52 protein-coding genes and 1 pseudogene (2 of these 53 running past the window's edge) are annotated in these 57,671 nt (G+C 51.2%); 32 read left to right on the forward strand and 21 right to left on the reverse strand.

Annotation, left to right across the window (positions count from 1 at the left end; translation table 11 throughout):
- On the reverse strand, nucleotides 1-436 hold the 5' portion of the coding sequence (locus DUE52_RS11735) for an adenylate/guanylate cyclase domain-containing protein (protein WP_114406201.1). Its footprint begins 1,547 nt before the window's first position; the window shows 436 of its 1,983 coding nt (coding positions 1-436); its start codon is at nucleotides 434-436; its stop codon lies off the left edge, out of view.
- An 18-nt stretch (nucleotides 437-454) separates the two neighbouring features.
- Nucleotides 455-2,431: a DUF5995 family protein gene (locus DUE52_RS11740; RefSeq protein WP_114406202.1), complete on the reverse strand. Its 1,977-nt coding sequence runs from the start codon at nucleotides 2,429-2,431 to the stop codon at nucleotides 455-457.
- Nucleotides 2,432-2,574: 143 nt separating this feature from the next.
- On the opposite strand from DUE52_RS11740, the gene DUE52_RS11745 reads away from it, so the two are divergent.
- Both DUE52_RS11745 and DUE52_RS11750 read left to right on the forward strand, forming a co-directional pair.
- Nucleotides 2,575-3,624, forward strand: coding sequence for a sensor histidine kinase (locus tag DUE52_RS11745; protein WP_114406267.1), 1,050 nt, complete (start codon nucleotides 2,575-2,577; stop codon nucleotides 3,622-3,624).
- A complete protein-coding gene (locus DUE52_RS11750) occupies nucleotides 3,621-4,331 on the forward strand; it encodes a LytR/AlgR family response regulator transcription factor (RefSeq protein WP_114406203.1) in 711 nt (236 codons plus the stop codon). The genes DUE52_RS11745 and DUE52_RS11750 overlap by 4 nt, the downstream gene beginning before the upstream one ends.
- Before the next feature lies 1 nt (nucleotide 4,332).
- Here the strand turns inward: DUE52_RS11750 and DUE52_RS11755 are convergent, their stop codons facing one another.
- From DUE52_RS11755 to DUE52_RS32780, 3 genes and pseudogenes are all read right to left on the reverse strand, one after another.
- Nucleotides 4,333-7,320 carry a caspase family protein gene (locus DUE52_RS11755; RefSeq protein WP_165840923.1) on the reverse strand — a complete coding sequence of 996 codons (2,988 nt, stop codon included), beginning with the start codon at nucleotides 7,318-7,320 and terminating at the stop codon, nucleotides 4,333-4,335.
- Between the two features lie 255 nt (nucleotides 7,321-7,575).
- Nucleotides 7,576-8,796: a PQQ-dependent sugar dehydrogenase gene (locus tag DUE52_RS11760; protein WP_114406205.1), complete on the reverse strand. Its 1,221-nt coding sequence runs from the start codon at nucleotides 8,794-8,796 to the stop codon at nucleotides 7,576-7,578.
- A gap of 175 nt (nucleotides 8,797-8,971) precedes the next feature.
- A pseudogene (locus DUE52_RS32780) lies at nucleotides 8,972-9,067 on the reverse strand (AraC family transcriptional regulator); the annotation flags it as partial.
- A gap of 241 nt (nucleotides 9,068-9,308) precedes the next feature.
- Here DUE52_RS32780 and DUE52_RS11770 point away from each other — a divergent pair.
- The 4 genes from DUE52_RS11770 to DUE52_RS11785 all read left to right on the forward strand — a co-directional run bounded on the left by DUE52_RS11770 (nucleotide 9,309) and on the right by DUE52_RS11785 (nucleotide 13,816).
- Nucleotides 9,309-9,791: a nuclear transport factor 2 family protein gene (locus DUE52_RS11770; RefSeq protein WP_114406268.1), complete on the forward strand. Its 483-nt coding sequence runs from the start codon at nucleotides 9,309-9,311 to the stop codon at nucleotides 9,789-9,791.
- Nucleotides 9,792-9,952: 161 nt separating this feature from the next.
- Nucleotides 9,953-10,939 carry an aldo/keto reductase gene (locus DUE52_RS11775; protein ID WP_114406206.1) on the forward strand — a complete coding sequence of 329 codons (987 nt, stop codon included), beginning with the start codon at nucleotides 9,953-9,955 and terminating at the stop codon, nucleotides 10,937-10,939.
- Between the two features lie 132 nt (nucleotides 10,940-11,071).
- On the forward strand, nucleotides 11,072-11,527 hold the full coding sequence (locus tag DUE52_RS11780; protein ID WP_114406207.1) for a (2Fe-2S)-binding protein: 456 nt from the start codon (nucleotides 11,072-11,074) through the stop codon (nucleotides 11,525-11,527).
- Nucleotides 11,528-11,563: 36 nt separating this feature from the next.
- Complete coding sequence (locus DUE52_RS11785; protein WP_114406208.1) at nucleotides 11,564-13,816, forward strand: xanthine dehydrogenase family protein molybdopterin-binding subunit; 2,253 nt, start codon at nucleotides 11,564-11,566, stop codon at nucleotides 13,814-13,816.
- A 13-nt stretch (nucleotides 13,817-13,829) separates the two neighbouring features.
- Here the strand turns inward: DUE52_RS11785 and DUE52_RS11790 are convergent, their stop codons facing one another.
- Nucleotides 13,830-14,732, reverse strand: coding sequence for a helix-turn-helix domain-containing protein (locus tag DUE52_RS11790; RefSeq protein ID WP_114406209.1), 903 nt, complete (start codon nucleotides 14,730-14,732; stop codon nucleotides 13,830-13,832).
- Nucleotides 14,733-14,861: 129 nt separating this feature from the next.
- Here DUE52_RS11790 and DUE52_RS11795 point away from each other — a divergent pair, with 129 nt between their 5' ends.
- From DUE52_RS11795 to DUE52_RS11810, 4 genes are all read left to right on the forward strand, one after another.
- On the forward strand, nucleotides 14,862-15,308 hold the full coding sequence (locus DUE52_RS11795; RefSeq protein WP_114406210.1) for a putative quinol monooxygenase: 447 nt from the start codon (nucleotides 14,862-14,864) through the stop codon (nucleotides 15,306-15,308).
- Between the two features lie 192 nt (nucleotides 15,309-15,500).
- Nucleotides 15,501-16,682, forward strand: a complete 1,182-nt coding sequence (gene mnmA, locus DUE52_RS11800; RefSeq protein WP_114406211.1) for a tRNA 2-thiouridine(34) synthase MnmA — start codon at nucleotides 15,501-15,503, stop codon at nucleotides 16,680-16,682.
- Nucleotides 16,683-16,810: 128 nt separating this feature from the next.
- Nucleotides 16,811-17,404, forward strand: coding sequence for a hypothetical protein (locus DUE52_RS11805; RefSeq protein ID WP_133299825.1), 594 nt, complete (start codon nucleotides 16,811-16,813; stop codon nucleotides 17,402-17,404).
- Between the two features lie 58 nt (nucleotides 17,405-17,462).
- Nucleotides 17,463-19,085, forward strand: a complete 1,623-nt coding sequence (locus tag DUE52_RS11810) for a S8 family serine peptidase (protein WP_114406213.1) — start codon at nucleotides 17,463-17,465, stop codon at nucleotides 19,083-19,085.
- Between the two features lie 14 nt (nucleotides 19,086-19,099).
- On the opposite strand, the gene DUE52_RS11815 is transcribed toward DUE52_RS11810, so the two are convergent.
- From DUE52_RS11815 to DUE52_RS11825, 3 genes are all read right to left on the reverse strand, one after another.
- Nucleotides 19,100-20,302 carry an NAD(P)/FAD-dependent oxidoreductase gene (locus DUE52_RS11815; RefSeq protein WP_114406214.1) on the reverse strand — a complete coding sequence of 401 codons (1,203 nt, stop codon included), beginning with the start codon at nucleotides 20,300-20,302 and terminating at the stop codon, nucleotides 19,100-19,102.
- Nucleotides 20,303-20,450: 148 nt separating this feature from the next.
- Nucleotides 20,451-20,831: a hypothetical protein gene (locus DUE52_RS11820; protein WP_133299826.1), complete on the reverse strand. Its 381-nt coding sequence runs from the start codon at nucleotides 20,829-20,831 to the stop codon at nucleotides 20,451-20,453.
- A gap of 91 nt (nucleotides 20,832-20,922) precedes the next feature.
- The gene (locus DUE52_RS11825; RefSeq protein ID WP_114406216.1) at nucleotides 20,923-21,456 is read right to left on the reverse strand and encodes an NUDIX hydrolase; all 534 of its coding nucleotides are present in this window, start codon (nucleotides 21,454-21,456) and stop codon (nucleotides 20,923-20,925) included.
- 81 nt (nucleotides 21,457-21,537) lie between these two features.
- Between DUE52_RS11825 and DUE52_RS11830 the strand changes: the two genes are divergently transcribed.
- Nucleotides 21,538-22,455: a DUF2911 domain-containing protein gene (locus DUE52_RS11830; protein WP_114406217.1), complete on the forward strand. Its 918-nt coding sequence runs from the start codon at nucleotides 21,538-21,540 to the stop codon at nucleotides 22,453-22,455.
- Nucleotides 22,456-22,654: 199 nt separating this feature from the next.
- On the opposite strand, the gene DUE52_RS11835 is transcribed toward DUE52_RS11830, so the two are convergent.
- On the reverse strand, nucleotides 22,655-24,358 hold the full coding sequence (locus DUE52_RS11835; RefSeq protein ID WP_114406218.1) for a sodium:solute symporter family protein: 1,704 nt from the start codon (nucleotides 24,356-24,358) through the stop codon (nucleotides 22,655-22,657).
- Nucleotides 24,355-24,480 carry a hypothetical protein gene (locus DUE52_RS32950; RefSeq protein ID WP_262510987.1) on the reverse strand — a complete coding sequence of 42 codons (126 nt, stop codon included), beginning with the start codon at nucleotides 24,478-24,480 and terminating at the stop codon, nucleotides 24,355-24,357. Before DUE52_RS32950 ends, DUE52_RS11835 begins: the two co-directional genes overlap by 4 nt.
- A 174-nt stretch (nucleotides 24,481-24,654) precedes the next feature.
- On the opposite strand from DUE52_RS32950, the gene DUE52_RS11840 reads away from it, so the two are divergent.
- Complete coding sequence (locus DUE52_RS11840) at nucleotides 24,655-25,443, forward strand: SDR family NAD(P)-dependent oxidoreductase (protein ID WP_114406219.1); 789 nt, start codon at nucleotides 24,655-24,657, stop codon at nucleotides 25,441-25,443.
- 58 nt (nucleotides 25,444-25,501) lie between these two features.
- On the opposite strand, the gene DUE52_RS11845 is transcribed toward DUE52_RS11840, so the two are convergent.
- Both DUE52_RS11845 and tilS read right to left on the reverse strand, forming a co-directional pair.
- Nucleotides 25,502-27,808, reverse strand: coding sequence for an OmpA family protein (locus DUE52_RS11845; protein WP_114406220.1), 2,307 nt, complete (start codon nucleotides 27,806-27,808; stop codon nucleotides 25,502-25,504).
- A 140-nt stretch (nucleotides 27,809-27,948) separates the two neighbouring features.
- Nucleotides 27,949-29,319 carry a tRNA lysidine(34) synthetase TilS gene (tilS, locus tag DUE52_RS11850; RefSeq protein ID WP_114406221.1) on the reverse strand — a complete coding sequence of 457 codons (1,371 nt, stop codon included), beginning with the start codon at nucleotides 29,317-29,319 and terminating at the stop codon, nucleotides 27,949-27,951.
- A 161-nt stretch (nucleotides 29,320-29,480) separates the two neighbouring features.
- On the opposite strand from tilS, the gene DUE52_RS11855 reads away from it, so the two are divergent.
- The 10 genes from DUE52_RS11855 to DUE52_RS11900 all read left to right on the forward strand — a co-directional run bounded on the left by DUE52_RS11855 (nucleotide 29,481) and on the right by DUE52_RS11900 (nucleotide 39,399).
- Nucleotides 29,481-31,574 (forward strand): OstA-like protein, encoded by a 2,094-nt coding sequence (locus tag DUE52_RS11855; RefSeq protein ID WP_114406222.1) that lies wholly within the window; start codon nucleotides 29,481-29,483, stop codon nucleotides 31,572-31,574.
- 188 nt (nucleotides 31,575-31,762) lie between these two features.
- On the forward strand, nucleotides 31,763-32,404 hold the full coding sequence (locus DUE52_RS11860; protein WP_114406223.1) for a T9SS type A sorting domain-containing protein: 642 nt from the start codon (nucleotides 31,763-31,765) through the stop codon (nucleotides 32,402-32,404).
- Between the two features lie 142 nt (nucleotides 32,405-32,546).
- The gene (locus tag DUE52_RS11865; protein WP_114406224.1) at nucleotides 32,547-33,431 is read left to right on the forward strand and encodes an outer membrane protein assembly factor BamD; all 885 of its coding nucleotides are present in this window, start codon (nucleotides 32,547-32,549) and stop codon (nucleotides 33,429-33,431) included.
- Between the two features lie 68 nt (nucleotides 33,432-33,499).
- Nucleotides 33,500-33,820 carry a DNA-directed RNA polymerase subunit omega gene (locus tag DUE52_RS11870; protein ID WP_114406225.1) on the forward strand — a complete coding sequence of 107 codons (321 nt, stop codon included), beginning with the start codon at nucleotides 33,500-33,502 and terminating at the stop codon, nucleotides 33,818-33,820.
- A 120-nt stretch (nucleotides 33,821-33,940) separates the two neighbouring features.
- A complete protein-coding gene (gene coaBC, locus DUE52_RS11875) occupies nucleotides 33,941-35,161 on the forward strand; it encodes a bifunctional phosphopantothenoylcysteine decarboxylase/phosphopantothenate--cysteine ligase CoaBC (RefSeq protein WP_114406269.1) in 1,221 nt (406 codons plus the stop codon).
- The gene (gene porD, locus DUE52_RS11880; RefSeq protein ID WP_114406226.1) at nucleotides 35,158-36,078 is read left to right on the forward strand and encodes a type IX secretion system protein PorD; all 921 of its coding nucleotides are present in this window, start codon (nucleotides 35,158-35,160) and stop codon (nucleotides 36,076-36,078) included. The genes coaBC and porD overlap by 4 nt, the downstream gene beginning before the upstream one ends.
- 51 nt (nucleotides 36,079-36,129) lie before the next feature.
- The gene (gene recN, locus DUE52_RS11885) at nucleotides 36,130-37,794 is read left to right on the forward strand and encodes a DNA repair protein RecN (protein WP_114406227.1); all 1,665 of its coding nucleotides are present in this window, start codon (nucleotides 36,130-36,132) and stop codon (nucleotides 37,792-37,794) included.
- Nucleotides 37,795-37,831: 37 nt separating this feature from the next.
- A complete protein-coding gene (locus DUE52_RS11890) occupies nucleotides 37,832-38,254 on the forward strand; it encodes a hypothetical protein (RefSeq protein ID WP_114406228.1) in 423 nt (140 codons plus the stop codon).
- Between the two features lie 72 nt (nucleotides 38,255-38,326).
- Nucleotides 38,327-38,974, forward strand: coding sequence for an SCO family protein (locus DUE52_RS11895; RefSeq protein WP_114406229.1), 648 nt, complete (start codon nucleotides 38,327-38,329; stop codon nucleotides 38,972-38,974).
- A complete protein-coding gene (locus DUE52_RS11900; protein ID WP_114406230.1) occupies nucleotides 38,971-39,399 on the forward strand; it encodes a c-type cytochrome in 429 nt (142 codons plus the stop codon). The genes DUE52_RS11895 and DUE52_RS11900 overlap by 4 nt, the downstream gene beginning before the upstream one ends.
- A 7-nt stretch (nucleotides 39,400-39,406) precedes the next feature.
- Here DUE52_RS11900 and lptC read toward each other — a convergent pair whose 3' ends face one another.
- From lptC to DUE52_RS11915, 3 genes are all read right to left on the reverse strand, one after another.
- Nucleotides 39,407-39,961: an LPS export ABC transporter periplasmic protein LptC gene (gene lptC, locus DUE52_RS11905; RefSeq protein ID WP_114406231.1), complete on the reverse strand. Its 555-nt coding sequence runs from the start codon at nucleotides 39,959-39,961 to the stop codon at nucleotides 39,407-39,409.
- A gap of 99 nt (nucleotides 39,962-40,060) precedes the next feature.
- Nucleotides 40,061-41,347: a BamG family beta-barrel-assembly machinery protein gene (bamG, locus tag DUE52_RS11910; protein ID WP_229312144.1), complete on the reverse strand. Its 1,287-nt coding sequence runs from the start codon at nucleotides 41,345-41,347 to the stop codon at nucleotides 40,061-40,063.
- Nucleotides 41,331-42,062: a type III pantothenate kinase gene (locus DUE52_RS11915; RefSeq protein ID WP_114406232.1), complete on the reverse strand. Its 732-nt coding sequence runs from the start codon at nucleotides 42,060-42,062 to the stop codon at nucleotides 41,331-41,333. Before DUE52_RS11915 ends, bamG begins: the two co-directional genes overlap by 17 nt.
- A 68-nt stretch (nucleotides 42,063-42,130) precedes the next feature.
- Between DUE52_RS11915 and DUE52_RS11920 the strand changes: the two genes are divergently transcribed.
- The 5 genes from DUE52_RS11920 (at nucleotide 42,131) to DUE52_RS11940 (ending at nucleotide 48,010) form a co-directional block, all read left to right on the forward strand.
- Nucleotides 42,131-43,276 carry a mechanosensitive ion channel family protein gene (locus DUE52_RS11920; protein ID WP_114406233.1) on the forward strand — a complete coding sequence of 382 codons (1,146 nt, stop codon included), beginning with the start codon at nucleotides 42,131-42,133 and terminating at the stop codon, nucleotides 43,274-43,276.
- Between the two features lie 391 nt (nucleotides 43,277-43,667).
- Complete coding sequence (rho, locus tag DUE52_RS11925) at nucleotides 43,668-45,716, forward strand: transcription termination factor Rho (RefSeq protein ID WP_114406234.1); 2,049 nt, start codon at nucleotides 43,668-43,670, stop codon at nucleotides 45,714-45,716.
- A gap of 215 nt (nucleotides 45,717-45,931) precedes the next feature.
- Nucleotides 45,932-46,864: an OmpA family protein gene (locus DUE52_RS11930; RefSeq protein ID WP_114406235.1), complete on the forward strand. Its 933-nt coding sequence runs from the start codon at nucleotides 45,932-45,934 to the stop codon at nucleotides 46,862-46,864.
- A 31-nt stretch (nucleotides 46,865-46,895) separates the two neighbouring features.
- Nucleotides 46,896-47,381 (forward strand): helix-hairpin-helix domain-containing protein, encoded by a 486-nt coding sequence (locus tag DUE52_RS11935; protein ID WP_114406236.1) that lies wholly within the window; start codon nucleotides 46,896-46,898, stop codon nucleotides 47,379-47,381.
- Nucleotides 47,382-47,416: 35 nt separating this feature from the next.
- Complete coding sequence (locus tag DUE52_RS11940; RefSeq protein ID WP_114406237.1) at nucleotides 47,417-48,010, forward strand: helix-hairpin-helix domain-containing protein; 594 nt, start codon at nucleotides 47,417-47,419, stop codon at nucleotides 48,008-48,010.
- Between the two features lie 101 nt (nucleotides 48,011-48,111).
- On the opposite strand, the gene htpG is transcribed toward DUE52_RS11940, so the two are convergent.
- Nucleotides 48,112-49,941 carry a molecular chaperone HtpG gene (gene htpG / locus DUE52_RS11945; protein WP_114406238.1) on the reverse strand — a complete coding sequence of 610 codons (1,830 nt, stop codon included), beginning with the start codon at nucleotides 49,939-49,941 and terminating at the stop codon, nucleotides 48,112-48,114.
- A gap of 243 nt (nucleotides 49,942-50,184) precedes the next feature.
- On the opposite strand from htpG, the gene DUE52_RS11950 reads away from it, so the two are divergent.
- Nucleotides 50,185-50,493 (forward strand): rhodanese-like domain-containing protein, encoded by a 309-nt coding sequence (locus DUE52_RS11950; RefSeq protein WP_229312145.1) that lies wholly within the window; start codon nucleotides 50,185-50,187, stop codon nucleotides 50,491-50,493.
- A 3-nt stretch (nucleotides 50,494-50,496) separates the two neighbouring features.
- Here DUE52_RS11950 and dapF read toward each other — a convergent pair whose 3' ends face one another.
- Both dapF and rplS read right to left on the reverse strand, forming a co-directional pair.
- Nucleotides 50,497-51,267, reverse strand: coding sequence for a diaminopimelate epimerase (dapF, locus tag DUE52_RS11955; RefSeq protein WP_114406272.1), 771 nt, complete (start codon nucleotides 51,265-51,267; stop codon nucleotides 50,497-50,499).
- Between the two features lie 167 nt (nucleotides 51,268-51,434).
- Entirely contained in the window at nucleotides 51,435-51,812 is a 378-nt protein-coding gene (rplS, locus tag DUE52_RS11960; RefSeq protein ID WP_114406239.1) for a 50S ribosomal protein L19, read from the reverse strand.
- Nucleotides 51,813-51,997: 185 nt separating this feature from the next.
- Here rplS and DUE52_RS11965 point away from each other — a divergent pair, with 185 nt between their 5' ends.
- Together DUE52_RS11965 and DUE52_RS32410 are read left to right on the forward strand one after the other, a co-directional pair.
- A complete protein-coding gene (locus DUE52_RS11965) occupies nucleotides 51,998-53,497 on the forward strand; it encodes an NAD(P)H-hydrate dehydratase (protein WP_114406240.1) in 1,500 nt (499 codons plus the stop codon).
- Nucleotides 53,498-53,934: 437 nt separating this feature from the next.
- Nucleotides 53,935-54,102, forward strand: a complete 168-nt coding sequence (locus tag DUE52_RS32410) for a hypothetical protein (RefSeq protein ID WP_165840924.1) — start codon at nucleotides 53,935-53,937, stop codon at nucleotides 54,100-54,102.
- 102 nt (nucleotides 54,103-54,204) lie between these two features.
- Here the strand turns inward: DUE52_RS32410 and feoB are convergent, their stop codons facing one another.
- On the reverse strand, nucleotides 54,205-56,343 hold the full coding sequence (feoB, locus tag DUE52_RS11970) for a ferrous iron transport protein B (protein WP_114406241.1): 2,139 nt from the start codon (nucleotides 56,341-56,343) through the stop codon (nucleotides 54,205-54,207).
- A 59-nt stretch (nucleotides 56,344-56,402) separates the two neighbouring features.
- Nucleotides 56,403-56,630, reverse strand: a complete 228-nt coding sequence (locus tag DUE52_RS11975; protein ID WP_114406273.1) for a FeoA family protein — start codon at nucleotides 56,628-56,630, stop codon at nucleotides 56,403-56,405.
- Nucleotides 56,631-56,955: 325 nt separating this feature from the next.
- On the opposite strand from DUE52_RS11975, the gene DUE52_RS11980 reads away from it, so the two are divergent.
- Together DUE52_RS11980 and ccsA are read left to right on the forward strand one after the other, a co-directional pair.
- A complete protein-coding gene (locus tag DUE52_RS11980; RefSeq protein WP_114406242.1) occupies nucleotides 56,956-57,624 on the forward strand; it encodes a heme exporter protein CcmB in 669 nt (222 codons plus the stop codon).
- 1 nt (nucleotide 57,625) lies between these two features.
- On the forward strand, nucleotides 57,626-57,671 hold the 5' end (the start) of the coding sequence (gene ccsA / locus DUE52_RS11985; protein ID WP_510186274.1) for a cytochrome c biogenesis protein CcsA. Its footprint extends 659 nt past the window's final position; 46 of the gene's 705 nt are visible here — the first part of the coding sequence; it begins with the start codon at nucleotides 57,626-57,628; the stop codon falls past the right edge of the window.

Raw genomic sequence — 57,671 nt, forward strand, 5'->3', positions numbered from 1 at the left:
CATTGCGGGCCTGGATCGGGCAGAACTGAATGCTTTTGCGAAAGGGAGCAGCCGGCTCGGGCTGAAGCGATCCCAGCTTATGGAGGGTCAGGATCCGGTTATCCACCGTTTCATACACGCGGATAAATTCGGTCCCGGCGTAGATAAACTGCATAAATACCTCACGGTCGGTTTCGTTCGTAATCTGAAACCGGAACCAGTAGCCAAACTGGTGGTCGTAGGGCTTGATCAGGCGGTTCTCGGTGGGAACAAACCGGTATCGGCCCGGGTTCTGGAGCAATTCGTCGACGGAAACGCTACCGGCCCTGACCTCCAGCAACTCACTGGCCTTATACAAATCGTAGGGTTCGGTCAGGTCGCTGATGCGTATGGGCCCGGCTCCCGCCCGACCACCAACCAACAGACTTATCAGCAAAATCAGTACAAGTCGGTTCATAGAATGGGGGTTTACCGTTTATGAAATCGTCGGAAGCAGGGCCGTTCGCAACATCACGTCGACTTTGTGGGCCGTTGTGCCAAATTCTTTTCGGGCTACGTAGACCAATGGCAGCCGCAACAGCCAGGGAGGTCGTGCCACCAGATTCCCCATTTTAGCCGAACTGGCTTCCAATAAAGCCAAGCGCTCTTTCCATTCGGTTTCGGACCGAGACTGATGAAATCCGAAGGTGTTGGCCCAGGCCTGTTCGCGCCCCTTCGCCATAACTGCCTTTTCAATGTCTTTAATTTTGTCCGAGAAATAGGTTACAAACGTTCCAAAAGGTCGAAAAATCCGGCCAATGTCGTCGTTCATCTGGTCGTACATATCTTCGAACAAGCCATTCATTTTTACAAAATCGCTCTTGAATAACTCCAGGTCTTTTCCTTTATAAACTTCCGCCACCACAATCGGCAAATCGTAGGAAATGTGGGCATTAGCCGCCGAAAAAATATACTGATTGGTGGTTATCATGGTCTTGGCGGCATCGAACGACAACTGCCAGGGAGCGGAAGCCGGTTTACCATCGAAATACTGATTGAGAGCCTCAAAATACCGGTTACCAAAACCGACATCGACCTGCTCCATTTCCACCGGATTTTCGAAGATACCTGCCTTCAAACCGTCCTGCACGCGCAACGTCACCAGTTTATACACGGCGGCAAACAACCCGATCGGATTGTTCTGCGAACGCAGGTGCCGGGCCACTTTATCCAGGTAAAAAATCACTTCCTCAATCGTCTGCGCAGGCGGAATCCGGAAGTCCGGAGCCTCCGACTGCCAGGTGTCGGTGAGGGCCGAGGGCAGGTAAAACTGCTCGCTTTTGGCCCCGTTGTGATACGACATCACCAGATCGATCATCTGGTTACTGAACGCCCGGCCCACCGCACCCATCAGCAAATGACGGTCGCCGACGGATCGAAACCCTTTGTCGAGCCACTGAATGGCGTTGATCACCGCCGAATCATCCTTGTCGTCGTCTTTGGGAACTTCGAGCAGATCGGCGTACTGATCGCCAATAAAAAACCGTACAAACAGGGGCGACAGGTTTTTGAGCGGCCCGAATGACAGCCGGGAATTCATCAGATCGATGCAGGCATCGGTTAGTTCGGCACCTTCCCGACCGCCATCGGGCGACCGGCCGGCCTGCTGCGCCAGAATCGCGTTCATCAGGTGTCGGCAGTCGTCCTCGTTTTCCGAATTCAGGTCATCGTCGACGCCGATCATGAACCCCACCACTTTCCAGAGGTGCAGATAGGCTTCACTTTCCTCGGGCGTCAGTTCGATGTCCATCTGCTTCAGCCCGTCGATGATCACGACGCCAAACGACAGCAGGGTGCCAACCAGATCCTGTTGATTGATTGGAATGCCAAAATTGTCAACGTCCCAACGGTGTTGCTGGGCATGATACCGGATCACGGCGTGAATCAGCCGAACTTTCTGGATGGAAACAACGGCCAGGCCATCATGTTCGAAGCTGTTCAGCGTCAGAATGTTGACCACAAACTGGGCGGTTTCCATCAGCCGCCGGGTAAACGAGTCGAGCGAACCGTCGTGAACGCGCAGCCGGCCGGTTCGGTACAACACCTTGGCCCCCCGCCAGCAGGTGTAACACAGCGGCAGCGATTTACAAAGCAGCAGCAGCAGAATTTTGGGGCCATATTGCTTGAAAACATCGGCCGCCACCATGAGTTTAAACGGTTCAGCCCAGTCGGGAAGCTGGCGGGTTTTGACAAAATAATCTTCCACGATCTGCTTCAGCCGATCCGGCAACACGTCGAAAGCCGGGTTGGGAAAGTTGCGGTTTTGCACCAGCATCTGGAAAATCTGATCGATCTCCCCTTTCTGATTGTCCAGCAAAATGGCGGCAATGGTTTCGTCGGCGAGCGGGTCGCCCATCCGTCGTTTGCTCCACAGAAAATCATCAGTCCAGGTAGCAAGGGAAGGGGTATTCATCGGTAGGTAGGACAAACGTTAACGTTACCACAAATAACTATATTAGTAACTCATTTGCAATTTCTCCGGCACATTCACGCTTTCTACCGCAATCATTTTCACCCGGTTACGGTGTTTCGTAGTTTACGGTGAAAATCAATTCCATGAAACGAACGATTCCGCCCATCCTGATTCATATGCTGCTTAGTCTGGCCTTTTTGAGTCTTCCCTATCTTTTTGCGCCGGACGGTTTTTCAGGACTGACGAGATTAGGCAATAACCCGCACGAACGAACCAATTTTCTGTCGTACCTCTTCATGCTGGCGTTCTTTTACGGCAACTATTATTACCTGATTCCAAAATTGTATTTAGAAGGAAAGTATGTCCTTTATGTTACCAGCCTTGTGGGGTGTTTTCTCTTGCTTATGGGGGCCGTTGTGCTGGTCGATCGCGGGGATCTGCTTGCTTCACCACCACCGGGGCCACCACGCGCTCACGGTCCGGTTCCGGGCGGCTCAAACCCAAAACCGCCTTTCGGGTTTGAACTGAGTCATGCGTTGTTTCTGTATCTGGTTGGCATTTTTGTTTCTCTGTATCTCCAGATCAAAAACCGCTGGCGACAAACCGAGCAGGAAAAACTATCGACCGAATTGTCGTACCTGAAAGCCCAGATCAATCCGCATTTTCTGTTCAACACGCTCAACAGCATCTATTCGCTGGCCATCGAAAAATCGGACAAAACCGCCGATGCCGTCGTAAAACTCTCGTCGTTAATGCGTTACGTCATTCGGGATGCCGGGAGTCATGAGGTACCCCTGGCGAAAGAAGTGGCCTACATCAGCGATTACATCGCCTTGCAGCAATTGCGGCTGGACGATACCGTCCGGATTGAGTACGCCGTCAGCGGCTTTTTTAATGGAAAACAGATTGCACCCCTCATTTTGATTTCGTTTATTGAAAACGCGTTCAAGTACGGCGTCAACCCGGAAGAAAAATCGATCATTCACATTACAATTTCGCTGAACGAGAACACTTTACGGCTATACGTATTCAACAAAAAAGTGCGGTTGTATCACAATGACGAAGCGTCGGGCGGTATTGGCATCGACAACACCAAAGCCCGGCTGAAACTGGTGTATCCCAACCAGCACGTCCTGACCATCAACGACAACCCCACCGGGTTCGCCGTTGACCTAACCCTGAATCTGGCATGATCCGAGCCATTGCCTTAGACGATGAACCCCCGGCGCTGCGGGTGCTGACCCATTTTTGTAGCCAGCTCAACACCATCGACTTGCAAAAGACGTTTTTGCGACCCGACGAAGCCCTTTCGCACCTGCACGAAGTACCCACCGATCTGCTTTTTCTCGACATCAACATGCCGTCGGTATCCGGCATCGAATTTCACAAAGCGATTCCGGAACAGATGCTGGTTATTTTCACCACGGCCTACGCCGAATATGCCGTGGAAGGGTTTACGCTCAATGCCGTCGATTACCTGTTGAAACCGTTTACCTTCGAGCGGTTTCAACAAGCGGTTCAAAAAGCGATTACGCAGCACAAATTCCGGCAAACGACCGATCCGGCGAAGGAAGCGTATCTCTACATCCGCGCCGATTACACGCTGCACAAAATTGCATTGTCTGACATTCTGTTCATCGAAGGATTGGACGATTACCTCAAGATTCACATCCACCAGGTCAACCGCCCGATTGTGGCCCGCATGACGATGAAAACCATGCTGCAAAAACTCGGGGAAGCCGACGAGGGAAGCGAGCGGTTTATTCGCGTTCATCGCTCCTACATTGTGGCTTTCAGCCGGATCGAAACCGTCCGCAACCGGATGATCACCCTCGCCGGGGAGGAAATACCGGTCGGCATGAGTTACGAAGCCGAATTTTTCAAGCGGTTTCAGGGCTAACTCAGGCACGTTCTTTTTCCATTTTTCCGATCAGTTGGGCGTATTTGGTGGCAATGCTCAAAAACCCTTTGTCGTTCGGGTGAAACTCATCGTACCAGTATTTCAACTGGCTGGTGGCCGGTCGAATGCTTCCGCGCAAGTCGATGTAAATCACGTTGTCATACGCCGACGCGGCCCGTTGCAACCGCTCGTTGAACCCGTCAATCATAAACCGGATCAGGTTTTTCCGTTCTACGGCGTCTGTTATTCCCTTTTCGGTCAGATACTTCTCCAAATTTCCCGGTTTCCCGGATTGGGTTTCACTGGCATCCGGCAGGAGGTAATCGTAGCCGTGGACCAATACCCGGACTTTCGCATTTTGCAGCCGGATCAAGCGAAAAAGGCGCTGAAAATCCTTCTCCAGTTCGTCCAGCGCAGCCGTATATGCGTCGGTTAAATACCGCTGTGGCCCGGACTGGCTCTCTTCTGCCTGGTCCCGGATGTACGTCGGAAATTCGTCGCCAAAGAAATGCGTTCCTCCGCCACTCAGCAGAAAATAACGCGGACTAACCTGGGCAATGGTTTCCAGAAACTTCGATTTTTCGATGTAATTCTTCAGCGATTTCCCAACCGCCGGGGTACAATTTACGGAGTAGACCCGCGCCAGGTAATCGACAATATCGCTCAGCAGCGGGTATTGAAACCACGAATCCCCACCAGCCACCAGCCGAACCCGATCCGGATATTTGATCAGATTTTGCATATACTGCCGGTTTCGGATCTGGTAGGCAATCTGGTTGCTCACGAACGTTTTCACATCGCCCCACAGCCCGCGCTGTTCTTCGCCCGTTACGGTCAGATCGTCCCGCAAAACCAGCTCCGAATCGACCGGATCGGGCCGAAAATACAGCCCCAGCGCGAAATCAGACATCGGATTGGCCACCGGTACACCATCGACCAGCACCGGTTCGAGCATCCGGTTCAGTTCGCCCAGATCGACCCGGTTGAAAACCGGATTCGGAATACGGAGCGTGATCAGTTGCGTGCTCCAGTCCGGAAATTCTTCCTCGTCTTCTTCGGTGTCGAAAGCCGACGCCCGGTTCTCGTCAGCGTTCAATTTCTCACCCAGCGTGTGGGGCGACGGCAAAACATCCAGCGCCAGCATCGCCAGCGTCGATTCGGACAAAGGGTTTACCGAAACGATGACTTTAAAATATTCCGTCACCTCCGGCCAGTTGTATTGCCGAACGGTTTCTTCCAGACTCATCCGCACAAAATCATTCCGCCCCGTCAGCGATTTCCGGCTGGGCAATCCCAACAATTCCGATTTTCCGGGTTCGAGTCGGTAGTTTCCCGCCTGGAGCCGCTCGTTCACCGGCAGAAAATTCTTCATCGCTATAAAATCCCGGGAAAGGTATAACACCGTACAATACAGCACCTGCGCCGTGGGATTGATCAACTGGATGCTGACTTTATTGGCCCAGACGGTTTTGCCGGACGGCGTCGTACTCTCCTGCAACGGGATCGTGACCGGCGTCGGTCGTGCGCCTTTCAGCACCACGGTTTCTGCGGTTTCGGGCGTAACGGCAATGGTCAGAATCGGTTCAGGAGCTTCGGGATTGCGCAGTTCTTTCAGGTATTGCCAGGCTGCCAGATGCCGTACATACCGGGTCAACTGTTCATACGCATGCTCCAGACTGTCAGCCGGAACGGTGCGAATGAGCGGGCGATTTTCGTCACCGGGCCGGGAAAAATACAAAAGACCGTTGCGAACGTGCAACGTGTAATCCGCCGTTTGTTCGTCTTCTTCCGGGATGAAAAACGCCCCGGCTTTTTCGGTCAGCGTTTTCAATAAGAGCGCCTGTTCGGCCACGTCGCCGTTGTGGTTGATGAAATCGAGTTTGATGGGTTCGGTGAGTAAGCCCTCCACTTCGGCCCGGTAGGCCTTGCCCCGGTCGAGTCCGGCTTCCTGCTCCGCAGCGATTTTCAACAGCGTGTAATCAGCCCCGATTTTTAGCGGTGTCACCGAAAAAGCCGGTTTTCCGCTATCGTCCAGGAGTTGAATGGATTTCGTCGTCCGCCCTACCCCGTGAATGGCTCCGACATCGAGCAGCCACTGCCGCTTGTTCGGATTGAAAGTAATTTCGGCAACGGCGGTTTGGGTATCGATCGGTCGGTTCAAAAAACCGGTAAGCAACAGCTTGTCGGACGCGTCGCCCGCTGCCGAAATGCGGGGGCGTTGCTCGTAGGCAAACCGCATGTACTGCCGCACGCGGTTATGCAGGGCCTGGTAGGAAATGGCCGAGTTGGCGGCTTTCAAAACCGCCACCAGATTTTTGGTAAAAACGCCCTCCTTGTTCTCCCGGTCTTCCACAGCCGCTTCGTCCGATTCGCAGGCCGCCAGTTGGATGTGGGTTCCCAGCGGGATAAGCTGGTCGAGTCCCTGCTGCCGGAAATCGTCTTCCGTAAACTCTTCCTGAAAAATAAAACCGGCATAGGGCCGCATGGGAGCCGATTGCGACAACCGGCGTTCCTGCATTTTCTGCCCTTCGGGTGTTGCCGCGAGCAGATCAAAAAACCGGGTATTATCGCCGGAATGGCAGCAATCGAAGATCGTAACGACATGCGCCCCGGTCTGGCTCAGCTCCGCAATCAGATACCGTAACTCCTTGTCGGTCAGCAAATAATCCCAGGTGTGCGTTAAATCGCCGTCGAAACAGACAATGCTTTCGAGTTTTCCGTCGGCTTCGGTTGGCCAGAGCGTCGGGTCGGCGGCTTCCTGCGCACCGTGGCCCGCGAAATAGAACAAAGCCGTGTCGTTCGGCCCGGCCTGTTTCAGGTGCGTTCGGAAGCCCGCGACGATGGCGGTTTTGGTGGCTTCCCCGTCGCTAAGGTGGAGCGAAACGTGTTCCAGATCAGTCAGGCTTTCGAGGTAGTGTTCGATGGTGGCCGCGTCCTGTACGGCACCACTCAACGGGCGCACCTGCTGATAGGCGTTGATGCCTACCACGAAAGAAAAAAGTTTAGGCAGAACTGCGGAAGGCACAGAGGTTGAAGGGTTCATCGTCAGAGTTTGGAGGAATTTCGTATTACCACGGCCTAAGCCGGTGATCGCCAGAAATATAGGAAAATAATCACAAATCCCGTCTTCCCTGAAAAAACCGACTGGTATTCAAGCGGTTTTTTCAGGGAAGACGGGATTTGGCCAAACGATGCCCTCCGTTTTAAAGACAGGATGCTCGGATCAAAAACAGAACCTGGAAGCTTATTTTTTATCGATCCGGTACAGCCTTCCCTGGTCGGTAATCGCGTACAAAGCACCGTCCTGGCCCTGCGTCACATCCCGGAAACGCTGAGATTCACCCGAGAGCAGCCGTTCTTCGCCTACCACTTTGTTCTTTTCAATTTTTAGCCGCACGATGTGCATGCCACTCAGCGAACCCACAAAGAGGTTGTTCTTCCATTCCGGAATGCGATCACTGCTATAGAACGTCATCCCGCTCGGCGACACGGACGGGTCCCAGTAATACACCGGTTGTTGCAGGCCGTCTTTTTGCTGAATGGCCTCCCCGACTTGCTTTCCACTGTACTCAATGCCGTAGGTGATGGTTGGCCAGCCGTAGTTTTTGCCGGGCTCGATCCGGTTGATTTCATCCCCTCCTCTGGGGCCGAATTCAGCCTCCCACAGATCGCCCGTAACCGGGTGGAAAGCCAGTCCCTGCACGTTCCGGTGTCCGTAAGAATACAATTCGGGCCGGGCATCGGCTTGTTTTGCAAACGGATTACCGGCAGCGGGTTTGCCGTCTTTCGTGATGCGAATGACTTTTCCCAATCCCGAATTGACCGACTGGGCCTGGGGCCGGGTTACCAGATCCGACCGTTCGCCGGTGCTGATCACCAGGTTGCCGGCTTTATCGATCAGAATCCGGCCTCCGTAGTGCAGATTTCCTTTGTAAGCGGGTGTGGCGCGGTAAATAACCGTTGCCCCTTCTACCGTTTTTTCATCGGCCGACAATTTCCCCTTGCCAACCGCCGTCAGATTCCCTTCGTCCAAAGCTTCTGAAAACACCCAGTAGATCATGCGGTTGGTCGCAAAGGCGGGATCGACCCGAATGCCCAGCAAGCCACCCTGTCCTGCGGAATTTACCTTTGTCAGACCCGTGATCGGTTCGCTCAACTTTCCATCGGCGGTGGCGATGCGCAGCGTTCCTTTCTTTTCCGTGATGAGCAGCCGTCCATCGGGCAGGCTCGTAATGCCCCACGGGCTTTTGAGGTCTTCCGTTAAGACCTTGCCTTCGTAAGGGGTGGCGGATTTGATCCCGGCTACGCGGGTTTGTCCGGCAAAAGCCGATTTGTAGGCCGAATTGGGTTCTTTGGTTTCTACCGGCGCCTGGGCGGACGATGCGGTTTGAGCGGATGCACTTTGACCACCCGCTAAAAAAGCGAGTGAAGTACCCGTCAGGATCATGATAAATCGATTGCTCATGTTGGTTCAGCCTGATGGCTTCTTTCAGTTCTAATGTAATTTACTACAATATTAAACCTGGTAACGCTAAACACCTAATTTGGTTTCTTTCCGCTGAAATACTTCCTGCAGACTTGGGCTTACAGGCCTTTAAAATTCTCTTGGGTAATCATGGTGGCGTTTATGTAAACCGAAATTAATTGTAATGCATCCGGTATTCGTGGGGTGATTGCCCAACGCGCTGTTTAAACAAACGGTTGAAGTGCTGGGGATACTTGAAGCCTAATTCATGATTGGTTTAGTTACCTAAAATTACTGCATTCTTCACCCTTCACCAATCGATATCTCCTAATCAGGAATATTGGTAGACAAATCCGTAATCTGTATACCATCCGGTAGAAGAAATGCAGAGACCTTTGCAAAATCAACTGAAGCAAACGATGCAAGAGGTTCGATTAACGAATGGGTGACTTACCCGTTAAATCACGAAAACGATGAACGCAATTAACAATCCTAAACGGATGAAAACCGGCATGAAAGCATCAATTCTCGGACTGTTTTTCTGCGGCATTGGCCTCCTGTCGTCTTTCGCCCAAACCAGTCAAGCCACTTCTCCAACAACAAAGACCACAAAGGTCGAGCAGGAAATCATTGACCTCTCGAAACAAAAGTGGCAATGGATGGCCGACAAAAATGTGGACAAACTGGCTGTTCTCTTCCACGATGAGTCAAAATTTGTCCACATGAGTGGAACCTGGAAAAAGGACGAAGAGCTCGAAATCATTAAAACCGGTAGCATTTGGTATAAGCAAGCGGATGTACACGATGTGGCAGTAGAGTTGTTTGACGACACGGCTATTAGTTGGGGACGCATTACGCTGGTAGCCATGGTTCGGGGGAGTGAGGTAAAAACAGAGTTTACGGTTACTGAAGTCTATAAGAAACAAGCGAATGCCTGGAAACTGTTAGCCTTGACATTCAGTAGTGTACGGGATACGCACAGTATCAAGCACTAGATCATAGCTGCGAATGCTGACTGTTCAAGGCCCATCACCTAAACCGGGCTGTCAAGGAAACAACGCAGCCGATGAAGTTTCGAAATGGTTGAATTTCGTTGTTTATCGATCGATTCGGTAGTTTAACCCTGTAATTAACGCACAGAATGATGAGCACAAGCATGCAAAAACGCCAACTGGGAAACAATGGTCTTACTGTGTCAGCCCTCGGGCTGGGCTGTATGGGCATGAACTTTGGCTACGGCCCCGCCCGCGACAAGCAGGAGATGATTACGCTGATCCGGGCTGCTGTCGAACAGGGCGTCACATTCTTTGACACCGCCGAAGTCTATGGCCCCTTCACCAATGAAGAACTGGTTGGCGAAGCGCTGGAACCCTTTCGGGGCGAAGTCGTTATTGCTACCAAATTCGGTTTCAACATTGAGGATGGCAAAATGAATGGGGTCAATAGCCGCCCGGAGAACATCCGGCGGGTAGTCGAAGCCTCGTTGAAACGACTGCGACTGGAGGTGATTGACCTGCTTTACCAACACCGGGTTGACCCGAACGTCCCCATTGAAGACGTGGCGGGAATGGTAAAAGAACTGATTCAGGAAGGCAAAGTGACGCATTTCGGCCTCTCGGAAGCCGGGGCGCAGACGATCCGCCGGGCGCACGCCGTTCAGCCAGTCACCGCCCTGCAAAGTGAATATTCGCTCTGGACCCGTCAGCACGAAACCGAAATCATTCCGACCATCGAGGAATTGGGCATCGGTCTGGTGGCCTTCAGCCCGCTGGGAAAGGGATTTCTGGCCGGCAAAATTGATGAAAACACCAAATTTGCCGAAGGAGACATTCGGAATATACTGCCGAGATACACCGAAGAAGCCCGGATTGCCAACAAAGCCCTGCTGGATCTGCTGCATCAGTTTGCCGATCAACGCGGTGCCACACCCGCCCAGATCGCCCTAGCCTGGGTGCTGGCGCAAAAGCCCTGGATTGTGCCAATTCCCGGTACGACGAAACTGCACCGCCTGGCCGAGAACAACGGAGCCGCTGCGATTCAGCTCAGGGCGGAGGAACTGCAAAAGATGGAGGAAGCTTCCGCACAAATTGATGTGGTCGGAAACCGATACACCGAACAGATGGAGAAGTCGACGGGCTTGTGAGGTAACCGCAATAAATCAGTGAAAATGGTAGAAAAATCCGTAATTTGTATACTGTTCTATTCCAGCGTAAACGAGACCTTTGCAGGTAGTTTATCCCTGTTTAAACGCATCCACCCGTAAACCCTATTCACTGTGGCCACCTACAATCTAAAAATTAACGGAAAAATCAGGCAGGTGAACGTCGACCCAGCCACGCCCCTGCTTTGGGTACTACGCGATCACCTGGACTTACCCGGAACCAAATACGGCTGCGGTGTCGCCCAGTGCGGGGCCTGCACCGTGCATTTGGATGGAACGGCAGTTCGCTCCTGTCAACTGCCCGCTTCGGCGATTGGTAAACAGGCCGTCACCACGATTGAAGGCTTGTCGGCCAAAGGCGACCATCCCGTCCAGAAGGCGTGGCTGGAACACGACGTGGCCCAGTGCGGTTACTGTCAGGCCGGGCAAATGATGAGTGCGGCTTCGCTACTGAAAACCAACCCGAAACCCACCGACGAGGAGATCGATGCGTACATGAGCGGAAACATATGCCGCTGCGGCACTTACCTGCGCATCAAAGAAGCCATCAAATCAACGGCGAAGAAGTAATCCCGTTGCTCTCCACACGTAAACCAGACCTTGACCATGAACACGACCAAAACAACCCATAACCGGCGTTCTTTCTTAAAAACCTCCCTGCTTTCGGGTGGCGGCATGATGCTCAGTGTTAGCTGGTTATCCAGCTTCAAGTCTGCCGATAAACTACAGACCCTGAACCTGCCTGAGCAATCGGCCATGCTCAACGGTTATATCCAGATTACCGCCGACAACGTGGTCAAACTCCTGTGCCCCAATCCTGAATTTGGGCAGAATGTGATGACTTCGCTGCCCATGATCGTCGCCGAGGAGTTGGATGTGGATTGGAAAAACGTGGTCGTTGAAATGGGGCCGCACGACAACACGAAGTTAGGTGCCCAGTTTACGGGGGGCAGTAATTCGGTTCGCATGTACTGGAAACCGCTCCGGGAGGCCGGGGCAGCCGCCCGGCACCTATTGCGCCAGGCAGCCGCCCAGACTTGGAACGTGCCGGTGGAAGAGGTCACGACCAAAGCAGGTGTGTTGAGTCATGCGAACGGAAAATCGGCGAACTACGGCGAAATGGCCGGCAAAGCCGCCACCCTGGAGGTACCTAAGGGCCTGAAACTGAAAGCCCCGAAGGATTTTACGATCGTCAGAAAATCGAAGAAAAATGTTGAGGGCCAAAAAATAATAACCGGCAAACCGCTCTTCGGATTGGATTACCGGGTCGACGGAATGTTGATTGCCATGATTCAGCACCCGCCGGCCTTCGGCATGAAACTGAAATCGTTCGATGCGTTGCAAACCCTCAAAATGCCGGGCATCAAAGAAGTTTTCAGCCTGAAATTGTACGAAGACGGTTTCGAGCAGGGCGGTTTCGATACGCGGACGTTCAACGATTTGCTGGTCGTGGTGGGCAAGACCACCTGGGAGGTCATGAATGCCCGTAAAAAGTTACTTGCTCAATGGGAACCGGTCGGCGACACCAAAGATGTCATGGCTGGTCGGGGCGGGAAACGGGAGGTTGTGGTTCCGGGCGGGTTGGAAAGCACCAGCACCCAGCTTGAAAAAATGCAGGAACTTTCCCAAAAACCGGCACAGCAATTACGAAAAGACGGCGACCCCGAAACGGCTTTCCAGCATGCGGCTCAGGTGATCGAACGTACCTATAATGCGCCTTTTCTGGCTCATAACTGCATGGAGCCGATGAATTTCTTTGCCCATGTAACAGACGAAAAAGCGGTATTGGCAGGCCCTTTGCAGGCTCCCGGCTGGATCGAACCGACGCTCTCAAAAATCTTAAATCTGCCTGCCGACAAGATTGAAATCCAGATGACACGGATGGGTGGCGGCTTTGGTCGCCGGGCGTATGGCCATTACCTGACCGAAGCGGCCCTAATCTCTAGAAAAGCGAAAGCACCCGTTAAGCTCATCTACACCCGCGAAGATGACATGACTTACGGCATCTATCGCCCGATGTACACCGCGACGTATCGCGCGGCTTTGGATGCCAATAAAAACCTGATTGCGTTCCATGTGAAAGGGGGCGGCATTCCGGAACATGCGATCCATGCCAACCGGTTTCCGGCCGGGGCCGTGGAGAACTACCTGGCCGAAGGCTGGCAGATTCCGTCCAACATCACCATTGGAGCCTTCCGGGCTCCGCGCTCCAACTTCAACGCAGCCGCCGAACAATCGTTTCTGGATGAGGTGGCCGAGGCCATGGGCAAAGACCCCATCGAGTTTAGACTTGAGCTTTTAAAACGGGCCAAGGAAAATCCGGTTGGCAAAAACAACGAGTATGACCCCGACCGGTATGCGGGTGTGCTCACGCTGGTACGGGACAAGTCGGGCTGGAACAAGCCGGGAAATGAGAAGTACAACCGGGGCGTGGCCGCTTATTTCTGCCATAATTCCTACGCGGCCCATGTGGTCGACATCGTTACCCGGGATGGGCAGCCGTATGTCGAGCGTGTTTTCAGTGCGATGGACTGTGGCATCGTCATCAACCCCGATGCCGCCACGAACATGGTGCAGGGAGCGGTGGTCGACGGGATTGGCAATGCGTTTTACGGGGCCCTGACTCACAAAAACGGGGCCGCCGAGCAAAGCAATTTCCACAATTACCGCCTGATTCGCCATAACGAAGCGCCGAAATCAATTGACGTTCACTTTGTCGAAAATGACCTCGACCCGACCGGCCTGGGCGAACCGCCCTTCCCACCGGTGTTTGGTGCCGTGGCGAATGCGTTGTATAAAAACAAGGGGAAACGGTTTTACAACCAACCCTTTCAGAATGAGATGGATAAGCGAATGTAACACCACACCGCAATCAATTGTAATGGAGCATCCGGTATTCGTTGGGTGATTGACCAACCCGTTGTTTAAACAGGCGGTTGAAGTGCTGGGGATACTTGAAGCCTAATTCATAGGCGATTTGACTAATGGATTTGGCTGGATCAAAGACGCGTTCTTTGGCCACATCGATCACCTTCGACTGGATGTACTCCTGCGCGGTTTTGCCGGTTTCTTTTTTGATTAAGTCGCCAAAATAGTTGGCCGACAAATTTAATTCACTGGCACAATAGGCGACCGAAGGCAAGCCAATCGTCTGGGGTTTGTCGGACTGATAATACGCGTTCAACAGATTCTCAAACCGTTCGAAAACGCCTTTGAGCGCATGATCCCTTGTAATGAACTGGCGCTCGTAAAACCGGACACAGTAGTTCAGAAACAGCTCAATATTGGATACAATCAACCGCTTGCTGTGTTTGTCGATGGCATGTTCCAGTTCGTAGTCGATTTTGGAAAAGCAATCCAGGACAATTTCCCGTTCCCGTTTCGATAAATGCAGGGCTTCGTAGGATTGGTAGCCAAAGAAGGTATACTCCTGAATGTGCCGTCCCAGGGCGGTGCCGTGGATGAGATCGGGGTGAAAGACGAGCGCATAGCCTTTGGGTTGATAGGTTTCGCCATTGCTGTTCACCCCGGCGACTTGTCCCGGTGCCAGAAAAACCAGCGTTCCCTCCTGATAGTCATACGTATGCCGACCATACACCAGATCACCGCATTTGACATCTTTCAGGAAGATGGTGTAGAAGCCAAAAAACATCCGGGAGCCTTGCCGGGGGTCGGACTTGGACAAGTCCACCACGCTTACCAGCGGATGGCGGGTTTCATTGTTATTGAAGACATTATACTCATTAATGGTCTCAAACCGGCGCAGCGTGTCCATATCACGATTGGTTTAGTTACCTAAAATTACTGCATTCTTCACCCTTCACCAATTGGCCTGCTCCAATCAGGAATATTGGTAGATAAAACCGTAATCTGTATACTAGACCTGAATTTACCTGAAAATACCATGAACAAGGAAAAAACCGGTTTAAGAGCCGAAGCATCAAAGGCCGTCATCTCTTTTTTAGCAATTGTGTACCTTTTGGTTAGCTACCAAACTGCTTTAGCGCAGCAGCCAGAGAGGATGGTACGGATTTCGGAAATTGAAATAGATCCTGCTTTTCTGGAAGCGTATAAAACCATCCTGGCCGAAGAATCGGCAGCATCGGTGAAATTGGAGCCGGGAGTCATTGCCATCTTTCCGATGTACCAAAAAGAAAATCCCACATCGGTACGGATTTTGGAAATGTATGCCAGCAAAACCGCTTACGAGCAGCATTTGAAAACATCACACTTCCTGAAGTACAAAACCACGACCCTTAAAATGGTAAAATCATTGAAGTTAGTGGATATGGGCTTGATCGATGTGGACTCAATGCCCCTGCTGTTTAGAAAAGTAAAGGAAGATAAATGATGAAGATTCATTAACCGTTGGGAACACGATACGACAGCTTCGTAGGACGTGATTACCGCAAAAGTGGTCAGAACCGGATAAGGCCGTCTCCAACGAATGGAATGGATTTCAATAAAACCGTGTTAAGCTGTATCTTTGCAACCAACCAATAAAATCAGTTATCGCAAGGCTTTGAACCTTGTCTGATACGTCATGAGCAAACACGGACGCATTTTGGTCGCCATGAGTGGCGGCATCGACTCCTCCCTGGCAGCGGTTCTGCTGCACGAAGAAGGCTACGAAGTCATCGGCATGACCATGAAAACATGGGATTATGCCTCATCGGGTGGCAGTAAAAAAGAAACTGGCTGTTGCAGCCTTGATTCCATCAACGACGCCCGAAACATCGCCGTTAACCTCGGATTTCCGCATTACATCCTCGACATCCGGGCCGAATTCGGTGATTCCGTCATCGACCACTTTACGGGTGAATACCTGGAAGGCCGGACGCCCAATCCGTGTGTTCTCTGCAATACCCACATCAAATGGGATGCGTTGCTGCGCCGAGCCGACCGCCTTGATTGTGAGTCCATTGCCACCGGCCATTATGCCAACATCCGGCAAATCAACGACGACAGTTCCGCCAACGGACGGTTTGTCATTTCCCGGGGCATCGACACCCTGAAAGACCAGTCCTACGTGCTGTGGGGCGTTTCGCAGGATAGCCTGAGCCGGACCAAATTACCATTGGGACACCTCCGGAAATCCGAAATCTACGCGATGGCGACCGAACGCGGTTTTACGGAACTGGTCACCAAGTCCGAATCCTACGAAATCTGTTTTGTGCCTGATAACGATTACCGGGGCTTTCTGAAACGGCGCGTTCCGGGACTCGAACAGGAAGTGGCCGGCGGCAATTTCATTCTCGAAGATTCATCCACCGGCACCCGCAAAGTGGTGGGCAAACACGAAGGCTATCCGTTTTATACCATCGGCCAACGGAAAGGACTGGGCATTGCCTTCGGCTACCCGGTTTTTGTTACCGACATTCGGAAAGATACCAACGAAGTCATTCTTGGAATCGACAAGGATTTGTACCGCGACGGCATGATGGTCAGCCGGTTGAATCTCCAAAAATATACCTCGATCGAAAAACCGCTCGAAACCGTTACGAAAGTGCGCTACAAAGACCCCGGCACCCCGGCGGTTATTTCGCAGGACGGCGACAAGATCAAGGTACTGTTCGAACAGGGCGTTTCGGCCATTGCACCGGGTCAGGCTGCGGTTTTTTACGAAGGCGACGACGTAATCGGCGGGGGCTGGATTATGAAAAGTTTCCGCCAGTCCGACGCCAATCAGGAAACGGCGGAGGTGGCATTCCCTTTGTTTACCTAAGAACCCTTTTACCGTTCTGAATCAGCCAGTTGCCCCATCACCTTTCCTTTTCCAACAAAATGGAGCCAGTCTGGTTAATCAGGAGAAATGCGTAAAATTCAATGGAGCGTGGATGAGGCAAAAAAAACGTGCAACTTTGTACGTCAAACCAAACACGGTCAATAGTCGAAAAGCTATCGACGTGCTCCATCCATTCCATGCTGTACCTGATTTGGACTTTACTGAATATTGCGTTAGGCGTTTATTTCATTATCCTGTGTTTTCATGCCGCCCGCTTGCTAAAAGAAAGAGTTGGCCTGTACGCTGCCGTTATTTTCACGTTTGGGTTCTTATCCTTTGCCGGAAATTCAGGCAAAAAAAGTGATAGTTTCAGTGAAAATCCGGATGTAAAAAAGTGGAATTACGTTTCAAGAGATAGCATTGTGCCAGGCGATTTAAAATTTGCACACGCCCAAATCGATAAAACCTGGATTTCCGAAATTGATTTGACCGTTTTGTGTGGGACTAAAAAGTCGTCAAACCAAACCGTACCTGTTGAAGCCACTTCGGTCTGGTCGGGTTTTGTTTCGGGTTACGACTGGAAACCAACATCAATTTCGGTTCGTGCAACAACAGGCCAGAAATACGCGTATACGGTTATAGGGATTTTACAGTGGAAATTGCTGGGAATCTCCCTGTATTCGCAGCACAAAACGTACGAGGGCTTAATTGAATTAAAGTAAGTGGCAGCTTATCCTTCCCGAAAAAAGGCGGGATGTAAATTATATCCTGAATCGACGTATGAAAAAAACCGTACTTCTCCTGCTTATTCTGGTCACCAGCGGCTTGTCGGCGCAGGCCCAAACCCGCAAATACCTGATCCTGCTGAAGGATAAAGTCAACACACCCTATTCGATCAGCCGACCGGAGCAATTTCTGTCCCAGCGGGCCATTCAGCGAAGAACTAAACAAGGCATTTCGGTGCAGGAAAAAGACCTGCCCGTCAATCCGGCTTACGTCTCCGCCCTTCAGCAAACCGGGGCCAGAGTCTGGTTCAGTTCGCGCTGGGCCAATGCCGTGCTGGTCGAAACGACCGAAGCTAACCTGGCCACGATTCGGGCACTGGCCTTTGTTCAGGGCGTCGAAAGAAACCGTTCCATCGGCAATGCCCGGATTGGCTATGCCCAGTTAACGTCCAATCCCCAAAAAAACAAACTCGAACAGGCTGATCCGAGCGTCTACGGTATTTCGAGCGAGCAGTTGATCCAGATTGGCGTTGATAAAATGCACGCGCAGGGCTACCACGGCGAAGGCATGTTGGTCGCCATTCTCGATGCCGGTTTTCGGAATGCGAATCAGGTTCCATTTCTGAGTCCGCTTTTTCGGGAAAACCGCATCATTGGCACCTATGATTTTGTCCAAAAAGAAACCAGCGTTTACGAAGATGATAAACATGGTATGGAAGTATTGTCGATCATGGCCGGGTATCAGGCCAACCAGTTGATTGGCCCGGCCTATCAGGCATCCTACCTCCTGCTCCGAACTGAGGATGCCGCCAGCGAAACGCCGGTTGAGGAAGCGAACTGGCTGTTCGGTGCCGAGTATGCCGACAGTACCGGGGCCGATGTCATCAACTCCTCCCTGGGTTACACCACCTTCGACGATCCAACGCAAAATTATACCTACAATGATTTGAACGGACAAACGACACTCGTCAGCCGGGCCGCCCGCTGGGCCGCCGAAACCGGTATATTGGTGGTTAATTCGGCCGGCAACGAGGGCAATGACACCTGGCGTTATATCGGCGCCCCCGCCGATGTGCCAACGGTTCTGGCCATTGGCTCCGTCGACCGGAATGGCGTCAAATCACCGTTCAGTTCGTTTGGCCCCTCCGCCGATGGTCGCGTCAAACCGGATTTGGTTGCCCTGGGATCCGGCACGGTTTTGGGTTCGCCCGGTGGCACCGTAGCCACGGGAAGCGGAACGTCCTACTCCGCACCCCTCGTGGCGGCTTTGGCAACCGGTTTCTGGCAGGCCAATCCACGGTTGACCGCCCAACAGGTGATTGCCTGCCTGCGCCAGTCGGGCAACCAGTTTACCCAACCCAACAATGAATTAGGGTACGGTATTCCCAATTTTGAACGGGCATCGGTTATTGCTGCCAACGACTACTCCCTGCTGATTTACCCCAATCCGTTCACCAACGCCGACCGGCTTACGGTGCAGTGGAATGAAATCCCGCTGAACCAGACTATCGAAGCGATGGTGACCAATTCGGCGGGTCAGGTGGTCTGGCAGCAAAAGTATTCGTCAGACCGGATGGCGAACTTTTCCTTGCAGTCGCTGAGCCTATCCCCCGGACTGTATTTCCTGACCCTTTCGAGCGAAAGTGCCAAACGAACCGTGAAGTTGATGAAATACTGACGCTCGCGGAACAATTAACGGCCAAACCGGTACCATTGTAGTTCGTCGGCTTTTTTGCCCTGCAACACATCCCGAATCAATTCAGCCGCCGTTACGCTGAACGTGATGCCGTTGCCGCCAAAACCGAGCGCAAAATAACTGTGCGGAAAAGCAGGATGTTCGCCAATGTAGGGCAACCCATCTTTGGTTTCACCGAAGGTCCCCGCCCATGCCAGATCCGGAATAAACGGCAGATCCGGGTACAATTGCCGCACTTTTTCGGTCAGCATTTCGCGTTTCCTGTCGATCAGTTTATCGCGCAGCAACGCGTTTTTGAACGGTTCGTCTCCCCCACCGACCAACACCCGGTTGTCGTCGGTAGTCCGCAAATAGAGGTAGGGACTTTGCGTGTCCCACAGCAAAACCGACCGCAGTTCCGGGGGCAGTTCAGGCAGGGGTTCGCTCACGACGGCAAAGGTACTTTTCAATTTGACCACCTTTTCCGGCAGCATTTCCTGCGCTTCATAACCGGTACAATACACTACTTTCCGGGTTTCAATCAGTGCCAGATCGGTGGTCAACACCCGAACGCCGTTGGGTTCATAGTCCGTAGCCTTGATTTCAACGTGGTCAAAAACCCGTAAGCCTTTGGCGACGGAAGCCCGCAGCAGATCGTGGGCGAAGTGATAGGCGTCGATCTCGGCCGCATCCGACGAACAAATGGCCGCAACGGCCGCCAGTCCAAAGCGTTTGCGCAAGCTGGCCCGGTTGAGCCACTCGACCTTAAAACCGTGTTTCCGGCGGGATTCATATTCTTTCCGCAGAAATTCTTCGTCGTCCGGGATGGCCGCGAGGTAGATACTTTTCTTCGGTTTGAAACCGGAACGGCTTTTGAGTTTCTTCACCAGTTGGTCAATTTTACCGATTGCATCCCGACACGATTCGTAGGCGCGGAGAGCCCCCTCCTCGCCGATCATCGGAATCAATTTGTGCAAAGCGGTGTCAATTTCGTATTGTAGCATGGCCGTGCTGGCCGATGTGCTGCCGGTTGCCACATCCCGTTTGTCGATCACGACGGTATCGAAACCCGCCTGAACGAGAGAATGGGCCATGAGCGAACCCGTGATGCCGCCCCCCACAATGAGTACATCGCAGGAAATGGGTTGGCGTAAAGATGGATAGGTGTGTAATAAGCCGTTTTTCAACAGCCAGAAAGGTTCCTGAGAGTGAACGTCCATAAATGGTAGAAATGAGAGAAAAGACAAGAGAAATGAGACAACATCTATATTGATTTCTCTCGTCACAAAGCATAACCGCTTGAGCAGGCTCAGGGTTTAAAGAAAAAGCCACCCCGTTTCGGAGGTGGCCTGGATCGGAAGGTTCATCTTAATTTCCAACGCTTTCGTCGGCTTCAGCCCGGTTGGCAACTTCCGGTTTGTTGGCCGGTGGTGGGCTGACCATCAAATTCTGCTGCTTATAATTTCGGTTGGCCATCGAAGGTTTCGCCGGAATGGCAATAGCCGGGTCTCCGATGCCGCCCCGGCGTTGCTGCTCGCGGTAACTGGCGATGTTCTGCGGCTGGCGTTTCCGAATCCGGAAGGTGATCCCCGACTCGGGTTCCCACTCGCGGGCGGCTTTCGCTTTATTCGGATGCTTGTAATTTGCCGTCGAATACGTGTGGTCTCGCTTCACTTTATCCTGCGAAGTTGCCGGGATAGCCAAAGCTATCGCCAGCAGACCCAGACAGGTCATTCGTATCGTCTTCATAGGAGCTGTGGTTTTGTTGTACCGGGAAAACAATAAAGTTGTTTTCGTTGCCAATATAACACCACAAACAATAACTATACTTTTCGTTATTCTATTTTTTCTTAGTATTCATTCTATTTATTGATTTTTCAGTCGTCAATTTCTCAATTTCATCCACATTCACCCATCGAACCCCCTTCGTTTCCGCTGACTGAACGAATGGCTGGTCTGTTGTGGCCTCCAGTAAAAACCGGATGTCGTAGTGAAGGTGTTCAGGCTCCGAAGCTCTTGCCGGGATCGTATGGACGTCGACATCAAAAATGGCCGGGCTAACCACTTTTATATTCTGAAGACCGGTTTCCTCCCCGGCTTCCCGCAGTGCCACCCCGAGTAGATCCGGATCACCATCGGCATGTCCTCCGGGTTGAAACCAGCGGTCGAGTTTGGCATGATGAATAAGAACCACCTGTCGGCGGTCGGGGCTGACGATCCAGGCCGAACCGGTTACATGGCCGATGGCCAGATGGCGCTCGAAGCAGTCGCTGTGGCTCTTGACAAACTGAATAATTTGTTCCAGCATGGTGCTTTCTTCTTCATCGAAGGGCTGGTGATGCTGTAACAGCGTTAACAAAGGTTGACGGTGCATATTTGGGAATCGAGTTGGCAATGAAGAGAAAAAACTGCAATTTCGTCCTGATTTTACTACGACATACAATTAACTGAAACCATGAAAAAAATTTCCATTCTAGCCACACTGACGCTCGTTGCCCAGCTAGCCATCGCCCAGATTAAATTGCCGCAAGCCAGTCCGGGAGCAACGGTAATCCAGACGGTTGGCACCACGGATCTTACGATAACCTATTCGCGGCCCAGTTTAAAAGGACGGGCAGCCCTGGGTGCGCAAACACCCCTGGCGCCATTCGGCCAGCTCTGGCGGACCGGTGCCAATGGCGCTACCAATTTTAAAACGACAACGGACGTGATGGTGCAGGGCCAGAAATTGCCCGCTGGTACCTACTCCGTTTTTACGATCCCGAATCAAAGCGACTGGACGCTGATCTTCAATAAAAACCCAACCGCCAGTGCTGAAGAAGGCATTCCGAACGGGTACAAAAAAGAAGAAGATGCCGTTCGGGTGCAAATAAAAGCAGAAAAAGTGTCGCGCCCCCGCGAAACGTTCACCATCGACATCAGCGACCTGACCGATAGCACTGCCAACCTGAACTTCTACTGGGCGGATACGCGGGCTACGGCCAACCTCAAAGTCGATGTGATGGCCAACGCTCAGGCTAACATTGAAAAAGCCGTTGCCGACAAACCCGAAGATGCCGGTATTCTGCAAGCCGCTGCCAACTGGAACCTTTCCAAAAACCGCAACCTGGACCAGGCACTGGCGTGGGCCGATAAGTCGATCGGGCTGAAAGAAACCTATTCGAACCTGTGGATTAAGGCCCAAATCCTGTCAAAAATGGGCAAGGTAGCCGAGGCATTACCCCTGGCTCAAAAGGCACTTGTGGTCGGTGAAGCGTCCAATGATCCAGTTTTCCGATTCTACAAAGAGGGTATCCAAAAAGGGGTTGCCGATTACCAGGCTCTGATTCCAGTGGACACTAAAGTCCTGAAAGGTAAGAAGAAAAAAGCATAAGCTTTTGACAATCAATACCCAAAAAAACGCTTTCAATCATTGGAATTGAAAGCGTTTTTTATTTTTACATACAACTATACACCCCAAAAATAGTTTTCAGTATATTTGGACATGCCAACTGAACGCGTCCCAGGGCCGTATGCAACTGACTCTCGACATGCTCCTGGCGTACCTTCGGGAGCGTCAGTTGCCCTAAAAATTAAGAGGGAGTCGCCGTTTTCTTCGAAGGCATCACCTGTTCCAATAACCAGGCAATCCCGATTAACAGAACACAACCGATCACGTTCAACCACAGAAATGCGGTCAGTTCAGCCAGCCAGCACCAGACGACGAGCCCCTCGGTAATCACGGCGGCCCAGAAGGTGGCCTTCCCTCCTATGGATTTGACGTAAAAAGCCACCAGGAATATCCCCAGAATAACGCCGTAGAAAAGTGACCCCAGGATGTTGACGGCTTCAATCATGCTCCCCAGCTTGCTGGCAAATTGGGCCACAATGATGCAGAATACACCCCAAATGATGGTCGCCACCTTGGACGCCTTCAAATAATGCCCATCGGAATAGTCTTTGCAAAAAAGCCGTTTGTAAATATCGACCACCGTGGTGGAAGCCAGCGAACTGTAGGCAGCGGCAATCGACCCCATCGATGCACTGAAAATAACGGCAATCAGCAACCCGATCAAACCGTGGGGCAGAAAGTCGAGCACGAAACGGAGAAAAACATAATTGACATCACTCGTATCACCCACCGGGTTGTTCTTTTTAATCAGATCGACCACCTGCCCTTTCACGGCTTTGGCTTCCTCGTCGGTTTTCAGGATCACCGCCTTGGTTTGTTCAACGGATGCGTCGTTCCCATCAGAAAGTGCCTTATTTAGCGTTAAAACCGCCTTTTGGCGACGGGTGGCAATGGTTTGGTGTTCCGTTTCCAACTGTCGGTATTGATCCGCATATTGACTTTTCAGCAGTTGATCCGTTTCTACTTTATTGAAAAAAACCGGCGAGGGGTTGAACTGATAGAATACAAATACCAGCACACCCACCAGAAGGATCAAAAACTGCATCGGAACTTTCAACATCCCGTTGGCCAGCAACCCCAGTCGGCTTTGCCCAATCGATTGCCCGGTTAAATAGCGTCCCACCTGCGACTGATCGGTACCGAAATAAGACAGTTGCAGGAAAAAACCGCCAATCAGCCCTGACCAGAGGTTGTAGCGACTATCGGGGTCAAATTTGAGGTCAATGGTATTGAGCCGCCCGGCTTTTCCGGCCACTTCCAGCGCATCCATAAAACCGACATCCGCCGGCAGCAGATGCACCGTCATCCAGCCGGCAATAAACATGGCCACCGTCACGATCAGCATTTGCTGGAGGTGGGTGTAGGAAATGGCTTTGGCTCCACCCGTCACGGTATACACCAGCACAATACCGCCCATGATGATGTTGGTCCAGAAGATGTTCCACCCCAGAATGGTCGAGAGAATGATGGACGGCGCGTAGATGGAAAGACCCGTCGACAACCCGCGTTGCAACAGGAAGAGCAAAGCCGTAAAAACGCGAACCCGGGCATCGAACCGGGATTCCAGGTATTCATAAGCGGTAAAAACTTTCAGCCGGTGGAAAATGGGAACGAACGTAACAGCCAGTACAACCATCGCCAGCGGAAGTCCAAAATAAAACTGAACAAACCGCATCCCGTCCGTAAAGGCCTGCCCCGGTGTGGAGAGAAAAGTAATGGCACTGGCCTGGGTAGCCATCACCGACAGGCAAACGTGGTACCACGGCAATGATTGGTTGGCCAGCAGGTAGTCGCCCATGTTGCGATTACCCCGGCTACGAACCACCCCATAAACAATGATAATCGCCAGTGTGCCGGCCAGGATGAGCCAATCGAGACTGCTCATGAAAAATACCGCATAAACCCGTAAAACAAGATTATTTCGAGCAGCAAACTGCCAATGACAATGCTGTATAACTGGCGCCAGGAACGCACGAAGGGAGGTAAATCCGTAGAGTTTTGGGTCATTGTAGAACGGTGGTTGGTTCTTTCTTCTTTATGGCAACGAAAATAAGTAAATCTCTCGTATACAAATTACCTGTAGAGTCATTAAAACGATCCTACCTTATTTTTGAATTGTTCAATTTTAAGGATAGTTTGCAGACAGACTTTCCTCGATCACCCCACAAGATACGGTCAAATATGGCAAAACTACCCGGAAAAGACGCAGAGAAATCCGTTTTTGGTTTGGACGGCAAAGTGGCACTGATCACGGGAGCCAGTAAAGGAATCGGCGAGGCCATTGCCCGCATGTTTGCCCGGTTTGGAGCCAAAGTCGTGATTAGCAGCCGTCGGCAAAGCAGCCTCGACGGCGTTGTTGCCGAAATCCGGGAAGAAGGTGGAGAAGCCTGCGGCATTGCCGCCCATGCCGGTGACCACGACCAGCTTCGGCACCTGGTCGACAAAACCGTGGAGGTATACGGCGGCATCGACATTCTGGTCAACAACGCGGCTACCAATCCCATTTTCGGACCAACGATTGACTGCGATCTGACGGCTTTCGATAAAATCATGCAGGTGAACGTCAAGGCTCCTTTTGAGTTGAGTAAAATGGTGTATCCGATTATGAAAGCCCGGGGCGGTGGCAGCATCATCATGATGAGCAGCATTGCCGGCGAAACGCCCGATCCCGGTTTGGGCATGTACAGTGTTAGCAAAGCGGGTCTGAACATGCTGACCAAAGTCCTGGCCAAAGAATGGGGCGCCGACCACATCCGTGTCAACGCCATCTGCCCCGGTTTGATCAAAACCAAATTCAGTCAGGCGCTCTGGCAGGACGAAGCGATTCTGGCTCATTTTACCCACCGTTTGCCCATCGCCCGCATGGGAACCACCGACGAAATCAGCCCACTGGCCCTATTTCTTGCATCCGACGCATCGGCGTATTGTACAGGCAGTCTGTTCCACGCGGATGGCGGAACGTTGATTTGAAGAACGATCGGGTTTCCCCCCTCCGAATATCCGAAAACAGGCATTACACCATTAACCTTTACTTTCCGGCGGTTTCAGGACGATTGCCCTGAACCGACACAATTTTAAACTCAGTTCTCCGGTTTTTCTGGTGTTTACTTTCGGGACAGGCCACTTCATCCGTACAACCATTCAGGATTTCGGTTTCACCATACCCCTGAGCATCCAGCCTTGAAGGGTCTATCCCATGGTTAACCAGATAATCGACCGTGGCTCTGGCCCGGTAGGTCGACAATTGCAGGTTGTAAGCATCGTTGGCGCGGCTGTCGGTGTGCGACCGGAGTTCAATTTTCATTTCCGGGTATTTTTTCAGAAGCCGGGCTAAGTGATCCAGTTCCCGGGCGGCATCCGGGCGGATGAAAAACTTGTTGTAGTCGTAATAGATGTTCTTCAGCTCAAATACATCGCCCTCACCGTAAATACCCTGTTGCTTTTCAATCAGTTTGGGATTTTTTCCGGCCTTCATTTTCGGGATTTGTTCCGAATTAGCGGTATAGCGGTTTTTCTGTGTGGTCAACGTATAGGGTGCTCCCGGTTTCATCTCAAATTCATATTTCCCGTCCGTTCCGGTCACGACCTGCTGTTCGGATTTATCTTTATCGTTCCGCAAAGTCACCGTTACGCCCGGTGCGGGCTGCTGGTTTACTTCCGTTTTCACCGTTCCTTTTACCAGCGTATTTTCACTTTTTTCCAGGTAAATCGACACCGTCATCACCGGCCTTTCCGATTGCGTCATGGTTGAAAACCGGATGCTGTTGGGCGAATACCCTTCCTTAATGGCCTTAAATTCATAATCGACATTGGCATCGAGACAAAAGCTGGTTTTGCCATCGACCCCGGTAAAGCGTAAATCCTGATTTACTCCGGCTTTGATCACCCGAACATCGGCCACGGCGATGGGCTCGCTGGTTTTGGCATCGTAAACAAAAATGTTCAGTTGCTTGCAGGTCCGCCGGAAACTATAAATATTGTCGTCACTGACACCCCGTTTCCGATTGCTGCTGAAATAACCGGACGTCCGGTTCTTGGTGGTAATCAGGCCAAAATCATCCTTTTCCGAATTAATCGGATACCCCATGTTCTGAACGCCTTTAAAAGCGATTCCTTCCCGCAGTTCGGCATAAAACAGGTCGAGACCGCCCAATCCTTCGTGGCCGTCCGAGGAGAAGTAGAGATTACTGTTTTCGTCAACAAACGGAAACATTTCGTTGCCTTCCGTATTGATTTCCTTGCCCATGTTCACCGGCGACGACCATTGCCCGTCTTTGTACTCGACCACGTAAATATCGGTCCCGCCAAAACCGCCCGGCATATCCGACACAAAATACAGTTTGGTATCATCCGGTGACAAAGCCGGATGTCCGACCGAATAATCATTGCTGCAAAACGGGAGTTCCTCGACTTTCTGCCAACTCCCTTTGTTATTTTCAGCGATGTATAATTTCAGTTTACGGATGCCATCGTTACTTTTTCCGCCTTTCCCCTTGGCCGTGTTGTTGCGGGTAAAAATGATCCGGCTCTGGTCTTTGAAAAAAGTCATCGGCCCCTCGTGGTATTTCGTGTTGAGCGTCCGGCTGAACAATTCGGTTTTGGAAAGCGACTTTTCCTCCACGGGTGCAACCTCAACCGCGTCAGCCGTCGCATTGCTGCCACCCAGCGAAGCCGCCCGGGCCGCGAGTTCTGCGTTATTTTGCAGTTCAGCCGTATCGGGATAAAAATACAAGTCCAGAAACGGGGTTTGATTCCAGCCAAAAACCCGTTTGACCGGTCCCGTTTCATCGCGCGCTGACACAAAAGCCAGGCCGTTCTGATAATACATGGGGCTAAAATCAGCCTGACGGGAGTTGACCGGCAGAAATTCCACTTTATAGGAAGAAGAATCCTGAAAAAACCGGTTCATGTCCATGTAGGAAACCGTGAATTTCCGGCCCCGCAAGTCTTCATTCTGCTTTTCACCGTATTTGCTGTACAGTTTTTGCGAGTCGCGGTATTTGCCATTGGCGGCCAGTGCCTGGGCGTAGTAGAGGTAATTTTTGGAGTCGGTTTCGGGAAATTCCCGGATCAGATCGGCGTAGATTCGTTCGGCATTTTTCGTATCCTGCAACGCGCGGTAACTATAGCCCAGTTTGGTGTAAGCTTCCTGCACCTCAGCGGGGTCTTTCTTCTTATCAAGTCGCAAAAAATCTTCATACGCCCGGGCCGCATTCACGTAGGCCAAATTCTCGAACTGTTTGTTGGCCGCTTTCAGACGCGCACTTTGCGCCTGAACGGCCAACGCCACAATACTCAGGATGGCACTCAGCAGGGACAATCGTACGTATTTCATAGTGAATTGAAAGGGTTATCCAATGAAAGCATCAAAACGAATGCCAAAAATTGCTTGTACATCACATTAAAAGATACTAAAATCTCGTGCCTCAGCAATCGGTAACAAAAAAGGGTGACTATTTTTGAAGAATAATGGGGTTATTGCCCGACAATTCTGCGCTCAATTTTCAGAATTTTTCGAGTCTGACCAGTGACCCGAAACCGGTCATCGGGCCTGTATCCGATGAGCCAGGCGATTGCCTCACCCGCCACAACGACCCAGGCAGAACGCCGGTCGGTCAGGGAGACTTTCTGGTTGGTCAGAAAATTGCCAACCGACTGCTTGCCTTTCAGGCCGAGCGGCTGGAAGCGATCTCCGGTTTGCCAGCGCCGAATGGTCAACGGCCAGGAAATCCGGTCGGCATCCAGGCAGGCCACATCCGGATTGGGCGGAATCTGAAACCCGTTTAAAGACTCAATGATTTCGAACCGTAAAAAAAAGTGATCCGAAACCGACACCTCGCCAGTCGGCATTTCATTTAGAATAATCTCCTGATTGGCAACCGATTGTAATTCTGAAACAACCAGATAGTCGCGATCGCGAAGCACCTGGTGGGTCGCCGACTGGAATTTTTGCCCAAAACCGTCTCCCCGAACGGCTTCAGCAAGCGGGTCTATCTGAACATACTGAAAACCGTATGGTTTCAGCCATTCGGACAACCGAAACGCCCACTCCCGCTGGTTGAGGAGTTGCTGAATCGAAAGAAAGACGCCTTCCGGACGATTCTCGGCTATCTCCTCCCAAGACCGGCGCATTTCCTCTTCAAGCAGTTGGTCCGCTGATTGCAAGCGCGCAACGGTGGTTTGCAGGGTTTGCAACAGGCTGGGGTTCATTTCTTTCAGAATAGGAATCACCTGATGGCGAAGGCGGTTTCGGCGGTATTTGTCGGACGCATTGGAACTGTCTTCGCGCCAAACCAATTCCGTTTCCCGCGCATAGTCGCCAATGGTTTCACGATCGGCAAACCACAGCGGCCGGATGATGCGTCCCTGCCGGATGGGAATGCCCCGCAATCCGGTCAGGCCCGTACCCCGAACCAGGTTGATCAGGATTGTTTCCAGGACATCATCCTGGTGGTGAGCCGTCGCAATGCTGGCGTAGCCGTTCTCCTCTGCCAGTTGCTCAAACCACGCATACCGCAGGTGCCGGGCCGCCATCTGCGTCGAAATCCCCTGCTCTTCGGCCTGCTGTTTTGCCGGTAAACGGGTGGTATGAAACCGGACGCCATGCTGCTCCGCCAGGGCTCTCACAAAAGCCTCATCTTCATCGGATTCGGCCCCGCGCAACTGAAAATTGACGTGGGCGATTCCGTACCGAAAACCCGCCGTCCGAAACAACTCCGCCATCACCACCGAATCCAATCCGCCACTAACCGTCAGCAGGATGCAATCAGTTTGGCTAAAAAGTTGTTCTCTGTTAATAAAACTTAAAAACTGGTGGTCTATCGCCCGGTTTCGCGCTAAAGCCATAATTTTGTATCCGAAATAGTCTGAAATGCCGTTACGTCGGTTAAGGAGAAAAGTATTCCTAGTTAATCATTTAATCCGCGTAATCCCAGTTCAGATGATTCAGAAGATTTTTTTCCATGCATCGCAACCCTTTGAATAAAACGAGCGTCTATAGCAATAGAATGATTCACAAGCTCCTGGTCATGCTTCTGGTTTTGCTGGCCGGTTCAGCAAACGCCCAGCCTGGCAATCCGGCTGCGGGTGGCGCAACCGATATTGTAATTCTGAAACGGGCCGACCAACTGGAAGGCCTGCAATCGGGAACCGAAGAGATTCGTAAACTAATCGGTAACGTCGAGCTTCTGCACAAAAATACGCTGATGTTTTGCGACCGGGCGGTTCAAAATCTGACCACCAACGTCATTGAAGCTTACGGCAATGTACGGATGATTCAGGGCGATACGCTGAGTGTCAAAGGGGATACCTTGTTCTATTACGGGGCCAGTCGACAAGCCAATGTAACGGGGCGGACGGTGGTGTTGAAAGACCGGAAAATGACCTTGACTACCCGGCGGCTGGATTACGACATGGCCAACGGAATTGCCCATTATCCGGTAAAAGGCCGGATTGTTGACCGGGAGAATATTCTGACGAGCCGGGAAGGCTATTACAACACGCGGACGAAACTGTTTACGTTTCATGAGAACGTTAAACTGGTCAATCCGCAGTATACGCTGACCGCTGATTCGTTGCTTTACAACTCGTTGAGCAAAATTGCCACGTTTCAGGGGCCAACCAAAATTGTGAGCAAGGAAGGAACGCTGCTTGCCAAAGACGGAGATTACAATACCGTCTCGCGCCTGTCGAACTTCCAGCGCCGGGCCACCATTGAAACGGAGAAATATACGCTGACGGGCGATACTTTGTTTGGGAACAACGCCAACGATTATTACACCGCCCGTGGCAACGTCGTTCTTTTTGCGAAGGGAGATCAAACGATTTTGACGGGCGATTTCGGTCGATACAACCGAAAAGCCGGTGTCGCCCGCATGATTGGGCACGCCCTGGTCAAGAGCATTTCGAGTTCGGATACCTTGTTCATGCGGGCCGATACCCTCTGGTCGTTTGAACTACCCAATCCGAGATACAAAAAGGGGAAGGTCAACACGGATTCGACGTACCGGCGGCTGATCGGGCAGCGAAATGTCCTGGTTTTCAAGAATGATTTGCAGAGTAAATGTGATTCGATCGTGTATGAAACCGCAGACTCGACCATCTACTTTTTCAAGGATCCCATTGTCTGGAGCACGAATTACCAGATGGAAGGTGACTCGATAACGGCATTGATGAAAAATAATCGCATCCATAAAATGTTACTTCGGGGCCATTCGTTCGTCATATCACAAGATACACTGCTCAATTTTAACCAGGTAAAAGGCCGGACGCTGACCAGTTATTTTGCGTATGACAAGAAAAGTGATCGCTCCGACATCGATCATGTGGTGGTTGAAGGCAATGGGGAGAGTCTGTATTTCGCCGTCGATGACAATAACAAAATGGTGGGTATGAACCGGGTTTTGTGCAGTAAAATGACGATCCGGTTTGCGGACCGAAAGGTTAACAAAATTAGCTTTTACGGCCAGCCGGATTCCAAACTGGTTCCTCCCCAGGAATTAAAGGATGCGGACAAACAACTGGACGGTTTCAACTGGCGGATGGCCGAAAAGCCAACCAAAGCCCGGATTCTGGGATTACCGGAATCAACGACGCCCGCATCGGCAACGGTTTTAAGTGCAAAAACCGTCAAAAAAGCGGCAGCAGCCGTTTTGCCCGAAGCATCGGCGACGACCAAACGGGAGGTTCCGTTAAACGAATCAAAGATGAAAGGGTTGATCCGGAAAACGACGGAAAATACCGTCGGAACCGCACCCGTTAAAGAAGCGGTTTCGGTGAAAAAACCGGCACCCGTTCCGACGGTTGAACCGAAAAAGGAAATTAAAGAAGTCAAAACGGCCACCGTCCAGTCCGTTGATAATACGACCGCCGAGACCGTAAACCCAGCCTTGGTAAAAACGATACCCGAGGCAACGAAAACGGATTACAAACCGGCCGTTGGCAGTACTGAGCAGAAAGCGAAACCCGTAGACAGTTTATCGACGGAACCCTTGAAAAATACCATTTCAAAACCGGCACTTCGCCCCACGCCAGCGCCGGTGGAAGAGAGCGATCTGGAAAAGGAACTGAATAAAAAACCGGTTCGGAAAACCGGTAACTGATTGGGTGTCCTACGGTTTACAAAATAAATTTTCGAGTTTGTTTTAAACCTTTGGGGTAACAACCTGTTCTAACTGACAAAAAAGTATTTGAATTGCAATTTTTTGAGGAAGTGGTCGTTGACTTTCTCGTTTTTTTAAATATGTTTGTGATGGGGTATTATATCCACCCAATTATTGAATGAAATTATATGAAACAACCTGTACGTTTATATGCCTGGTTAACCGGATTGGCACTTCTGGTATCGCAGAGCCTGATGGCTCAGAGCGATAGCGGCAAGCCCAAAAGCCGGTTGGAGTTGGGGCAAAAACCCGCACCGACGAGTCGTGTGATTCACTCCCGCAACTTCCCCTTCCTGAAGCACCCCAGCGTTTCCAGTCTGGATCGTGGCGTCACTGCTCAGAAAAATACCGCCATCAACCAATTTTACCGCAACCAGCTTCTGCATACCTCGGCGGGTAAAACCCCGGTTCGCACCGCCAGTTCGGATACCGGCAACCTTTCAACCCCTGAAGCCCGCGTGTCGGCGGAAGAGACCCGGAAAGTAGAAGACTGGATGTATGCCAATGAACGGATCACGGTTTCGAATATTTACCCGAATCCAGCCAACGAAAGAGCCGAAATAGACTACCAGATTCTGGGTGGCGTAAAAGACGCTAAACTCATCTTTTACAATGTGTTAGGTGCTCCGGTGAAAGAGTATGTTCTGGACCGGAACGAGCGAAAAATTCGGATTGCAACCAGCGAAATGAATTCCGGTATGTACTTTTATCAACTGTCTCTGGAAGGACAGAAAATTGCAACCAAAAAGTTAATGGTCAGTCATCAATGACGATCGATATAAGGTTTGATAGGCAGTAGGCAGTTTTCCTGTTTACTGCTTATTTTTTTGCCTGGCAGCACCCTCAACGTCAGCACTATTTACGGGGAATGATCGTTAGTCTTACAGAGATTTTTATTAATTTTGCATCCTTATGCAGCATTGTTTGAAAGCAGGTACATTAGCGGTTGTGTTGTTGGTAATGATTACATCATGCAGCCCATTTCAGAAATTACAGAAAACGGGTACGGATGATCAAAAGTATCAGGCGGCTGTCACGTACTTTAAAAAGGGGGAATTTTACCGGGCGGGTCTGTTGTTTGAAGAACTGATTCCCATTCTGAAAGGAAGCACGGAATCGGAAATGGCCCAGTTCTACCGGGCTCACTGCGAATACCAGCAGCAGAACTACCAGTTGTCATCGTTTCACTTCAAGCAATTTTATGAAACCTTTGCCCGAAGCGATTACGCTCACGAAGCGATGTATTTCTATGCCCTTTCGCTCTACAAAGATTCGCCGAACTACAACCTGGATCAATCCAATACATTGACGGCTATGGCCGCTTTGCAGGACTTTATCAACGCCCACCCGCAGAGTCCTTTCCGGCAGGAATGTACCCAGTATATTGCCGTTCTACGCGATAAGCTAGAATTGAAGGCCTACGATAAAGCCAAACAATACTACAAGACCAGTGCCGCCAACATTGCCAATTACCGGTCGTCGGTGGTTTCCATTACCAATTTCCTCCGTGAATACCCGGATTCGAAATACAACGAAGAACTGGCCTACCTGCGCGTGGATGCGCAGTACAACCTGGCTAAAAATAGTTTTGCCGATAAACTGAAAGAGCGGCACCAGGAAGTGGTTACCTATTACCTGGCATTGGTGGATAAATTCCCGAAAAGCCCGGATCTAAAAAAAGCGGAGCGGATGTATGAAGACAGCCGCAAGGAACTGGAAACCATCGCTAATCAGGAAAAAGAGAAATTAAATCAACAACAAAAACCGGCCAAAGTCACAGCGACGACGGCCAATTAATCAATACCGGTTGGCCGAATTCACCAGCGTTCGGCGACTGAAAACCGAGAAGAGAAAACCAAAAAACTATGGCAAATAATCCTTCGATCATCACCCGCGATACCGATAAAATTGCGGCAGCAACGGGTAATCTGTACGAATCAGTATCGATCATTTCAAAACGGGCGCGGCAGATTTCGAGCAAAATGAAAGAAGAACTGAGCAACAAACTTTCAGAATTTGCGTCGGCTGTCGACAACCTGGAAGAAGTGTTCGAAAACCGGGAGCAGATTGAAATTTCAAAATACTACGAACGTCTACCCAAACCGACCACGGTGGCAACGGATGAGTTCCTGGAAGGGAAACTGCAATGGCGCACGGTTGAAGAAGACACGAGTAGCTCGCTGTAATTCTTTACGTTAGATTCAAAACGAACCGGAAAAGCACAGAGACCACGGAGAAAATCGCACCGGCGACCTCTCTCTGTGTCCTTTGTGCTTCTTCGGTTCGTTTTGTTTATCCTGTTTATCATGTCCCAATTGACCGGAAAAAAGATTCTGCTGGGTGTAACGGGGAGCATCGCTGCGTATAAAGCCGCCCTGCTGATCCGGCTTTTGATCAAGTCGGGAGCCGAAGTGCAGGTGATCATGACACCCGCGGCCAAAGATTTCATCACACCCCTGACACTGGCCACGCTGTCGAAACGCCCCGTTTTTTCGGAGTTCATCCAGTCTGGCGGACAGGGCGAAGGGCAGTGGAACAACCACGTCGAACTGGCTCTTTGGGCCGATTTGCTGGTTATTGCGCCGGTGTCGGCACACACGTTGGCGAAATTGGCCCACGGATTTTGTGACGATTTGCTGTCGGCGGTTTATCTATCAGCGAAATGCCCGGTTTTTCTGGCTCCCGCCATGGATCTGGACATGTATCGCCACCCCACGACCCTGGAAAACCTCCGGCGTCTGGAATCCTTTGGCAATCACCTCATTCAGGCCGAACACGGCGAACTGGCGAGCGGACTGGTGGGCGAAGGCCGGCTGGCAGAACCGGAACACATTGTGAATGAACTGGAACGACATTTTGCCCACCGCCCGGTTTTCAGACACAAACGAATACTGATTACGGCTGGTCCCACGCAGGAACCCATCGATCCGGTTCGCTTTATCAGCAACCACTCGAGCGGCAAAATGGGCTATGCCATTGCCCACGCTTTTGCCCAGGCCGGAGCCGACGTTACGCTCGTCAGCGGCCCCACGGTGCAACCCCTCCCCGATCCGGCCATCCGGCGCATAGCGGTACGCTCGGCCCGGGAAATGTTTGAAGCAACGGCGGAAGAATTTCCGAAAGCGCACGTGGTTGTGCTGGCAGCCGCCGTGGCCGATTACACCCCATTGCAACCCGCCGACCAGAAAATAAAGAAAAAGGAAGCGGTTTTTGGGTTGGAAATGACCAAAACCGTCGATATTGCTGCCACCCTGGGGCAGCAGAAACGCCCGGATCAGATCATAGTCGGTTTTGCACTGGAAACCAACGATGAACTGGCCAATGCGCTGGGAAAACTTCGGGCCAAAAAATTCGACCTGATCGTTCTGAATTCTTTGCGCGATCCGGGAGCCGGTTTTGGGCACGATACCAACAAAATTACCGTTATTGACAAAGACGAGCGGATGTATGAATTTGATCTGAAATCGAAGGACAAAGTGGCCGAAGATTTGCTCAATCTCGTTCAGGAACAGTTATCGATGGTATGAAATTTCAATCCTTATTGCGAAGTGTTGCGGTATTCATCGGCCTGTCGACCCAAACCGGTCTGGCCCAGGAACTCAATTGCCAGGTGACGGTGAATTTCAACCAGGCCCAGTCGACGCAAATCACCGACCGTCAGGTTTTCCCCCAACTTCAGAGTTTCATTACGGATTTCATCAATACCCGCCGTTGGACTACCGATGCGTTCAATCCGGAAGAACGCATCAACTGCAAGCTAATTATTGACATTCTGAAAGTTCCCGCTCAGAATGTCTACCAGGGTCGTGCGCAGGTCATTGTTACCAGACCGGTGTATGGCAGTAATTATGAGACCGTTACACTGCGTTACATCGACAATTCGTTTGATTTTCCATACCGCCCGAACGATGCAATGTTTTTTAACGAAAATACCAATTCCAGTGAGTTAACGTCTTTGCTTGCTTTTCATGCGCTCATCATGCTGGGTGTCGACTATAACACCTTCAGCAAGCAGGGTGGAAAACCGTTTTTTCAACGGGCTTACAATGTGATGACCCTCGCGAATCAACGAGCCGATGCTGGTGGGGCGTGGACAGCCAAGGGCGACATCCGCAACCGGTACTGGCTGATCGAAAATCTGCAAAGCCAGCAGTTTATTCCCTACCACGACGCCTTGTATACCTACCACCGCCAGGCGTTGGATACCTTCACCACCAACCCATCGGGGGCGCGACAGCAGATTTTGGGCGTTTTGTCGACCCTCCAGCAGGTCAGTCAGCAGCGGCTCAATTCCGTGGTGATCAACACGTTTTTTGATGCCAAGGGCGAAGAACTCTTTAACATCATGAACGAGGGTCCGCGCGATGAGCGGCAAAAAGCCTTCACGCTTCTTTCCACCCTCGACCCGGCCAAAACAGAAGTTTACCGGAAGTTACTCAGATAATTCATGGGTAAACGTTTACTTCGCATTCCGGCTTCTTTTTAGAATCTTGCCATGCTTTCGCATTTACTGATCAAAAACTACGCCCTGATAGAACATCTGGAAATGGATCCCGATACCGCACTGAACACCATTACGGGTGAAACGGGGGCGGGAAAATCCATCATGCTGGGTGCCATTGGTTTGCTGATGGGTAATCGGGCCGACACCAAGGCACTCTATAATCCGGACGAAAAATGCGTAATCGAAGGGCTTTTCAAGGTATCAGGCTACCTCATTGAGAATCTATTCGAAGAGGCTGACCTCGATTACGACTCAACCTGCGTGGTTCGGCGGGAGATCAGCCCGAGCGGAAAGTCCCGCGCTTTCGTGAACGATACACCGGTGACGCTCGATATTCTCCGGCGGGTAACGAGCCATTTAATGGACATTCATTCGCAGCATGATTCCATTCTGCTGGGGTCGAATGAATACCAACTGGAAATTGTCGACACCTACGCCCAAAACGACGCCCTGTTGCGCCAATACCGCATCGATTACCGCACCTATCGACTCAAGCAGGAAGCCTACGAGCGCCTGCTGTCCGAAACGGCGACGATGAAAAAGGAGTTCGATTACAACAGTTTCCTGTACGAAGAACTTCATAAACTGGAATTACAAACCGACGAACAGGAGTTGCTGGAACAGGAACTCACGATTCTGGAAAACGCCGAAGACATCAAAGAGCGGCTTCAGCTCTCTTCTGATTACCTCGACAATGCGGAGCAATCGGTCGTTGTTTACCTCAAAAATGTGGTTAACAACCTGAACTACGTCACCCGCCTGACGGATCGGTTCAGCCAGCTTCGGGACCGGGCGCAAAGCGCACTGATCGAACTGCGTGACCTCGCCAATGAAATAAATACCGAAGAGGATAACATCGAGACCAACGATGCACGGGTCGAAGTGATTCGGGAGCGACTGAATCTGATTTATCAGTTACAAACCAAACACGCGGTAAAGACCGTCGCCGAACTGCTGGTTATTCAGGCAGATCTGGAGAAAAAAGTCAGTAAAATTCTGAATTCCGATGCTGAACTGGCATTGGCCAAAGCCGAAAACGAAGCGGCTTTTGAGCAACTCATGACGAGTGCCGATGCCCTTTCTGCGTCACGCCGGGAAGCAAACCCCGAAATTGAGGAGCGGGTGGGCAGTTTGCTGGCCGACCTGGGCATGCCCAATGCTTCGTTGAAAATCAGCCTGGAAGCCGGCAAGCCGACCGACACGGGTGTCGATACGGTTTCTTTCCTGTTCAGTGCCAACAAAGGCGTCAAGAACCAGCAATTGAAAAATGTCGCTTCAGGAGGGGAATTTTCCCGGTTAATGATGGCGATTAAATACATTCTGGCCAGCAAACGTTCGCTGCCGACGATTATCTTTGACGAAATTGATACGGGCGTCTCCGGCGAAATTGCGATCAAAATGGGAAACATGATGCGCGACATGGCACACAGCCACCAGATCATCGCCATTACACACCTGCACCAGATTGCCGCGCAGGGCAAAGCCCATTACTTTGTGTATAAAGACAATTCCGGCAATCGTACCGTGAGCCGGGTGAAAAAACTTAGTTTTAACGAACGGGTTCAGGAAATCGCCCAGATGATCGGCGGAAATAATCCGTCGGCCAGCGTTTTGAAAAATGCAAAAGAACTGCTATCGCAGAAAGCGTCGTCCTGAATGAAAACCCACCGATTTAAAATCCTCCATCAATACCATGAAAAAACTAGTGATTTGCCTTATTACACTGGCGGGTTGTCAGTCATCCAACGACAAAAAAAGCATTGAACAAATGCAAGATCAGGTTATGGTTGTTCATGACGAGATCATGCCCCGCACCGATGACCTGATGGATTTGAAGGAAAAGATAAGCCACCAGATTGATAGTCTTTCCAAAATCACACCCGCTTCAGCCAGCGTCAAGGCCCGTCAGGAAGAAGGCCTGACCATCAATAAAGACCTGACCGAAACCGACAGCCTGATGTTTGCCTGGATGAATCATTACAACGCCGATACCGTCAAAGGCATGGATGAAACGCAGGCAAAAGCGTACCTGGATCTGGAATTGAAGAAAATCAGTGAGGTGAAAGCAAAAATAAACAGCGGAATTACACAGGCGAAGAAATTCCTGGGTAACTAATTCCGGACGCGGACTGTTGATTGAGTACACCCTTTCGCTGTCTGGTTTTTTGCCATTAAACTAAATTTCAGAATGTATTCAGTGCTAAAAAGCAGTATTTCGCTGGCCGTTTTCCTTTTTTTAGCGGCTTGCTCATCCACCGAATCCCGGTTGCCCATCATGGGCGAACGGGATGTCATCACGAAAGAAGTAGACGGTAAAACCGTTACGGACACGGCCTATTATCAGATACCGGGTTTCCAGTTTACCAACCAGGACAGCCTGCCGGTAACGGATAAAACCTTTGATGGAAAGATCTATGTCGCCGACTTTTTTTTCATCACCTGCCCGACGATTTGCCCGAAGATGAAAACCCAGATGAAACGGGTTTACGACCAATTCAAGAACAATCCGGACGTAATGTTGCTGTCATACACCATCGATCCGAAACACGACACGCCGGCGGTGCTGAAAGAGTTTGCGACCAGTCTGGGAATTACCGGATCGCAGTGGCAATTTGCAACCGGCCCGAAAGAAGAGATTTTTAAAACCGGCAAGAGTTATATGGTGGTGGCCCAGGAAGACGCCGGAGCGCCGGGCGGTCTTCTCCACAGTGGTCACTTTGTGCTGGTGGACAAGGAAAAACACGTTCGGGGCATGTATGACGGCACCACGGAAGAAGGTGCAGACAAACTGATGGCAGACATCGACCGCTTACTCGCCGAATATAAAACGAAATGAGAAGACGAACGCTGGGATGGTTGCTCGTACCGCTTTTCTTCCAAACCGCTTGCCAGAGCCAGGAGGAGTTAAAGCAGGAGAAATATTTTGTGGAGGGCTACCAGCTTTACACCGAACATTGTGCCAATTGCCACCAAACCGACGGCAAGGGTCTTGAAGCGCTGTACCCGCCCATCAACGGGTCCGACTACCTGAAAAACAAGGAAAAAGTCATCTGCCTGATTCGGTATGGGCAGAACGAACCCATTGTGGTGAATGGCCGGCGATTCAACCGGCCAATGCCCGCCAATCCGCAATTAACCGACATCGACGTGGCGGAAATCACCACCTACATTTACAACAAGTGGGGCGGAGAAACCGTGATTACGGACGTGAAAGAAACCAGCAGAGTGCTGGATACGTGTCGGGTGCAGCGTCAACCTTAGTTCAACATCAATTTCCGCTACCCGACATCCGGAAGACACCCGACGTTTTTCGAATAAAATAGTGCGAGAACGTTTGATCCGTGTCCAAACCCACCCCTTCCAGCCGTTCGTTTGAGTTTTTGCTCAGAATTTTGACCTTTTTTTCGGTGTAAACCTTCTTGGTGGTCGGGTTCCAGTTGAGTTCCGGCGTGTAGAGTTCCTGATTCTTTTTCTTATTGACCACCACCACGTTCCCCATGACGCGGTAATAGTTCTGGGCTTGTACGTAGCGGCCCGAATCCGCCCGCAAGGTGGTCTCGATCTGTTGATCGGGACCGTAGAACTCGATGTTGACGGTTTTGGGATAAACGCGGTCGTTGGATTGGTACTTGTACTGCAAGGGCGTTTTCATCTTGACCTTCAACAACCCCATCTCGCTGTACAGAATCTGGACGTCGTTGATTTCTTCCAGCGGCCCCGTATACGGTTTTGATTTTTTCGCAGCCGGTTCTTCCGTACAACTCATCAAGGCACTCCCAAACAGGCCCAAAAAGACGGCCCGAAAAATATACTTACTCATCATGGTTTTCAGTGTGAATCATTCCAATCCCTAGAACGAAAGTCTGAGCGCCCTGGTTCGCAGCTTTGACTAAACGGCAAGGCTACGCAGTGAAACCATCGGTCAATCGATTTTCTGCCGCTGGAACCAGGGCTGATTGAGCGACAGACCCAGGCCAATTTTGAAATACCGTTCCTGAATCTGACCGTTCGTAACCGTCCCCCGCTGACCACCGATCAACGAGATCGTCACCGAGTTGACAAATTGACCCACGGGCAGTGAAACGCCTAAACTGACGTTCATGTCGTTGGGTTGTTTTCCGCCTACCGAATACGGCAGCTTGGAATAATTGAACCCTAACCGGTAAGGAATGAGGTCCAGGTAGCGCGTCGACCGGGTTTTCGGGGTGTATTCCAGCCCGGCGCCAATCGAATAACTATCTTGTAAACTCCCCGAATTGCCCTCCAGGTCCGAAAATTTTGACCAGGGCTGGTACCCAAATTCAACCCCAACGGCTAGTTTTTGCGATTTCTCCAGCACAATACCGCCCCGAAATTGGGTAGGCAGCGTAACCGAACCGCCACTTCGGGTACTAACCGTATCCGGGTTTGAAATCTGTGTGCCACTGGCATCGATTTGCTGATAGGTATCGATTGAATTGCCGCCTAATTTTGTCATCGGATCGATGGTGGCACCGATGTTCAGGAACCAGTCATTTTTCAGTTTCGGTCGCCAGGCCGCTCCGAGTCGCCAGACAATATCGCTGTAACTCGTTTGTGTCGAACGTTTTACGGTAATATCATCCCCGCCAATCAACAAGCGGGAATCGGAATCCTTGGTGGTATTTCCAAAGAGAAAAGCGGCTTCAAAGCCGAAGAAAAGGCTCTTGGTCAGGCTAAAGCCATTGGTAAACGTTGCCTTGTTGAGTCCACCCCGTCCCCGGTAAATGTATTCGGATTCGTAAATGGTGCCCGGCACTTTCTGGTATTGCGTGGTTTGGTAGTCCACGTAGCTGTAGGGCCGCAAGCCAATGCCCGTCGACCAATAGCGGGTGACGGGAAAGGTAAACGTCAGGTAGCTGAGGTTGGCTCCAAAATCCTGTTGTTTTTGTCCACGGCCATCGGTAAGTCCTTTGCTTTGCCCCAGCAAACCCACTTCAAACAGGGTGTAGCGGTTCCGAACCAGCAAAGCGGGGTTGACACTATTCAGAAAAAAACTGTTGGCATACGCAGTTCCCATGCCGCCCATGCCCAGGTTGGTGACGTTGCTGTTGCCGTAGATTTCACCAATACCCAGCGAAGAATAAGGAGAATTGCCTAAACCTTGTGCCTGAGCGGTCAATTGAGCCGTTCCAAACAGGAAAAGGCCGGTAAATAAGACGGAATACCATCCGTTACGAGAGGTCGACATTATGTTGTAAAATACGATTCAATCCGATCAGTACCAGTTCCGGTACTGCAAAGATGGGTGGTTTCAGGCTACTTTCAAAAAACGGAGCGTCTCCCCCGCAGATTAGTACCTTCACATCGGGGTGTTCCCGGCGATGCGCATCGATAATACCGTTCAATTCGGCCAGCAATCCGTTGACCACCCCGGCCTGCATGGCCTGCCGGGTATTTTTTCCCAAGAGCGAGGGTCTCAACTCATCCGGCTCGACCATAGGTAACCTTTCTGTAAACGAATGCATCGCCCGGAATCGCATACGGAAGCCGGGAGAAATCATTCCGCCGTGAAAGACCGAAGCCGCATCGACGTAGTCATACGTGACGCAGGTCCCCATATCGATCACCAGACAGGCATCGTCCGGAAACCGGACTTTGGCCCCAACAGCCGACGCAATCCGGTCGGTGCCCAGCGTGTTGGGCGTGTCATACCGCTTTTCCATCGGCACCGGCGTATAGCCATCCACCGCCAGCCAGAACGTTCCCGGTTTTAGCGGAAGCTGGTCCCGCAATTGGTCGGCCGGGCGGTTGGTCGACGAAACGACGACCGCGTCGGGCGGAGCATTCCGAATCAGGGTTTGCAGGTTCTCGACCGATAACTGCGAATAGACCTCCATAGGCTTTCCCTGCTCGAAAATTCCGGCTTTGATGGCACTGTTCCCCCAGTCGATGGCGATGTTCATTCCTGCAAAAATTGCAAATAGAGACCAGATTCCTCACTCTTGTGTGTTAAAAATGCTTAAAATGCGGCATGGAATCGGTAAAAACGTGGTTTGAGCAGCAGTTGATGGGCAATTCCGTCGGCAATCTGGTCCTGTTCGCTCTCCTTATCCTGTTGGGTTTGTGGCTGAAACGCATTCTGTCGATGTTGCTGAGCCGGTTTTTCTACCGGCTCGTCAAGCCCGAATCCAATTCCATTCCGATCAGCGATTTTCTTCGGTTGATGCGCCAACCGATCGAATTTCTCATTCTGCTGATCATGCTTTTCCTGGCCTTCGACCGATTGGCCATTCCCGATCAATGGGGATTTGTTCCGCGCACCGAGTTCGGCTACCGCCTGGTGGTAATCCGGCTGTACCAGACGACGCTGATGATTACGCTGGCCTGGATTGCCATCCGGTTTGTGAAGTTCGTGGGCCTGATTTTTCAGAAACGGGCCGAACAAACGGAAACGAAGCTGGACGACCAACTGGTACCGTTTGTTCGCGATCTGATGATTCTAACCGTCTCCGCGATTGCGTTTTTTTCGATTCTGAGTGTCGTTTTCGATGTCAACGTCATTGCGCTCGTAACCAGTCTGGGCATCGGCGGTCTGGCCATTGCGCTGGCGGCCCGCGAAACACTCGAAAATTTATTTGCCTCGTTTGCCATTTTGCTCGATCGTCCGTTTGTAACCGGCGATACCGTGACCGCCGGAACCGGCCCCAATCAGGTTACCGGCACCGTAGAAAAAATCGGTTTCCGAAGCACCCGTCTCCGCACCGACGACGGCAGCCGGATCGCCGTTCCCAACCGCCTGATGATTTCACAGTCTCTCGATAACCTGACGCAGCGGAGCCAGCGCCGGGCCAAGTTCTACCTCCGGCTTGCCCTCGATACGCCGGCCGAGACACTCCGGGGCATTGTTGACGATACCCGACAATGGCTTGAAAACCAACCTAAAACCAACCAATCTCCTCCCCTTATCCAGTTTGATACCTTTGGCGAAAGCTCGCTGGATATTCTGATTCAGTATTACGTGGCTACCAGCGACTATCGTGAATTTAATGCGATAAAAGAAGAAGTGAACTATCAGTTGATTGCCATTGTTAAAAAACATAGCGGACAGTTTGCATTTCCATCAAGAATCGTTTATCTTCGATCACAAGCTGAGTTCCCGCTCGAAAATCAAAAATAATTCCTGGCTATTTTTGAATACTTTTTAAAACATTTGCATCTTTTGGTCGTTCTTGTTGACAAAGCGGGATTAAACTATTAACATTGTGGTCATATAGGTTCTGACCCGCTATCCCAGGTGTTCTGCCTCTATCCATGTAATCTGAGGCCGCAAGCCAAATCCACCTGAACAAACTGTCCCTGTTGAACCCCACCACGCACCAGCGTAGTTGTGTTATTACACTGAAACAGTTGCTGCAAGTGCATAGGTCAAGCAAATATCTGACTTGTAATCAATCGTACCATTAAAGCACTACTTTTCCTCATTTGGATTCATTCATCCACGGCTTGCCGTAGCGACAATTATCTCACACATTTTCAAGTAAAGCCCCCTTTGCTTACTCTGGCTTTTTATGTACAATAAGGAAGAACTCGATCTGAAACTCTTATCAGAATTGAAAGCGATTGCTGAATCATTCAGTATTCGTGACATTAGTAAATTCAACAAAAAGGAACTGGTTTACAAAATTTTAGACCAGCAATCCTTACTCCCCGACCCTGTTCCGGCTCCCACTGAAAACGGCAAAAGCGCGGAAGCCACCCCCGTGGTGGTCGCCGAAGCCCCGCGCCGTGGACGCCGTCCACGCCCGGAACCAACACCGGTAGCCGAAACGGCTCCCGTTGCACAACCTGCTCCTGCGGCCCTGGAAACGCCGGCTTCGGCCCCCGAACCCGTTCAGCCCGAAATGGTAACCCCCACTCCGGAAGCCCGAACTGAAGAACCACGCGTACCGGTCGTACGGCCCAATCGTGACAATGCGGCCCGAAACGGCCGACCTGCCGATGCGGCAGGCACCCGCCCGCAAAACCGGCGTGGTCCGGAACAAACCGGCCCCATTCGCCCCACCCGAAACGAAAATTCCGATTCCCACGATCCACGGCGCGTGCGTCAACGGATCCGCAAAGACGAGGAAGTTGGCGAAGATATTATTCCTGCTGCCCCTTCTGCGGAAAAATCCATTGAAAAAAAGGGACTTCCCAACCAACCCCAGCGCCCGGAACAACTCCGCAACCGCAAAGGAGAACTGGAACAACCCGCACTGGATCTGTCGATAGAAACCGACGCCGACGACTTTTACACCGCGCCCACCGAAACCGATGGCGAACAATCGGAGGAAACCGCTGTTAGCCCGGCCACGCCGGAAACCCCGGTTCAGGCCGATCAGCCCGAAGCAACCAGTCAAACCCCGGCACAGCAACCCGAACGCCAGCAGCGTGACGTGGTGCGCCCGGATGAGTATACCAACCGCATTCGCCGGCAGTATAACCAGCACGTTCGGGAATTCGACGGGATTATCGAAAACGAAGGCGTTCTGGAAATCATGTCCGATGGTGGCTACGGCTTCCTGCGTTCGGCCGATTACAATTACCTCGCCAGCCCCGACGACATATATGTATCACCGTCACAAATCAAGCTCTTTGGTCTGAAAACCGGGGACACCGTACGCGGTCAGATCCGTCCGCCCAAAGAAGGTGAAAAATATTTTGCCCTGCTGCGCGTTTCGTCGGTCAATGGTAAAACAACCGAGGAAATCCGCGACCGGATTCCATTTGAATACCTGACTCCGCTTTTTCCGGAAGAAAAACTGAACCTGAGCTACCGTTCCGATCAGTATTCGACCCGGATTGTAGACCTCTTTGCGCCGATTGGGAAAGGCCAGCGGGGGATGATTGTGGCCCAGCCCAAAACCGGTAAAACCGTGTTGTTGAAAGACATCGCCAACGCCATTACCAAAAATCACCCGGAAGTTTACCTCATCATTCTGCTGATCGACGAACGCCCGGAAGAAGTGACGGACATGGCCCGGAGTGTGAACGCCGAAGTCATTTCGTCAACTTTTGATGAACAGGCCGAGCGGCACGTTAAAGTGGCCTCGATGGTGCTGGAAAAAGCGAAACGGATGGTCGAGTGCGGTCACGATGTGGTTATCCTGCTCGATTCGATCACGCGTCTGGCGCGGGCCTACAACACCGTGGTGCCTTCGTCCGGTAAGATTCTGTCGGGTGGTGTCGATGCCAACGCTCTCCACAAACCGAAACGCTTTTTCGGGGCTGCCCGAAACGTTGAATTTGGCGGCTCGTTAACGATCATTGCCACGGCGCTGATCGATACGGGTTCGAAAATGGACGAGGTAATCTTTGAAGAATTCAAAGGGACCGGCAACATGGAACTCCAGCTCGACCGGAAACTGTCCAACAAGCGGGTTTATCCGGCGGTCGACGTTCTGTCGTCCGGTACGCGTCGGGAAGACCTGCTGCTTGACAAAGAGACCCTGCAACGCATCTGGATTCTTCGCAAGCACATGGCCGATATGAACGCGATGGAGTCGATGGACTTCCTGCTCGACCGCATGCGCGGAACCCGCAACAACGAAGAATTTCTGGTGTCGATGAACCGCTAACGTTCATCTTCCCTCCGTCTTTTTTATACACTAAAACCGTGTTGCAGCCCGAAAGGGTTGCGACACGGTTTTTTAGTTACCAGACAACCCACCGCATTTGAGAAAGGCACCGCCACAGAAGGCGTTTCTCAAAAAATAATTTCGGGTTTGCATGACTTCACGGCCCTTTCTGAGTCTCAATGAAGGAATATAAACTTCAAACCCGTCGTTATTTCATGTTCACCAATAAAACTCCCTGGGTTGTGCTGCTCCTTGTCTGGATGGGCGGTTCAACCTATTGGCACGTCTGCCACATCAAACAATTGTGCGCCGACGACGATACTCCCCGGTCATCCCTTTCTGCGGATTCAAAAACAGCTCCTGCCTTTACGGTTCCCGGTTTGCAGTTTGCGGATGGAGCAACTGCATCCTTCCAGTCAGCGGGTCATCTGGCGTTTGCCAAATCCGGGGCCGAAGTCAACCCGGCGGGCGTTCAGTCTTTGCTGGATTCCCTGGCGCTCTATCTGAAAGCAAACCCCGGCAAACGCGTGCAACTGACGGGCTTCTATGATCCGAATGAACAAAATCCATCGACTGACGCGAATCTGGGGCTGGCCCGCGCCAACAGCGTCCGGGCTTATCTGAAAACACTGGGTGTAGCGGATACGCTCTTCACGATGCAAGGCGAATCAACCGCCGATCTGGCCTTTACGCCGGCCGGCGATTCGCTCTACGGCGGTATTCGCTTTGCGTTTCTGGAAGAAGTACTGGTGAAAGCACCCAAACCGGCCGAAGAAAAATTAGCTGACAGTCAGAAATTTGCGTCCATTTTCGAGCCGATGGACTTGTACTTCAACACCGGCAAAATCGACTACATCAAAACCGCCGGTACCCGTGAATTTCTGGAAAAAACCCGGACCTACCTGAAAGAACATCCGGATCAAAAACTGGTCATTACCGGTCACACCGATAATGTTGGCCCCGATGTGCTCAATCTAGCCCTGTCCAAGAAGCGGGCCACCGCCGTGAAAATGCAATTGGTGAACGAGGGTATTCCAGCCCGTCAGGTGGAAGTTCAGGGCAAAGGCGAAATCCAGCCCGTCGGCACCAATGAAACCGAAGACGGCCGCCGGGCCAACCGCCGGGCCTCGATCGTCGTGAAACCCTAATGTCCTCCGCTACCAAAAACGCATTACCACTATGTTTGAAATGAATCCCCATCAGTTGCCCGACGCCGTTCTGCAACACTGGATTATGTTACTGGTTTGTGGAACGTTAGGTTTCATCATCGGTTACATCGGTCGAAAAGTTACGATTCGCCAGCTCGAAAGTCAGATCAATGCCACTGAAAGCCAGGTGGAAGAGTGCCTGAAATCGAGCCAGGCCCAGCAGGAAGACATTGTTCTCCAGCGTATCTCCTCCCGGGCGAATGAACTGAATTTCACGCGAATTGGCCATTCCTCGCTCGCTAAAGCCGATGACCTGAAGGAAATCAACGGGATTGGACCCTTTTTCGAGAAAAAACTGCATAGTCTCCGAATCTATACGTTTCAGCAGTTGGCTAATTGCACCACGGAAGACATCAACCAGATTGCCAACATCATTGAGTTCTTCCCCGACCGCATCGAACGGGAAGACTGGATCGGTCAGGCAAAAAAGTTACACCGCAAAAAATACGGCGTTTAGAAATCAACTGTTCGACCTAAAAAAGCACAGACATTATGTTCAATTTAGATCCGTTTAGCCGGGGCGTTGCCATTACTGAAATCCTGATCTTGCTGGCCTTTGCCGCCCTTGTGGGTTATTTCCTCGCCCGGTTGATCACCAACAACCGCATCAGCGAATTAAGAGCCGCTTTAGCCGATCAGGAAGCCGCCCTGGATGACTGCCACCGCAAGCGGAAAGCACCGCAGAAAGTCGTTATGACGCCCCCATCCGCCAAAAAAACCGTCGAGTATACCAATGTAAGCGTAGTTGCTACGACAACCAATGGAAGCACAAAAACAGAAAACGATGAAGAAACAATATTCCGTAAAATTGCGTCACGCGCTTCGGAATTGAATTTTAGCCGCATTGGCTACGCTACCCTGAATGATGCAGATGATCTGAAGGAAATCGTGGGCGTCGGTCCATTTTTTGAACGCAAACTGCACACACTCGGCATTTTCAGCTTCCGGCAACTGGCCAACTTTACGACCGAAGATGTGGAGAAGGTAAGTGATATTATTGAATTTTTTCCCGACCGCATCGAGCGCGAAGACTGGGTCGGACAGGCCAAACAACTGTATAAGGATAAGTACGGGCGGGAGGTTTAAAGACGATTTACGGTTTTCAGTATACGGTTTACGGTGGCTGACGCATTCAATTGCGCTCGTCAGCCACCGTAAACCGTATACTGAAAACCGTAAAACCTGTCTTACAAGGTCTCGACCGTGCGACGGATGAATGCGGTCAGGTCGGAGCCGGAAAGCATGCCCTGCGCCAGTTTGGCCAGATCAAGGCTTTGTTTGACCAGTACCTTTTGCTCGTCCATATCGCTTAATTTCAAAATACGGTCGGCCAATGGGTGGTTAGCGTTCACGGCAATGTTGTAACTATCCGGCATGGCACCGAACATGCCGCGTTCGCCACTCAACGCGGACATATCTTTCATCCGGCGGAAAAATTCGGGCAGGGTAATGATCACCGGCAGTTCGTCGGTCGGCATTGCTTCGACGGAAACCGTGCCGGTTTTCGTATCCAGCGCTTCCTCAAACAACGTTTTCAGTTTCGTTTTGTCGTCTTCCGACAGCACACTTTCGTTATTGATCCCCTTATCGATCAGCTTGTCGAACGTGTCGGCATCGACACGTTTCAGGCTGGTTTTTTCGAGTTTGTATTCCAGTTGATTGATAAAATGGCTGTCGATCACCGTATCGAACAGCAACACCTCGTACCCGCGTTTCCGGGCCGATGCGATGAAACCGTCCTGTTTTTGCAAATCGTTCGTATACAACCAGATAACGGAACCGTTTTTATCCGTCTGGTTTTCTTTAACGGCTGCGCTAAACTCCTCAAAGGTGAAGTATTTCCCTTCTACGTTTTTCACCAGACAGAAATCTTTGGCTTTTTCGTAGAATTTCTCATCGCTGATGATACCGTATTTGACAAACAGGCCGATGTCATCGAATTTCTGTTCAAAACCGGCGCGGTCGTTGCGGAACAGTTCTCCCAGTTTATCAGCGACTTTTCGCGTGATGTACCCGTTGATTTTCTTCACGTTGCTGTCGGCTTGCAGAAAACTCCGCGACACGTTGAGCGGAATATCCGGCGAGTCGATTACACCGTGCAGCATCATCAGGAAGTCCGGTACAATGTCTTTGACCTCATCGGTGATGAACACCTGACGGCTATACAATTGAATTTTTTCGCGCCGGATCTGAAAATCATTTTTGACCCGCGGGAAATACAGTACGCCCGTCAGGTTAAACGGATAATCGACGTTCAGGTGAATCCAGAACAGGGGTTCTTCCGACATCGGATAGAGTTCCTTGTAAAAATTCAGGTAATCTTCGTCGGTCAGTTCGGAGGGTGACTTGGTCCAGATCGGGGCAGTATTGTTAATGGTCGCTCCATCGAATTCGATGTCGATGGGCAGGAACCGGCCGTATTTGTCCAGAATCGACCGAAGGCGGTCTTTATCGAGAAACTCTTCCGAATCAGCGGCAATGTGCAGAATGATATCCGTACCGTGTTCCGCCCGCTCGGCTTCCGTAATTTCAAACTCGGTCGAGCCATCGCAAATCCAGCGGGCCGCTTCCGATCCTTCCCGATACGATTTGGTGATAATTTCCACGTGGTCGGAAACCATAAAGGCCGAATAAAACCCCAAGCCAAAATGGCCGATAATCGCGCCTTTTTCGTCCAGCTTGTCTTTGTACTTTTCCAGAAATTCCGAGGCTCCGGAAAACGCAATCTGGTTGATGTACTTCTTGATTTCTTCCGCCGTCATCCCGATGCCCCGGTCGCTGACAGTGATGGTTTTGGCTTCTTCGTCGAGGGTGACGGTCACTTTCAAATCGCCCAGTTCACCGTTAAATTCGCCGAATCCAGCCAGTTTTTTCAGTTTCTGTGATGCATCGACGGCATTAGAAACCAGTTCCCGTAAAAAAATCTCGTGATCGGAATAGAGAAATTTTTTGATGATCGGAAAGATGTTTTCCGTATGAATCGAAATTTGACCTTTTTCCTGAATGGTCGAGCTCATGACAATAAAAATTAGAGTATGATTGACGCAATAAACTGATGCCCACCCGGCACCAAGAACTGTTCCAGAGCATCAGAATGTGACAAGTTGGCAGTAAAAAGCGGATAAAAGGTCAATAGAAAATAAAAGATCGCGGATCCTCTACTATTTTCCGGCCTGAGAAAACACCCTTTCCTATTTTCGTGTTTCGTATGCAATGACACCGAATGAACCACCCATCTCTACTACACCGCCCTATCGCCTGTGAACCCGAAATTATATACCGACATTACAACGGAAGAAATGGAGTCACTGGTGATGGAACCGGAAACCGTCATTGTCGACGTACGCGACGAATGGGAATTTGAAGAATTTAACATCGGCGGCCTGAACATTCCACTGGCTGAAATCCGCAGCAAACGGCATTACCTGTTGCCGTATGACAACGTAATTGTGGTCTGCACCAACGGCGTTCGAAGCCGGGTGGCGGTGAAGGATTTCTGCCGCCATCCCGAAATGGAAGAAAAACAGTTGTATCACCTCAAAGGCGGCATTCTCGGAGCCGAAGAGTGATCGTTAAACCGCTACCGAACCGGTAAATACCCGAACCGCCGGGCCGATTAAATACAGATCGCTAAAACCGCCGTCGGCAGTGGTAACGAAGGATACCCGCAAATTACCGCCCAGCGTCTGAATCGAAACCGGGCTGCTCATACCGAGTTGCCGGTGTGCGACCAAAGCCGAGGCCGTTACGCCCGTGCCACAGGAATAGGTTTCATCCTCAACACCCCGCTCGTAGGTTCTTACAAACAAGGCATTAGCCCCAATTGGCTGCATGAAATTGGCGTTGGTTCCACCAGGTGCAAACCGGCTGTCGTAGCGAACCGGCCGGCCTTCCGCGACAACATCCATCGATTCGACGTCTTCTACCACTTTCACGTAATGCGGAGAACCGGTATTCAGAAAAGCATAATCCGCCTGCTGGTCGATCCCGGCAATCTCATTCATTTTGAGCAAAACTTCCGCATCGTTCACCGATGCCTGGTGTTCGCCATCGACGGCCAGAAAACGGGTTTCCGCTTCGAACAAGCCTAAATCGTGCGCAAACCGAACAATGCAGCGACCGCCATTGCCACACATGCTGCCTTCGGCGCCATCCGCGTTGAAGTAAACCATCTGAAAGTCATACTCCGGGTGATTGCGAAGCAGAATCAGTCCATCGGCGCCGATCCCAAACCGCCGGTGACAAAGCCGGGCAATGCGTTCCTGCGAAACCGGGAAGGTTTCGGCACGGTCGTCGATCAGGATGAAATCGTTTCCGGTTCCCTGGTATTTGAAGAAATCGATCATTTCATGAGTTAAGAGTTAAGAGTTAAGAATGAAGAATTGGCTGACGCATACGAAACTCTTAACTCTTAACTCTTAACTCTTAATTAATAATTCTTAACTCTTTTTTTGGGGTACAAAAAAAGCCGTCCGGACAGACAGCTTTCTTACTGAGAAGAGGGGCAGTACTACGCCTGTGGCTGTCTTACTTTAGCCTTGCGTTCCTTGATCCGTGCTGCTTTACCCTGACGACCACGCAGATAGAACAGACGTGCCCGGCGAACGCGGCCCAGACGAACCAATTCAACTTTGTCGATATTCGGCGACAGAATCGGGAAAATCCGTTCTACACCGATACCATTTGAGATCTTGCGTACTGTAAACGTTTCTCCGTTGGTGTTCGGATTCCGGCGTTGGATTACCGTTCCCGAGTAAACCTGAATCCGCTCTTTGTTTCCTTCACGGATTTTAACATGCACATTGACTGTGTCGCCTGAGTGGAAGTCCGGAAAATTGTTCCGCCGACCTGCATTCTCAGCTTCGACCAGTTTAATTAATTCACTCATGACCGTAGATATCTTCGGGGGTATGAAATTTCCTAATAAGCCGCAAATATAGCCAAAAGATTCCGTTTTATAAATAGTTGCCCTTAAAATAAATTGATTACCCCCCGAACCGTGGAAAGTTAACGGGTTTTTAGCTAATTCGCCATCGAAGACCCGAACCCCTTAGTCCCAGTTGATCCAGCCTGATGAAAATTCTGACCGTTGAACAAACCCGCACCCTCGATCAATATACCATTGAGCATGAACCCATTGCGCCCATCAACCTCATGGAAAGGGCTGCTCAGGCGTTTACCGACTGGTATACGGCCCGGTTTGACAAAACCCGTCCCGTTCGGGTTTTCTGCGGATTGGGTAACAACGGCGGTGACGGTTTGGCCATTGCGCGTTTACTGACCCAGTTGGAATATTCCGTTCAGACGTATGTGGTCCGCTACGCTCCCCGCGAATCCGATGACTTCATGCACAACCACCGGCGGTTGAAGCTGATTTCTTCCATCAATTACATTGAAAATGAACGCGATATACCGATTATCCGAAACCGGGAAGTGGTGATTGATGCCATTCTGGGCTCGGGGCTCTCCCGAACCACGGAGGGTATTGTTCAGGCGGTGATCGACGCCATCAACCACAGTCCGGCCACGGTCGTTGCCGTCGATATTGCCAGCGGTCTCTTTGCCGACACGGCCAACGGCCCCAATTCTACCATCATTCAGCCGGATTATACCGTCGCGTTTCACCTGCCGAAACTGGCTTTTTTGCAACCAACGCTGGGGCTGTATGTTGGTGAATGGCACTGGGTCGACATTGGATTGAGCCGGGTGTTTATCGAACGAACACCGACGACTTATTTTTACACGACCGAACAGGAAGCCCGGCATTTGTTACGCCCACGAAACCGCTTTTCCCACAAAGGATCGTTCGGACACGCCCTGCTGCTGGTCGGCAGTTACGGAAAAATAGGGGCCGGTGTTCTTGCGTCCAAAGCCTGCCTGCGGTCGGGGGTTGGGCTACTGACGGTACAGATGCCCCGCTGTGGCTACGAAATTCTGCAAACCACCGTTCCGGAAGCCATGTGTTTGCCCGATGGTCATTTGCACATCCTGTCGGGACAGTCGGAACTGGAAGCACCCGAACTAAGCAGCTATTCGGCCATTGGCGTCGGCCCCGGCATTGGCACCGCTCCCGAAACCCTGGCAATGTTGCGCAACCTGCTGTCGGAAGCCAGAAAACCGATGGTGATCGACGCCGATGCCATTAACCTGATTGCCAGGAATCGCGACCTGATCGATAAAATACCGAAGAACAGCATTTTAACCCCCCACCCCAAAGAGTTTGAGCGCCTGACGCGACGCTGGACGAGCGATTATGACAAACTGGGCATCCTGCGGGATTTTGCCCAGCGCAACCAGTTTGTCGTCGTTTTGAAAGGCGCCCACACGGCGATTGCTACGCCGGACGGTACTACCCATTTTAACTCGACCGGAAATCCGGGCATGAGCACCGGCGGAACCGGCGACGTTCTGACAGGGATTCTGACGGCCCTGATCGCTCAGGGCTATGACCCGGTGGAAGCGGCTGTACTGGGTGTTTTTGAACACGGGCGGGCGGGCGATCGCGCGGCTGACCAACGCGGCCCCATTGGTCTGACGGCTTCCGACATCATCGAAGCCCTGCGGTGGGATTAACACCCGTGGCGGTTTTTCATGGTAGAAATACCCGTCTTTAAAAAAGATTTCTTCTTCTCCATCTATTTTCTTACAACCATCGTAGATACAAGCGGGTCTAACGCTGTGTAATACGTCCCCAATGGGTGTAGAAAAAAATCTACACTTATTGGAAAATTCCCGGTTTTAACCAACAGAAAAATTTGCTTTTTAGCACTTTTTGATTGAAGAACCTATTGAAAATCAAACACATTTAACCATTGGTGAGTCAAATACGAAAAACCGTATTCAATGGAATAGTATTTGACTAGCAATTAAGTAGTCCGGGCGGTTTACCCTGTAGAAACTACCTGTTTTGAAAATCACGTAGTTGTACGCATTTCAAAATCGCCCGGATTGCCGAATTTTGTAGCCTATATCCAGCATATCCTATATCAACACCATAATTGACCATTACCATGAGAAACGTTGTCCCAAAAGAATGGAGAGCAAATCGTACAGGAAGCCGCCGTGCCCGATTTGAAATTGACCAGATTTCATTGCTAGGCGTCTTGACCGTCATGATTTTTGCCTATATTCTCTTCCACTTCGTTTACCCGATCATTTCGAAAGGGTTGTTCTGGTAATGTAAACCGAGTAATCCACACCAAAGCATCATCCACACCAAAACAGATTTCATTAGGAAAAGCGGATTTCAAAACCGGCTGCTCCTGATGAAATCTGTTTTTTCATTTCATCAGTTGATAAACCAGAAAAGCGGACCCATACGCCAGAACACTCATGTAGGCTAACTGGATCATGGGCCACTTCCACCCTTTTGTCTCGCGGTAAACGGTTGCAATCGTGCTCATGCACATCATCGCGAATACGTAAAAAACCAGCAATGAAAAGGCTACTGCGGGCGTATACATGGGTTCTCCCGTCTCCGGATTGATTTCTGCCGCCAGTTTTTCCCGAATCGTACTGTCGTTTCCTTCGTCGGCACTCCCGATGCTGTAGATGGTGGCAATGGTTCCGACGAACACTTCGCGGGCCGCAAACGAACTGATGAGGGCGATGCCAATTTTCCAGTCGTAGCCCAGCGGTTTGATCACCGGCTCCAGAATTTTACCGAACCGACCGGCATACGAGGCTTCCAGTTTCCCGGAAGCGACCCGGTTTTCCACCTCCTCAGTCGGCAGATTGGCATATTGACTCCGAGCCCGGTTTTCAGCCTGTTCCAGCGCATCGCCGGGACCGTAGGACGCCAGCACCCACAACACAATCGAAATGGCGACGATGACCCGTCCGGCCTGCCAGACGAACGACGTGACACTATCCCATACCGTGATGCCGACGTGGTTCCAGCGCGGCCATTTGTAGGTCGGCAGTTCCATCACAAACAGGCTTCGTTCTTTGGCTTTGATGATGAGTTTGAAAGCATAGGCCGCCACCAGAGCCGCCACCAGCCCGAGCAGATACAAGCCCATCATTACGATTCCCTGTAAATTCAGGAAACCCAATACGGTTTTTTCCGGCACCACCAGCGCGATCAGAATGGTGTAGATGGGCAAGCGGGCCGAACAACTCATGAGGGGCGTCACCAAAATGGTGATTAGTCGCTCACGCCAGGAACCGATGCTGCGGGTGGCCATGATGGCCGGGACGGCACAGGCCACGCCCGAAATCAGCGGCACCACACTCCGGCCGTTTAACCCAAACTGCCGCATGATGCGGTCCATCAGCACCATCACCCGCGACATATACCCCGATTCTTCGAGCAACGAAACCAGCAGAAACAGGAAGGCAATTTGCGGAATGAAAACGACGACACCACCCACCCCGGCAATGATTCCGTCCGTCAGTAAATCCGTAAGCGGACTATCGGGAAGTTGATCGTGGAGCGTGCCGTTGAGCCAGGCCACACCCGCGTCGATGCCATCGACAAACGGCTGCGCCCAGGCAAAAATAGCCTGAAAAATCAGGAGCAAAACCGTTGCAAAAATGGCATACCCCCAGACCGGGTGCAGCAGAATCTGGTCGATCCGCTGGCTCCAGGTCGACTGGTCGAGGGGCCGTTTGTCCGTCACGACGGTTTTGACCACTTCGCCAATGCGCTTGTACCGCCCAATGGTTTCCTTCGCCTGAAAATCGACATCGTCGAACTGGTATTTTTCAATCAGGCCGTCCAGTTTAACCCGTTGCGGTTGTCCGAGAAACGAAAACCCATCGTGTTGGATGAGGTATTGCAGCGCGAGGTAGTTGTTGGTGAGCTGGTATTGCTGCCGCACGTCGGAAATCAGTCCCTTCATGTCGTGTCCGGCCAGGGCCGTCTGCTGTCCGGGATCAAAAAAAAGCGTTTCCGAAACCGTCGGCTGGCCAATTTGCTGCTCGATGGCTACCTTCAACAGTTCCAGCCCCTCCCCGATCCGCGCATTAATTTTCACGACCGGCACGCCCAATTGCATCGACAACCGAACGGCATTGATTTCAAGCTGCTGCTGCCGGGCAATGTCCAGCATATTCAGCGCCATAATAACCGGTACGCCCAAATCCTGAATCTGACTGAACAACAGCAGGTTGCGGTTCAGATTCGAGGCATCGACCACCACCACGGCCACATCCGGATAATCGGGATGCTGCGGATTGGCCAGAATATCCGTTACGACCTGTTCGTCGACAGACTTGGGATAGATGCTGTAAACGCCCGGCAGGTCGATGACTGAAATTTCGGTGGTCTCATTCAGAAAAGCCGTTCCCGATTTTTTATCGACGGTCACACCGGGAAAGTTGCCCACTTTCTGGCGAAGGCCGGTCAATTGATTAAACAGCGATGATTTTCCGGAGTTCGGATTGCCCACGAGGGCGATGACAGGTTTTGATTTCAAGGGTACTATAGAATGAAAAAGCCGGGAACTGTCTCACAACACCCGGCCCCCTGGCGATATTATTGTTCGATTAATATGGTAGCCGCTTCTGATTTCCGCATCGATAAACAGTACCCGGAAACATTCAGACAAATGGGGTCTCCCAACGGCGCTTTGCAGTGCAAACACACTTCCGTGCCGGGCAAGCATCCCATTTCAAGCAACTTCAGCGACATCCATTGGTCACTAAATGATTCGATTACCGCTTTTTCGCCAACCTTTAAATCGGCGACACTGCGCTTCTGTATTTTTCGGTGGGGCATTCGCGTACGATATTTAGACTCATTACAAATTAATGCAAGTTAACGGATATCCGTTCGCTTTTACAAGAAATGTTTCAAAAAAACCGGGGTTTTCTGGCTGGACGAGTAAACGAAAAAATTAGTTAAAACGGGCAGATTCCACAAACCGGATTAATTCCGGGAGTCGTTCGCTCCTGCCCGTGAAAAAACCGCCCTGGTATCAAGCTGAACTGGGGTTTGTGTTGTAATTTTGTAGAATCTGGTACAAACACTCGAAATTCATACATTTTGACCGGATGACGGAGGGTAAAATCCCTCAGGCGACAGCGCAATGCAACAGATCAGAGTATTAATCAGCAAAGAATTTCGGTTGGAATGGCGGCAGCGATATGCCCTGAACGGGATGCTGCTCTACATCGTCAGCACGGTTTTCGTTTGTTTTTTGAGCTTCAGCCTGCGCCGGAACCAACTGACGCCGATGGTCTGGAACGCTTTGTTCTGGATTATCCTGTTGTTTACGGCCATCAATGCCATTGCCAAAAGTTTTGTTCAGGAACGCGCCGGGCGGCTTTTGTACTACTACACACTGGTCAGTCCGCAGAAAATCATCCTGTCCAAAATTGTATACAACACCCTGCTGATGCTGGTGTTGGCCGGTTTGGGGTTCGGGATTTATACGCTGGTGATGGGCGTTCCCGGTGAGGGGATGGACATGCCTCTGTTTGTGGTCAATCTGTTGCTGGGTGCCATCGGCTTTGCGGCCTCGCTTACGCTGGTTGCGGGCATTGCCTCCAAAGCCGAAAATAGTGCGACACTCATGGCGGTTCTGAGTTTTCCGGTGGTGCTTCCCTTGCTGCTTATGCTGATTCGGGTGTCAAAAAATGCACTTGATGGTTTAGACCGTAGCGTTAGTCTGGACGAAATCGGAACTTTGCTGGCCATCGATGCCATTGTGCTGGTGTTGTCGGTGTTGTTATTTCCCTATTTGTGGAGAAGTTAAAATAACTATGAAAAAAAACTGGTGGAAAGCCCTGGCCGTTGTCATCA

The sequence above is a fragment of the Larkinella punicea genome, from assembly GCF_003334855.1.
Classification (GTDB): Bacteria; Bacteroidota; Bacteroidia; order Cytophagales; family Spirosomataceae; genus Larkinella; species Larkinella punicea.

Bases quoted from the DNA above. Each gene is read 5' to 3' on its own strand.
- DUE52_RS11740 (WP_114406202.1), bottom strand. From the start codon at position 2,431: ATGAATACCCCTTCCCTTGCTACCTGGACTGATGATTTTCTGTGGAGC.
- DUE52_RS11745 (WP_114406267.1), top strand. From the start codon at position 2,575: ATGAAACGAACGATTCCGCCCATCCTGATTCATATGCTGCTTAGTCTG.
- DUE52_RS11750 (WP_114406203.1), top strand. From the start codon at position 3,621: ATGATCCGAGCCATTGCCTTAGACGATGAACCCCCGGCGCTGCGGGTG.
- DUE52_RS11760 (WP_114406205.1), bottom strand. From the start codon at position 8,796: ATGAGCAATCGATTTATCATGATCCTGACGGGTACTTCACTCGCTTTT.
- DUE52_RS11770 (WP_114406268.1), top strand. From the start codon at position 9,309: ATGAAAGCATCAATTCTCGGACTGTTTTTCTGCGGCATTGGCCTCCTG.
- DUE52_RS11775 (WP_114406206.1), top strand. From the start codon at position 9,953: ATGCAAAAACGCCAACTGGGAAACAATGGTCTTACTGTGTCAGCCCTC.
- DUE52_RS11785 (WP_114406208.1), top strand. From the start codon at position 11,564: ATGAACACGACCAAAACAACCCATAACCGGCGTTCTTTCTTAAAAACC.
- DUE52_RS11790 (WP_114406209.1), bottom strand. From the start codon at position 14,732: ATGGACACGCTGCGCCGGTTTGAGACCATTAATGAGTATAATGTCTTC.
- DUE52_RS11795 (WP_114406210.1), top strand. From the start codon at position 14,862: ATGAACAAGGAAAAAACCGGTTTAAGAGCCGAAGCATCAAAGGCCGTC.
- mnmA (WP_114406211.1), top strand. From the start codon at position 15,501: ATGAGCAAACACGGACGCATTTTGGTCGCCATGAGTGGCGGCATCGAC.
- DUE52_RS11810 (WP_114406213.1), top strand. From the start codon at position 17,463: ATGAAAAAAACCGTACTTCTCCTGCTTATTCTGGTCACCAGCGGCTTG.
- DUE52_RS11815 (WP_114406214.1), bottom strand. From the start codon at position 20,302: ATGGACGTTCACTCTCAGGAACCTTTCTGGCTGTTGAAAAACGGCTTA.
- DUE52_RS11820 (WP_133299826.1), bottom strand. From the start codon at position 20,831: ATGAAGACGATACGAATGACCTGTCTGGGTCTGCTGGCGATAGCTTTG.
- DUE52_RS11825 (WP_114406216.1), bottom strand. From the start codon at position 21,456: ATGCACCGTCAACCTTTGTTAACGCTGTTACAGCATCACCAGCCCTTC.
- DUE52_RS11830 (WP_114406217.1), top strand. From the start codon at position 21,538: ATGAAAAAAATTTCCATTCTAGCCACACTGACGCTCGTTGCCCAGCTA.
- DUE52_RS11835 (WP_114406218.1), bottom strand. From the start codon at position 24,358: ATGAGCAGTCTCGATTGGCTCATCCTGGCCGGCACACTGGCGATTATC.
- DUE52_RS32950 (WP_262510987.1), bottom strand. From the start codon at position 24,480: ATGACCCAAAACTCTACGGATTTACCTCCCTTCGTGCGTTCCTGGCGC.
- DUE52_RS11840 (WP_114406219.1), top strand. From the start codon at position 24,655: ATGGCAAAACTACCCGGAAAAGACGCAGAGAAATCCGTTTTTGGTTTG.
- DUE52_RS11845 (WP_114406220.1), bottom strand. From the start codon at position 27,808: ATGAAATACGTACGATTGTCCCTGCTGAGTGCCATCCTGAGTATTGTG.
- tilS (WP_114406221.1), bottom strand. From the start codon at position 29,319: ATGGCTTTAGCGCGAAACCGGGCGATAGACCACCAGTTTTTAAGTTTT.
- DUE52_RS11855 (WP_114406222.1), top strand. From the start codon at position 29,481: ATGATTCACAAGCTCCTGGTCATGCTTCTGGTTTTGCTGGCCGGTTCA.
- DUE52_RS11860 (WP_114406223.1), top strand. From the start codon at position 31,763: ATGAAACAACCTGTACGTTTATATGCCTGGTTAACCGGATTGGCACTT.
- DUE52_RS11865 (WP_114406224.1), top strand. From the start codon at position 32,547: ATGCAGCATTGTTTGAAAGCAGGTACATTAGCGGTTGTGTTGTTGGTA.
- DUE52_RS11870 (WP_114406225.1), top strand. From the start codon at position 33,500: ATGGCAAATAATCCTTCGATCATCACCCGCGATACCGATAAAATTGCG.
- coaBC (WP_114406269.1), top strand. From the start codon at position 33,941: ATGTCCCAATTGACCGGAAAAAAGATTCTGCTGGGTGTAACGGGGAGC.
- porD (WP_114406226.1), top strand. From the start codon at position 35,158: ATGAAATTTCAATCCTTATTGCGAAGTGTTGCGGTATTCATCGGCCTG.
- recN (WP_114406227.1), top strand. From the start codon at position 36,130: ATGCTTTCGCATTTACTGATCAAAAACTACGCCCTGATAGAACATCTG.
- DUE52_RS11890 (WP_114406228.1), top strand. From the start codon at position 37,832: ATGAAAAAACTAGTGATTTGCCTTATTACACTGGCGGGTTGTCAGTCA.
- DUE52_RS11895 (WP_114406229.1), top strand. From the start codon at position 38,327: ATGTATTCAGTGCTAAAAAGCAGTATTTCGCTGGCCGTTTTCCTTTTT.
- DUE52_RS11900 (WP_114406230.1), top strand. From the start codon at position 38,971: ATGAGAAGACGAACGCTGGGATGGTTGCTCGTACCGCTTTTCTTCCAA.
- lptC (WP_114406231.1), bottom strand. From the start codon at position 39,961: ATGATGAGTAAGTATATTTTTCGGGCCGTCTTTTTGGGCCTGTTTGGG.
- bamG (WP_229312144.1), bottom strand. From the start codon at position 41,347: ATGTCGACCTCTCGTAACGGATGGTATTCCGTCTTATTTACCGGCCTT.
- DUE52_RS11915 (WP_114406232.1), bottom strand. From the start codon at position 42,062: ATGAACATCGCCATCGACTGGGGGAACAGTGCCATCAAAGCCGGAATT.
- DUE52_RS11920 (WP_114406233.1), top strand. From the start codon at position 42,131: ATGGAATCGGTAAAAACGTGGTTTGAGCAGCAGTTGATGGGCAATTCC.
- rho (WP_114406234.1), top strand. From the start codon at position 43,668: ATGTACAATAAGGAAGAACTCGATCTGAAACTCTTATCAGAATTGAAA.
- DUE52_RS11930 (WP_114406235.1), top strand. From the start codon at position 45,932: ATGTTCACCAATAAAACTCCCTGGGTTGTGCTGCTCCTTGTCTGGATG.
- DUE52_RS11935 (WP_114406236.1), top strand. From the start codon at position 46,896: ATGTTTGAAATGAATCCCCATCAGTTGCCCGACGCCGTTCTGCAACAC.
- DUE52_RS11940 (WP_114406237.1), top strand. From the start codon at position 47,417: ATGTTCAATTTAGATCCGTTTAGCCGGGGCGTTGCCATTACTGAAATC.
- htpG (WP_114406238.1), bottom strand. From the start codon at position 49,941: ATGAGCTCGACCATTCAGGAAAAAGGTCAAATTTCGATTCATACGGAA.
- rplS (WP_114406239.1), bottom strand. From the start codon at position 51,812: ATGAGTGAATTAATTAAACTGGTCGAAGCTGAGAATGCAGGTCGGCGG.
- DUE52_RS11965 (WP_114406240.1), top strand. From the start codon at position 51,998: ATGAAAATTCTGACCGTTGAACAAACCCGCACCCTCGATCAATATACC.
- DUE52_RS32410 (WP_165840924.1), top strand. From the start codon at position 53,935: ATGAGAAACGTTGTCCCAAAAGAATGGAGAGCAAATCGTACAGGAAGC.
- DUE52_RS11980 (WP_114406242.1), top strand. From the start codon at position 56,956: ATGCAACAGATCAGAGTATTAATCAGCAAAGAATTTCGGTTGGAATGG.